This is a genomic window from Psychrobacter sp. TPE 89C (assembly GCF_055522395.1).
The window spans coordinates 1-43,915 of sequence record NZ_JBVFXW010000029.1; the positions used below are offsets into that span (position 1 = coordinate 1).

General features: G+C 42.0%; 37 protein-coding genes and 2 pseudogenes. 33 read left to right on the forward strand and 6 right to left on the reverse strand.

The window, feature by feature from the left end:
• The first annotated feature begins 3 nt into the window (after positions 1 to 3).
• The 6 genes from yidD to ACZW67_RS09675 all read left to right on the forward strand — a co-directional run bounded on the left by yidD (position 4) and on the right by ACZW67_RS09675 (position 6,699).
• Positions 4 to 354, forward strand: coding sequence for a membrane protein insertion efficiency factor YidD (gene yidD, locus ACZW67_RS09650; RefSeq protein WP_465183106.1), 351 nt, complete (start codon positions 4 to 6; stop codon positions 352 to 354).
• Between the two features lie 210 nt (positions 355 to 564).
• On the forward strand, positions 565 to 2,253 hold the full coding sequence (gene yidC, locus ACZW67_RS09655; protein WP_110922146.1) for a membrane protein insertase YidC: 1,689 nt from the start codon (positions 565 to 567) through the stop codon (positions 2,251 to 2,253).
• Positions 2,254 to 2,519: 266 nt separating this feature from the next.
• A complete protein-coding gene (gene mnmE / locus ACZW67_RS09660) occupies positions 2,520 to 3,908 on the forward strand; it encodes a tRNA uridine-5-carboxymethylaminomethyl(34) synthesis GTPase MnmE (RefSeq protein ID WP_465183107.1) in 1,389 nt (462 codons plus the stop codon).
• Positions 3,909 to 3,992: 84 nt separating this feature from the next.
• Positions 3,993 to 4,469, forward strand: a complete 477-nt coding sequence (gene nrdR, locus ACZW67_RS09665) for a transcriptional regulator NrdR (RefSeq protein ID WP_197128456.1) — start codon at positions 3,993 to 3,995, stop codon at positions 4,467 to 4,469.
• A 78-nt stretch (positions 4,470 to 4,547) separates the two neighbouring features.
• Positions 4,548 to 5,603 carry a bifunctional diaminohydroxyphosphoribosylaminopyrimidine deaminase/5-amino-6-(5-phosphoribosylamino)uracil reductase RibD gene (gene ribD / locus ACZW67_RS09670; RefSeq protein WP_465183080.1) on the forward strand — a complete coding sequence of 352 codons (1,056 nt, stop codon included), beginning with the start codon at positions 4,548 to 4,550 and terminating at the stop codon, positions 5,601 to 5,603.
• Positions 5,604 to 6,024: 421 nt separating this feature from the next.
• A complete protein-coding gene (locus ACZW67_RS09675; protein WP_465183081.1) occupies positions 6,025 to 6,699 on the forward strand; it encodes a riboflavin synthase in 675 nt (224 codons plus the stop codon).
• Positions 6,700 to 6,781: 82 nt separating this feature from the next.
• On the opposite strand, the gene ACZW67_RS09680 is transcribed toward ACZW67_RS09675, so the two are convergent.
• Positions 6,782 to 9,619, reverse strand: a complete 2,838-nt coding sequence (locus tag ACZW67_RS09680; RefSeq protein WP_465183082.1) for a response regulator — start codon at positions 9,617 to 9,619, stop codon at positions 6,782 to 6,784.
• Between the two features lie 217 nt (positions 9,620 to 9,836).
• Between ACZW67_RS09680 and fmt the strand changes: the two genes are divergently transcribed.
• The 16 genes from fmt to ACZW67_RS09760 all read left to right on the forward strand — a co-directional run bounded on the left by fmt (position 9,837) and on the right by ACZW67_RS09760 (position 25,632).
• Positions 9,837 to 10,913 carry a methionyl-tRNA formyltransferase gene (fmt, locus tag ACZW67_RS09685; RefSeq protein ID WP_465183083.1) on the forward strand — a complete coding sequence of 359 codons (1,077 nt, stop codon included), beginning with the start codon at positions 9,837 to 9,839 and terminating at the stop codon, positions 10,911 to 10,913.
• 75 nt (positions 10,914 to 10,988) lie between these two features.
• Positions 10,989 to 12,572: a transcription antitermination factor NusB gene (locus ACZW67_RS09690; protein ID WP_465183084.1), complete on the forward strand. Its 1,584-nt coding sequence runs from the start codon at positions 10,989 to 10,991 to the stop codon at positions 12,570 to 12,572.
• 8 nt (positions 12,573 to 12,580) lie between these two features.
• Positions 12,581 to 13,147, forward strand: coding sequence for a hypothetical protein (locus ACZW67_RS09695; RefSeq protein ID WP_465183085.1), 567 nt, complete (start codon positions 12,581 to 12,583; stop codon positions 13,145 to 13,147).
• A 101-nt stretch (positions 13,148 to 13,248) separates the two neighbouring features.
• Positions 13,249 to 14,670 carry a threonine synthase gene (gene thrC, locus ACZW67_RS09700; protein ID WP_465183086.1) on the forward strand — a complete coding sequence of 474 codons (1,422 nt, stop codon included), beginning with the start codon at positions 13,249 to 13,251 and terminating at the stop codon, positions 14,668 to 14,670.
• A gap of 354 nt (positions 14,671 to 15,024) precedes the next feature.
• On the forward strand, positions 15,025 to 16,122 hold the full coding sequence (locus ACZW67_RS09705; RefSeq protein WP_465183087.1) for a LysM peptidoglycan-binding domain-containing protein: 1,098 nt from the start codon (positions 15,025 to 15,027) through the stop codon (positions 16,120 to 16,122).
• 62 nt (positions 16,123 to 16,184) lie between these two features.
• The gene (gene dprA / locus ACZW67_RS09710; protein ID WP_465183088.1) at positions 16,185 to 17,429 is read left to right on the forward strand and encodes a DNA-processing protein DprA; all 1,245 of its coding nucleotides are present in this window, start codon (positions 16,185 to 16,187) and stop codon (positions 17,427 to 17,429) included.
• A 155-nt stretch (positions 17,430 to 17,584) separates the two neighbouring features.
• Positions 17,585 to 18,223 (forward strand): L-threonylcarbamoyladenylate synthase, encoded by a 639-nt coding sequence (locus ACZW67_RS09715; protein ID WP_465183089.1) that lies wholly within the window; start codon positions 17,585 to 17,587, stop codon positions 18,221 to 18,223.
• A 167-nt stretch (positions 18,224 to 18,390) separates the two neighbouring features.
• Entirely contained in the window at positions 18,391 to 18,909 is a 519-nt protein-coding gene (locus tag ACZW67_RS09720; protein ID WP_110922156.1) for a GbsR/MarR family transcriptional regulator, read from the forward strand.
• Between the two features lie 154 nt (positions 18,910 to 19,063).
• Positions 19,064 to 20,017, forward strand: coding sequence for a fatty acid desaturase family protein (locus ACZW67_RS09725; RefSeq protein ID WP_465183090.1), 954 nt, complete (start codon positions 19,064 to 19,066; stop codon positions 20,015 to 20,017).
• 106 nt (positions 20,018 to 20,123) lie between these two features.
• Positions 20,124 to 21,260 (forward strand): SRPBCC family protein, encoded by a 1,137-nt coding sequence (locus ACZW67_RS09730; RefSeq protein WP_465183091.1) that lies wholly within the window; start codon positions 20,124 to 20,126, stop codon positions 21,258 to 21,260.
• A gap of 130 nt (positions 21,261 to 21,390) precedes the next feature.
• Entirely contained in the window at positions 21,391 to 21,891 is a 501-nt protein-coding gene (locus ACZW67_RS09735) for a hypothetical protein (RefSeq protein WP_465183092.1), read from the forward strand.
• A 19-nt stretch (positions 21,892 to 21,910) separates the two neighbouring features.
• Entirely contained in the window at positions 21,911 to 22,879 is a 969-nt protein-coding gene (locus tag ACZW67_RS09740; RefSeq protein WP_465183093.1) for an epimerase, read from the forward strand.
• Between the two features lie 27 nt (positions 22,880 to 22,906).
• Positions 22,907 to 23,614, forward strand: a complete 708-nt coding sequence (locus ACZW67_RS09745) for an NMCC_0638 family (lipo)protein (RefSeq protein WP_465183094.1) — start codon at positions 22,907 to 22,909, stop codon at positions 23,612 to 23,614.
• 113 nt (positions 23,615 to 23,727) lie between these two features.
• Positions 23,728 to 24,183 (forward strand): hypothetical protein, encoded by a 456-nt coding sequence (locus tag ACZW67_RS09750; protein WP_465183095.1) that lies wholly within the window; start codon positions 23,728 to 23,730, stop codon positions 24,181 to 24,183.
• 116 nt (positions 24,184 to 24,299) lie between these two features.
• The gene (locus ACZW67_RS09755; RefSeq protein ID WP_465183096.1) at positions 24,300 to 25,169 is read left to right on the forward strand and encodes a fatty acid desaturase family protein; all 870 of its coding nucleotides are present in this window, start codon (positions 24,300 to 24,302) and stop codon (positions 25,167 to 25,169) included.
• Between the two features lies 1 nt (position 25,170).
• On the forward strand, positions 25,171 to 25,632 hold the full coding sequence (locus ACZW67_RS09760) for a thiol-disulfide oxidoreductase DCC family protein (RefSeq protein WP_465183097.1): 462 nt from the start codon (positions 25,171 to 25,173) through the stop codon (positions 25,630 to 25,632).
• Between the two features lie 46 nt (positions 25,633 to 25,678).
• On the opposite strand, the gene ACZW67_RS09765 is transcribed toward ACZW67_RS09760, so the two are convergent.
• Positions 25,679 to 26,044: a hypothetical protein gene (locus tag ACZW67_RS09765; protein WP_465183098.1), complete on the reverse strand. Its 366-nt coding sequence runs from the start codon at positions 26,042 to 26,044 to the stop codon at positions 25,679 to 25,681.
• 381 nt (positions 26,045 to 26,425) lie between these two features.
• Here ACZW67_RS09765 and ACZW67_RS09770 point away from each other — a divergent pair, with 381 nt between their 5' ends.
• Together ACZW67_RS09770 and ACZW67_RS09775 are read left to right on the forward strand one after the other, a co-directional pair.
• Positions 26,426 to 27,409 (forward strand): metallophosphoesterase, encoded by a 984-nt coding sequence (locus ACZW67_RS09770; RefSeq protein WP_465183099.1) that lies wholly within the window; start codon positions 26,426 to 26,428, stop codon positions 27,407 to 27,409.
• 40 nt (positions 27,410 to 27,449) lie between these two features.
• Positions 27,450 to 28,595, forward strand: coding sequence for a metallophosphoesterase (locus tag ACZW67_RS09775; RefSeq protein WP_465183100.1), 1,146 nt, complete (start codon positions 27,450 to 27,452; stop codon positions 28,593 to 28,595).
• Here the strand turns inward: ACZW67_RS09775 and ACZW67_RS09780 are convergent.
• Positions 28,580 to 29,803 (reverse strand): annotated as a pseudogene (locus ACZW67_RS09780) (alpha/beta hydrolase). The gene ACZW67_RS09775 and the pseudogene ACZW67_RS09780 sit on opposite strands and share 16 nt — an antisense overlap.
• Positions 29,804 to 30,166: 363 nt before the next feature.
• Between ACZW67_RS09780 and grpE the strand changes: the two are divergent.
• Positions 30,167 to 30,766: a nucleotide exchange factor GrpE gene (grpE, locus tag ACZW67_RS09785; RefSeq protein ID WP_197099449.1), complete on the forward strand. Its 600-nt coding sequence runs from the start codon at positions 30,167 to 30,169 to the stop codon at positions 30,764 to 30,766.
• Positions 30,767 to 31,022: 256 nt separating this feature from the next.
• Complete coding sequence (dnaK, locus tag ACZW67_RS09790) at positions 31,023 to 32,966, forward strand: molecular chaperone DnaK (protein ID WP_465183101.1); 1,944 nt, start codon at positions 31,023 to 31,025, stop codon at positions 32,964 to 32,966.
• Between the two features lie 320 nt (positions 32,967 to 33,286).
• Here the strand turns inward: dnaK and ACZW67_RS09795 are convergent, their stop codons facing one another.
• Together ACZW67_RS09795 and ACZW67_RS09800 are read right to left on the reverse strand one after the other, a co-directional pair.
• Complete coding sequence (locus ACZW67_RS09795) at positions 33,287 to 34,096, reverse strand: methyltransferase domain-containing protein (RefSeq protein WP_465183102.1); 810 nt, start codon at positions 34,094 to 34,096, stop codon at positions 33,287 to 33,289.
• 176 nt (positions 34,097 to 34,272) lie between these two features.
• Positions 34,273 to 35,505 (reverse strand): 8-amino-7-oxononanoate synthase, encoded by a 1,233-nt coding sequence (locus ACZW67_RS09800; protein ID WP_465183103.1) that lies wholly within the window; start codon positions 35,503 to 35,505, stop codon positions 34,273 to 34,275.
• Positions 35,506 to 35,822: 317 nt separating this feature from the next.
• Here ACZW67_RS09800 and ACZW67_RS09805 point away from each other — a divergent pair, with 317 nt between their 5' ends.
• From ACZW67_RS09805 to ACZW67_RS09825, 5 genes are all read left to right on the forward strand, one after another.
• Positions 35,823 to 36,368 (forward strand): porin family protein, encoded by a 546-nt coding sequence (locus ACZW67_RS09805; protein WP_465183104.1) that lies wholly within the window; start codon positions 35,823 to 35,825, stop codon positions 36,366 to 36,368.
• A 97-nt stretch (positions 36,369 to 36,465) separates the two neighbouring features.
• Positions 36,466 to 37,005 (forward strand): porin family protein, encoded by a 540-nt coding sequence (locus ACZW67_RS09810; protein ID WP_201589127.1) that lies wholly within the window; start codon positions 36,466 to 36,468, stop codon positions 37,003 to 37,005.
• Positions 37,006 to 37,216: 211 nt separating this feature from the next.
• On the forward strand, positions 37,217 to 37,765 hold the full coding sequence (locus ACZW67_RS09815) for a porin family protein (protein WP_201589130.1): 549 nt from the start codon (positions 37,217 to 37,219) through the stop codon (positions 37,763 to 37,765).
• Positions 37,766 to 37,988: 223 nt separating this feature from the next.
• Positions 37,989 to 38,483 (forward strand): NfeD family protein, encoded by a 495-nt coding sequence (locus tag ACZW67_RS09820; protein WP_197099447.1) that lies wholly within the window; start codon positions 37,989 to 37,991, stop codon positions 38,481 to 38,483.
• Positions 38,484 to 38,498: 15 nt separating this feature from the next.
• A complete protein-coding gene (locus ACZW67_RS09825) occupies positions 38,499 to 39,359 on the forward strand; it encodes an SPFH domain-containing protein (RefSeq protein WP_110922177.1) in 861 nt (286 codons plus the stop codon).
• A 107-nt stretch (positions 39,360 to 39,466) separates the two neighbouring features.
• Here the strand turns inward: ACZW67_RS09825 and hemN are convergent, their stop codons facing one another.
• Positions 39,467 to 40,930, reverse strand: a complete 1,464-nt coding sequence (gene hemN, locus ACZW67_RS09830) for an oxygen-independent coproporphyrinogen III oxidase (protein ID WP_201589254.1) — start codon at positions 40,928 to 40,930, stop codon at positions 39,467 to 39,469.
• 399 nt (positions 40,931 to 41,329) lie between these two features.
• On the opposite strand from hemN, the pseudogene ACZW67_RS09835 reads away from it, so the two are divergent.
• Together ACZW67_RS09835 and ACZW67_RS09840 are read left to right on the forward strand one after the other, a co-directional pair.
• A pseudogene (locus tag ACZW67_RS09835) lies at positions 41,330 to 42,262 on the forward strand (YifB family Mg chelatase-like AAA ATPase); the annotation flags it as partial.
• A 98-nt stretch (positions 42,263 to 42,360) separates the two neighbouring features.
• On the forward strand, positions 42,361 to 43,839 hold the full coding sequence (locus tag ACZW67_RS09840; RefSeq protein ID WP_465183105.1) for a hypothetical protein: 1,479 nt from the start codon (positions 42,361 to 42,363) through the stop codon (positions 43,837 to 43,839).
• Positions 43,840 to 43,915: the final 76 nt, after the last annotated feature.

Consider the following 43,915-nt stretch of genomic DNA (forward strand, 5'->3'; position numbering starts at 1 on the left):
TTTATTTTTTATAAATTTTTATTAAATATAATTAATTTTTATCAAAAAATAATTAGCCCAATGATACCTGCTCGTTGTAGATATTATCCAACTTGTTCAAATTACGGTAAACAGGCTTTGATGTGGCACGGTGTCCGATCTGGCAGCTGGCTACTGTTAAAACGTATTGGCAGATGTCACCCTCTAGGTGGGCATGGAATTGATTTCGTGCCACTACCTTTAGCTTCTTACCAATATAGTTACGTATCTTTTGCTTACTTACCACATATAAACGTTCAAGGATTGGGTGTTTATCGAGATAGCAAAAGCTATGTTTCACGCCTTAATCATTTAATGACGTTAGGATCGAAGTGAATATCGATTGGCTTTGATATAAAGACCAAGAAGTTACCCACAAGTTATCCACACTCTTGGTATCATTTAAGGCTGATTTTTAGTAAAATAATGCACATTTTATGTAAATGACTCGCAATACTGTTGTTAAACATCAGGACAGCCGTGCTGTACAGTCATGACACATGCCCTAATTTTTCATTCCCTAATTTTTTAATCTAGGAAAGGTTTATGCAAAAGATATTTCGGGTGATGATCATCATTGCGATGCTAATCACCGCTTATCTGCTGATTTTGGCATGGCGAGATGATTATGCCGATGCACCAGCGGTAGATGTGCTGCCAGAAACGACCACTTCAGTGGGTGCTGACATTCCATCTTCGACCGGTGCAGCAGGTGATATTCCGGCACAGACACAACCTGTCGATAGCGACACAGTGACTGCGACCCCTACTCCTGCTAAAGACACAGGTCTAATCACGGTTACGACCGATCGCTATGATATAAAAATCAATCCAGAAGGCGGCGATATTGTTTATGCTGCTCTTAAGCAATATAACGCGAAGCTCGATAGCGATAAGCCTTTCGTATTGCTAGAAAATAATAGCAATCGTGTATACGTGGCTCAGTCTGGTTTAATTGGTCAAGATGGTATTGATACGGCAGAAGGTCGTGCCAATTACAGTCATACTGCCAATAATTATGTAATGGAAGAAGGGCAGCAAACACTGTCTGTACCGCTAACTTACAAAAAAGATGGCGTGACAATTACCAAGACCTTCACCTTTACTGAAAGTAAGTATCCGATTGATATTAGCTATCAAATTCAAAACACCTCTACCAATGCTTGGCAAGGTCAGATGTTTGCGCAGTTAAAGCGTGATGACAGTAAAGACCCTGGTACGTCTGACAAAGGCGCATTGAGCATGGCTACTTATTTGGGCGGCGCTTGGGGTACTCCTGACGATCCTTATAATAAGCTGAAATTTGGTGACTTTAGTGATGGCGAGTTGACGACTACCAGTGATAAGGGTTGGGTTGGTATCGTGCAGCATTACTTTGTATCTGCATGGACGCCTGAAAACTTTACCGGTAATTTCTTCAGCCGCGAAACGGGTGATGATTACTTTATTGGTTTTAATAGTCAGCCTATTAATGTAGCACCAAACAAGCAGTTGACGTTGAATGCCACGTTATATGCTGGTCCAAAAGTACAGTCTGAACTCAAAGAAGTTTCGGTAGGCCTCAACAAAACGGTCGATTATGGTCTGTTATGGCCAATATCTAAGATCTTGTTTGCTATCTTGGATGGTATTCACAAAATCATTGGTAACTGGGGTTGGTCAATTATTCTATTGACTGTTTTAGTTAAAATTGCCTTGATGTGGTTCTCTAACAAGAGCTACTACTCAATGGCAAAAATGCGAGCTATCGGACCGAAACTCAAAGCGCTCAAAGAAGAGCATGGCGATGATCGTATGAAGATGTCGCAAGAGATGATGGCAATTTATAAAGAAGAGAAAGTCAATCCAATGGCGGGTTGTTTGCCTATTCTGATGCAAATGCCGATCTTCTTGGCGTTATATTGGGTACTGGTCGAAAGTGTTGAGCTGCGCCACGCTCCTTGGATCTTATGGATTCAGGATCTATCATCGATGGATCCATGGTTTATTTTGCCGCTATTAATGGGCGCATCCATGTTTATCCAGCAACAGCTTAATCCGCAACCAGCCGATCCAATGCAAGCAAAGGTTATGAAGTTCTTACCGATTATCTTTACTGCATTCATGCTGTTCTTCCCAGCGGGTCTGGTTCTATACTGGACTGTGAACAACTTGTTTAGTATGACTCAGCAATATATCGTCAATAAAAAAGTTGAAGAAGAGCAAAAGCGCCGTACTGTGAAAGTACTGGACTAACTAGCTCTAGCTTATGAATTGATAGAAAACCATCGCTACGGCGGTGGTTTTTTTATGCGTGGCACATATCTATCGCCTTTAACTTATTCTCAATAAAAAATAAAAGAAACGTGCCACATGCTTAAAGTATCACTATGTAAAGTTTGCTTTGTCAGTCTGTGCTGAGGCGTCTATAATGGGGTTTTTAGTTATTGAGAGTCATTGTGGATTCCCTAGAAAACGCGTCAACCTCGCATCACTCATCTGATAAACCTAGCTCGGCTGGATTGGCTACGATTGCAGCCATTGCAACACCGCTTGGGCGTGGTGGTGTCGGCGTTATACGTTTGTCAGGTGCGCGTGCGTATGATATGGCCTGTGCCTTAACAGGTAAGTCTGCCTTTACGCCACGTATGGCCAGTTTTTGCCGATTTTATCAGGCTGACGGCACAGTGATTGATGAAGGTTTGGTGCTGTACTTCAAAGGTCCACATTCATTCACCGGTGAAGATGTGATTGAGCTGCAAGGGCATGGTGGCATGATTTTGCAAAACCAATTGCTAGCCCGTGTGTTTGAGTTGGGTGCAAAACAAGCCAGTGCAGGGGAGTTCTCTTATAGAGCTTTTGATAATGACAAATTGGATTTGGTTCAAGCAGAGGCTATCGCTGATGCGATCGATGCGACCAGTGCGGCGGCAGCCAGCAGTGCTATTCGTTCTCTCAGCGGTGAGTTTTCACAAAAAATCAATCAACTATTAGAGCAACTTATTCATCTGCGCTTGCATGTTGAAGCGGCTATTGATTTTCCTGATGAAGAGGACGTCGACTTTTTATCTGATGGTGTGATACAAAATAAGCTTGAGCAAACACAAGAAAAAATACAACAAGTATTGGCAACGGCAAAACAAGGCCAGCTGCTACGTGATGGTATTCATGTGGTACTAGCAGGTAGACCAAATGCAGGGAAATCAAGCCTGCTCAATCGTCTAGCGGGTCAGGAGAGGGCTATCGTTACTGACGTAGCAGGGACTACTCGTGATACGCTGCAAGAGACAGTGGTTCTCAATGGGCTCACACTTCATTTGACTGATACGGCAGGTCTACGTGACACAGAAGACACGGTAGAGCGTATTGGTATTGAGCGTGCACGTACGGCCATTACTCAGGCTGATATGTTACTTATGGTTTATGATGTCACCCGTGATCTTGAGGAAGAAAGCACACCGCTACAGCTTGCAGAGCAATTATTTGGCGAGTTGCCAGAGGCCAAACGCTTATTAATCATTGCTAATAAAAGCGACTTATTAAACGACAGTAAGCGCGAGCGCGCTATTTCCACTTCGCAAGCTGAAATAGAAAATCGTGGCTATGAACAAGTGAATGTTTCATGTGAAACAGGCATTGGCATCGATAATTTAGTCGAAACATTGTGTGCTAAAGTGGGTTTTCATCCACCAGAAAACAGTCTCATTGCTCGTACAAGACATCTAGATGCCCTTAGGCGGACGGCTGATTATCTGGTCGAAGCACACGAACAGTTAACAGTCTTTCAAGCAGGAGAGTTAGTAGCTGAAAGCTTACGTCAAGCACAGCGCAGTCTGGGCGAAATTACGGGTGAATTTAGCGCTGACGATCTGCTGGGTAAGATTTTTGGTAGCTTTTGTATTGGTAAATAATAGAGTATTACTATGATGTACCCATCTAACATGGGTCTCATAAATAAAGACTCTGACTCTCAATGTTAAAACAAGGAAAATGTGATGCACTGTCCGTATTGTAATGCGTCAGAGACTAAGGTTATTGACTCGCGTCTTGCTGCGGAAGGTGCGCAAGTTCGCCGCCGCCGCTCATGCAATAGCTGCCAAGAGCGGTTTACCACCTTTGAGATGGTCGAAGTCGTGATGCCAAGAATTATCAAATCAAGTGGTAAGATTGAGCCTTATGATAATGAAAAATTACGTCGTTCTATCTTATTGCCTCTACAAAAGCGTCCCATCACAATTGATGAGCAAGAGGCGATGATTAGCCGAATTGAGAAGCGTGTTAGACAAATGGGTGAGCGTGAGATTAGTAGTAAAGTCTTAGGTGAAATCATCATGAGTGAGCTCAAAACGCTAGATGATGTCGCTTATGTGCGCTTTGCTAGTGTCTATCGAGACTTCCAAGACATTGATGCTTTTCATCAAGAAATTGCGAATATCCGCCCAAATGAAAAACAATCGAACGAAACTGATTAGTTACCCCCAATTATTGGTCAGATCTCAAGTCTGTGTTCTTTTATATAGAACCCTCAATCATTGATTAAGTTTACCGCTATGTCTATTCAGAACCATGCTCAAGATGCACAAGATCGCTACTTTATGATGCTTGCTATTGAACAGGCAAAGCAAGGTCTGTATACCACAAGGCCCAATCCTGCAGTGGGTTGTGTTATTGTCCAAGTAACAGAAGTAGTTGGTCAAGGGTTTCATCCCAAAGCAGGTGAGCCTCACGCAGAAGTATTTGCGCTCAAAGAAGCAGGTATGAAAGCCGTAGGGGCAACTGCTTATGTGACCTTAGAGCCTTGTAGCCATACAGGGCGTACACCACCTTGTGCATTAGGCCTCATCAATGCGGGTATAAAGCGTGTTGTGATTGCGGGTCTTGACCCTAATCCACAGGTCGCTGGACGCGGTGTCGTGTTGTTAGAGCAGGCTGGTATTGAGGTTGTCGTTGGTGTATTGACAGAGCAAGCAGAAGCCTTAAACCGCGGGTTTTTAAAGGCGATGCGTACTCAGATGCCTTATGTACGTCTTAAGATTGCCACCAGTCTGGACGGTCGTACCGCGATGGCATCCGGTGAGTCAAAATGGATTACATCAGCATCTGCCCGTGAAGACGTGCAAAAGCTACGTGCCCAAAGTGGCGCAATTATTACGGGTAGTGAAACGGTTATCGCAGACGATCCACAGCTCAATGTACGTTCTGGAAAATTGGGTGTTTCACCTGAGCAAGTGCCGCCACCTCTCGTAGTAGTACTAGATAGACGTCAACGGCTAGCGCATAAGCCAGAGTCCAGTCATCAGTTATGTCGTCTTCCAAGTACGCTATATTGGCGTACAGATGATCTACCTACGTTATTAAAAACCTTAGTTAGTGAATATCAGTGTTATGACGTACTGGTAGAGGCTGGTGCTAGCGTCGCTGGCAGCTTTTTAAGCCAACAATTGGTGGATGAGTTGATTGTCTATCAAGCACCTTGTTTATTGGGCGCACAGGCCAAACCTATGGTTGAGTTTAGTCCGCTATCTTTGGCTGAGCAGTTACGTTTTAGTATTAGTAGTCATGAACGGGTAGGCTCTGATCTTAAGTTAACGCTGTTACCTCTATAAGCCATTGAGTATAAAGGGTTTATCCATCATTTGTATTTAATGTGGGCTAAATGTGGATAAGTAATGCTATATAGCTCAGGTTTCACATGAAACTGTGTATAACTTCGTTTCACATGGAACTTGTTATTCTCTCTCTGTGTGATAATGGTTATAATTATATTGAAATCAATAACTTAGATGTAAGTCCTAACTTTTTAATCCTAGTCTCAATTTTTACTTTCCTGTGGATAACTTGATATTATCGAGGGGTTTTGGCTTGCTAAGGGTTGATTTATCATTACTTATCCACAAGTTATCCCATAATGAGCATAGAATTAGCTTAGGTTTCACTAAAAACCTAGTGTGGATAAATACCGCTAAAATATGAATGAATTAAAATATATTGTCGATAATGGCAATGTCACAAAGAGATGAGGCCAATATGTTTACTGGAATTATAGAGAGTGTGGGAAAAGTTAAATCCATGCAGCCTACGGGCGGTGATATACGTTTGACAATAGAATCTAATGATTTAGATTTCAGTGATGTAAAACTGGGAGATTCTATTGCCTCAAATGGTATTTGTTTGACAGTAGTAGAGTTCGGTAGCAATCATTATTCTGTCGATGTTTCACGTGAGACAATCGCTCGTACAGCGTTAGAGATATTAAAACCAGGACATGTTGTCAATCTAGAGAAAGCCATGCTACCAACAACACGTTTTGGTGGCCACATTGTGGCTGGTCACGTAGATGGTGTTGGGGTAGTAAGCAAGCTCCAGCAAGATGCACGCTCTATCTATATTGAAATCGAAATACCACAAGAGCTGGCACATTATACAGCGACGAAAGGCTCTATTACGATTGATGGCATTAGCCTAACAACCAACCTTGTACGTGACAACATTGTTTCTTTAAATATTATTCCACATACAGCACAAGTGACCAATATCGCTAAACATTGGCTGGTTGGAAACAAAGTTAATGTCGAAGTGGATATTGTTGCACGTTATTTGGAGCGTCTATTAAACAAGTCGCAAGCTAGCAGTATGAATGCGCCAAATCCACAAAGTCAGATTACAGAAGCTTTCTTAGCAGATAATGGCTTTATGAAGTAATCGCTAATTATATAAAATAGCTGATTGAGCAACTGAGTCGCTGTCTAATAATCATACTACTCAGTTGCGATTAGGGTGCTTTTTATACTTCTATTAAGCGGCCTAATACGGCTTCCAATTCTTTCTTGTTAATCGGTTTAGATAAAAAATCATCCATTCCTACATGCATACATGCATCACGATCTTCTTGTGCATTGTTTGCTGTCAGCGCCACGATAGGAATATCGTCATCTTGCGCACGGATAGCCCGAGTAGCCTGCAACCCATCCATGACAGGCATTCTACAATCCATCAAGATCAGGGAAATATCCTGACGCTGTTCTTTCAGTTTGTGTAATGCTTGCTGACCATCTTCTGCGACAACACTACGATAACCAAGTTTGCTTAGTATCTTGCAGGTTATTTTTTGATTGGTTGGACTGTCTTCTGCTACCAAAATAAGTGGCGATAGGGTTTCGTCTGTTGGTTCATCTATATCTATCAACTGCTGACAACTACGGCCTTCGGAGCCTACAGATGCCGCAAGCTTCTGCCTAGCGGATACCGTTAAGCGCAGCAATTCAGAAATCAGTAAATTAGCATCTAATGGTTTGGTTAAAAAGCCATCATATTTATCTAATAATACAGACGGAATATGACGTTCGGGCTTCATACTAAACAATATCTTTGGTAACGAAGGTGTCGCTAGTAAGTCATTTAAAGCGTGAATCATATCGTCATTACTGAGTGTTTTATCTTTTGGCTCTATTTGCTTCTCTAATATATCTACTTCTATCTTTTGAGCATTGTCGTCGTTAGTTAATGTAATGGTTTTATAGTACTCATAATCCAGTAGTAGTATAGGCGTGAGCATCTGCTTGTTCTGTACCAATGTATCTGTTAGCTGTCTTAAGGTAGCCAAATCTAAAGTGCTGTAAATAGTCATTGATATAGCTAAGTGCGTGCACAAGCGCTGTAAATTTTCAGCAACCAGCGGTTGATCGATGACAGCAATAAGATGGACGCCACTCAAATGCGGACTATGATGATAAACCGATTGATAGTTAGGGCGGCGACAAGGGAGGTACAGATTAAATATACTCTCCTTACCTATCGTGCTCTGCAACTGGATGAAACCGCCCAATAATTGTGCAAAGCTATTGGCATTATTTAACCCTGCACCTGCTGGCCCAGTATCTTGACTTGATTCGCTATTATTTTGATTGTCTTTTTGATTAAAAACAGTGATGAGCTGATTTTTTTTATCAGTATCGATGCCTATCCCTGTATCTTTTATGCTGAAATGAACCCAGTGGGAAGCGTGAGTAGGTGCCATAGCACTATGGGTAGCAAGTACACGGTCACTATTTATGTGTTTGATTTGCTCTTCTGTAACGTGATCTATAGTGAGTGCGACATAGCCTGAAGTTGTAAATTTTATGGCATTTTTCAACAAATCTAATAGGATATGGCGTAGACGAACTTCATCAGTATCAATGTAACGCGGGCAGTCTGGGGCAAAGAAATAAATCAATTCCAACCCTTGCTGCCTTATATCATTGACGACTAGACTATTAATTTCTTTACTCAGTTTATAAATATCAACACGTTCAATGCTCAGTCGACTTTTCCTAACTTCAATATTACCAATATGAAGCGTATCATTGAGGACGGTTAGCATGTCTTGGCTGGTTCTTATCAGAGTGTCTAATGTCTTATTCTGCCTAGCATCCAAATTGTTAGGATCGATTGGCTCAAGAGTGTCGATCATTGCCTCTATCGGTATACGTAGCTTATGACCGATAACAAGACGAAGCTTATAGAATTCATCAAGTTTATGTTGCAGCTGTTCGTTTTGTTGCTGCAACTGCTCGTTTTGCTTAACGATTTCATTGATGTTGTTAAAAATCACTGTAAAGCCGTGAACTTGTCCGTGTTCACCAAACCATGGCGTAATATTTAATTGGTAGGCTTGTTCATCCTTTAATCCATAAACAATCAACGTACGAGTGACACGTAAATTAGATAATGATTGTAATAGTAGTTGAGTAGACTCATCTTTACCTGCGACGAAGTCCGTTAGCTCATAGGTTTTTTCACTTTCATCAGGGCAAATAAATACTTGGTCAAAACGTTGATTACAAAAACTAATCTGACCGTGACGCATAATCATGATCATCGGCAATGGTGCTTGGTTTACCAAACGTTCAAGACGATGTGTGAGGGTTTTTATACGGCGATAGTTGCTGTGTAGTTGGTAGCTGACACGGCTCAGAGTATGCCCCAAACGCAGAAATTCAGGCGTGGATTTTTTATATAAAAAAGGTGGTGTGCTATAAACCTCTTGCTTATGACTGTTTAGGTTGTCGGTATAACTTAATAGCTGTTCCCAGTTGATGCGACGATTGAGCATGTAAAGCAAAGCGATGATAAAAAGTATAATCGCTGTCATTAGCGGTAACCAATAGCGGTAAGATATCCAGTCAATAATAAATGGTCTATGGCGCAATATAATATAAATTTGATGCCCACTTTTAAGCTTGATGGTACCTGTCAAGTTACGGCTGTTCAGCTTATAGGCACTATGACTACTATTATCAGGAGGTGATGATGTAATAGTAGGAAAGCTGACGGTAGGGAAGGCACGCTCATTTGGACGGGTATAGCGGTGAATGTAAGTCTGACCAGATGGCATCATAAACACCAACTGATAGCTGGTACCTTCAAAAGTAAGCTGCTTCAAAAATCTGTCAATTTCAGGGTTTAGTGGGCCCGTATGCTCAGTGATTTCATGTTGTAATGAGTAAAAAGTATCGATACTTTGTTGTTCACTGTTTGTTTTTATCTCGTGAAAGAGCGAGAAGTAATACAGCACTAGCATCACTAGCAACGTCAGTGCATAAAATATGAGTAGGCGTTTTAAGGACTGAAATTGTTGCATGAAAACGTGGTCCTATATCGACACGAAAAAACATAGTGAGTGAATCATAAGTTTAAATCAGTAGTTGGTTTGCTTAATTCCTTATGGTTTTAAGTTCTTTAACTATTATAAAGATAAACAGCGGCATTAGTAACGCCCCATTGCTACGGTTACAATCATGGCACAACGTTGTAAACTCACCTATAATGAGCAACTTAACCTTATATAATGCATGATTATGACTATAATTGCTTCTACCTCAGACCTATCTACGCCATCTATTTCCCCTAATCCTCTATCTACTGGCCGATTGAGGGTAGTATTTGCTGGAACTCCTGAGTTTGCAGCTATTAGTCTTGAGTCACTAATCAGTCAGCAAGACGTACTAAATATAGAGATTGTCGCGGTGTATACACAGCCTGATCGTAAGGCAGGTCGCGGCCAAAAGTTGGCGGCTTCTGCGGTAAAAGACGTCGCACTCGCAAACGATATCCCTGTAGAGCAACCACTCACCTTTAAAAAATCTAGTACCGAAGGATTGGACGCTAGGCAAACTCTGCGCACTTACCAGCCCAATGTCATGATTGTCGCCGCTTACGGATTGATTTTACCTATCGGTGTATTAGAGATGCCCACTCATGGTTGCTTAAATATCCATGCCTCACTGTTGCCACGCTGGCGTGGTGCTGCACCTATCCATCGCGCACTCTTGGCAGGAGATGATGAGACGGGTATTACTATTATGCAGATGGACAAAGGACTAGATACAGGCGATATGATCTACAAAATCAGTGCAAGTATAGAGGCGGATGATACTGCTGCCAGTCTACACGATAAAATGGCTACGCTTGGTGCGACAGCCATTAGTACGGTGCTAAAAGACTTATCTACCTATCAAGCGCAAGCTATCGCTCAAGATGATAGTCAAGCCAACTATGCTGAAAAGCTGGTCAAAACGGAAGGCGAAGTTAACTGGTCGCAGTCTGCTGCCATTATTGAACGCCAAATCCGAGGGCTGACTCCTTGGCCGGGCGCTTATACTTTTCTTGCAGGGCAACGTGTCAAAGTGTTGGCCAGCTTGCCTGTGAATGCATCTCAGCAAACCAATGAGCCCGCTGGAACGGTTATCAGTGTTGGGCGCAAAGCGATTTTAGTCGCTTGTGGTAAGGATAACGATACCGATACCGAGTCGTCGGCCACTACTTTAGCTATTGCTCATTTACAGTTTGCGGGTGGTAAGCCAATGACTGCTGAACAAGTTTGCCACGGCAACCAGTTAAATGACGGCGACCAATTTACGACAGAATCAAAATAACTGAACCTAACTTAATGATAGTTAACCCTATCTGCACAAGACGCTATCGATGATACGTCAAGGAAATGAAATTTAATGAGACAAAACATTACTGCGCCTAGAAACAATAAGCTCAAACCATCAAGCAACCTTATTATGAATGGTAGCGTACGCGTGCGTGTGATTCGCACCTTACTGGCTATTCAAAACGGTCAGTCGCTCTCAAGCGTCCTTGATCCATTATTGAATAGTCTGCATGATGGTGACAAAGGCTTTGCCCATGCATTATTGCTCACAACATTGCGCCAGTGGCATGCGCTGGCACGTTTGCTGGATACGCTCGCAGACAACCCTATTGATGAAGTTGAGGTTCGTACGACCATTCAAGTAGGCTTAGTACAGTTGCTCTATTTAGAAGTGGCTGACCATGCTGCAATTCATGAAACCGTTGAAGCTGCCAAAGAAATTGAATTTGCCCATTCAACTGGTTTGGTAAATGCTATTTTGCGTAAAGTCGCGAAGAATCCAAGTAAATTCCGTAAGAAATGCGATAAAAAGCATAGCCTACCGAATTGGCTCGCTTATCAGCTTAAGCAAGACTGGAGCGAGCAGTATGATGAACTGACACAAGGTTTGCGTCAGTCAGCACCGATGTTTTTACGAGTGAATTCGGCAGTTACTTCAGTAGAAGATTATCAGCATGCATTGGATGGGGCAGAGATTGATGCAGATATCGTTGAGCTAACGACTGGTTTTAAGGTAGCGAGCTCGTCAGAGTCAGCTACTTCTACCACGCTATCAACCAAAGGTCTTAGACTACATCAAAGCACTGCTGTTAACGCTTTGCCTGATTTCGCTTTAGGAACAGCTAGTGTCCAAGACATGCATGCCCAGCTCGCTGCACCGATTATTAATCAAGCATTGATGGCTAAGCTTAGCGCTGAAAGTGCGAATACTGACAGCGACAGTGATGAAAGTAACAATAATGAGATACATATTCTAGATGCTTGTGCGGCACCTGGTGGTAAATTGGCTCACTGGTTAGAGCTCATAAGCGCTAATGACGAATCATCGTTGTTTCACGTGAAACAAGATAATGCTGAAACGTCGCCTGCGATTACTAATATCAAGGTAACAGCTATCGATAATGAAGCACCACGTATCGAGCGTATTCGTGAGAATTTACAGCGCCTAAATCTGAGTCAGCATGATTTGCAGCAAGCAGACAAAAGTGTTGCACTTAATATCGTCTGTGCAGATGCAACTAGATGGCAGCATGGCAAGAATAAAAAAGCGGCGACAAATGAACCCGTATTTGATGCGATATTATTAGATTCTCCTTGTACCGCGACTGGCGTAATTCGCCGTCATCCTGATATCAGTATCCTGCGTACCGAAGAAGACATCGAACAGACGGCACTGTTGCAAGCAGATATCTTGCATAATCTATGGCCACAACTCAAAGCAGGTGGTTATCTGCTGTATGTGACGTGCTCTATCTTAAAGCAAGAGAATGTCGAGCAAATGCAGGACTTTATCACTCATCATAACGATGCAGTAGCGATTGAGTTTACCGACGATTGCAGCTGGGGCATCGAACAAGCAATCGGTCGTCAGTGCTTACCGATTGATAGCGCGAGTGGCGATGGTTTCTATTATGCGCTGCTTTGTAAAAAGTAGGTATGGATATGAATCAGCTGTCTGTTGTCAGAGTGCAAAACAAGTGGCGTCCTGAAATATTTTATTCAGTTTTTGCCATTGATGGTATGGTTATTAATGAATGGATAGCCCAGTTTACCGATAGCTCTCCAAATATCTTAAATGATTTTAGTGCTAGGGACTTAACGATCAGCCTAGAATTGTACGATTGCTCAGATACAGAGTTAGTGTGGCAATATTTAGGACTACCAAGTAATGCGCCTACAACATACGTGCCTATATTGGCTTGCCCTGATGATTTAGATTTGGATTGTTCTGTAGTCGTTACTGAACAGTCCTCAGATGAGAATTATGTTTACTGGGAAAGGTTCGGGGCTTTGTTAGATGATTTAGAAAAACAAGATCCAGGAATAGTTGAATGGTTTGCTGATGTGCCTAAAGTGACGTTTGAAAAAACCAACTTTATGCAGGTATTTGGTCAACTTAACGCAGAAGTCGTTAAAGAGTTTCAAGATCGAGGTAAGATGATAAAGATACCTTTCCCTGCAAAACCTTTGAAAGAAGATTGGGAGAAAATCGTAGACAATTGGTTTTAATCTGTCAGTGCCTTTTACTTTTGACCGTTTTGGCTCAAAAATATGCTAACCTTTTTCCATTTTTACTTACATGTTATATGACTCTTTGACAGGACAATCTAATGAAATATATCAGTACCCGTGGTCAGACAGCGCCAATGGATTTTAGTGATGTGCTTTTGATGGGTCTTGCCCCAGATGGTGGTTTGATGTTGCCTGAGCATTATCCGAATATCGATAGTGCAATCCTTGATGAATGGCGTACGCTCAGTTATCCAAAGCTTGCGATGGCGATTATGCAGCGTTTTGCGACAGATATTCCTGTGGCTGATTTGCAAGATCTCATTGAACGCACTTATACCAATGAGGTGTTTGGCTCTGACGAGATTGTTCCTGTCCGCAAGCTTGAAGATAACTTATATATTCTAGGATTATCAAACGGTCCGACATTGGCATTTAAAGATGTTGCCATGCAGTTTTTGGGCAATGCTTTTGAATATGTGCTTAAGAAAAAAGACGCGCGTATTACTATCATTGGTGCGACCAGTGGTGACACGGGTAGTGCAGCAGAGTATGCGCTGCGCGGCAAAGAAAATGTCGAAGTGTTTATGCTGTCACCACATGGCAAAATGAGTGAGTTCCAGCGTGCGCAGATGTATAGTTTGACGGATGCTAATATTCACAATATCGCTATCGATGGTATGTTTGATGATTGTCAGGACATCGTTAAAGCACTTCAGCAAGATGCTGAGTTTAAAGCGGCTTATAACCTAGGCACGGTAAATTCTATCAACTGGGGTCGTATTCTAGCGCAGATTGTTTATTACTTTAAAGCTTACTTTGCAGTCACAACGAGCAACGATGAAAAAATCAGCTTTAGCGTACCATCAGGTAACTTCGGTAATATCTGTGCTGGTCACATCGCGCGTGAAATGGGTCTGCCTATTGACCGCTTAATTGTCGCAACCAATGAAAATGACGTGTTGAATGACTTCTTTAACCAAGGCGCTTATCAGCCGCGTCCGACTGAAAAAACCTATATCACCTCAAGCCCATCGATGGATATCTCAAAAGCCTCTAACTTTGAGCGTTTTGTTTATCTATTATTAGAGAAAGACAGTGCACGCGTCCATGAGTTATTTGAAGGGGTGAAGTCTGGTCAAGGTTTCGATCTATCTGAGCTAATGGAAGCGGTTAATACTCGCTATGGTTTCGCTGCTGGCAAATCTACCCACAGCGACCGCTTGCAGACCATCAAAGCACTGTATGAGCAACACGGCGAACTGGTTGATCCACACACTGCTGACGGTATCAAGGTCGCTAAAGAGTTGCAGTTGGATGGTGAAATTATTGTTTGTGCAGAAACAGCATTACCTGTTAAGTTTGCGGATACCATCGTTGAAGCTATCGGCCAGATAGATATCGCTCGCCCAACTCATACCGAAGGATTGGAGAGTTTGCCGCAGCATGTGGTCGTGCTTGATAACAATGCTGAATTGGTCGCTGAGCAAATTCGCCAGCATGTCACCCCAAACCCTGCATAAACCACTGCTAATGGTGAGTTCATATTTGACAGAAAATTTAAAGAAAGTATTCACATAAAGGTTACACTATTGTAATAAAGTGTTTATGATTGTGTTATGGTAGATATAATTGTAATATTAGGAACAGCGTCGGCGAGTCATCATTGTGCTAGGCGCTTTTTTAGGAATAAAACCAGTCAACTACACTGAACAGCTGCCCTCTAGGCGTCACAATAAATGCAACTTTAAGTCTATAGTTTTTTTGGATTTTGATGCTGGCTTATTTGCTTAAGTATCGAACAAAGAGCTTCTAGAAAAATAGACTTAAGTGCGATTTTAATGGCGATAATAGCGGTACATATTGTGGATATAACAATGAAGATGAGCTTAAACAAGATAGCAAAAGCACTGTTACTGACGACATTTAGCAGTGCGATGCTGATGAGCACTGCCCATGCTAACAATCCACCACCCACTCTTAAAGCAGATGCACCCAATCGTTACACTGTCAAAAAAGGTGATACGTTGTGGGATATCTCAGGGCGCTATCTGGATAGTCCATGGCGCTGGAAAGAGATTTGGGCGACCAATAAGCAAATCAAAAACCCCAATCTTATCTATCCTAATGACATTCTTATCTTATGTGTGATTAAAGGTCAGACGCTCATTGGTGTGGATACAGGTGAAGGTTGTGCTGGTGTTGAAAAGCAACTTACGGGCAATGTGGTTGCTAATAGAGTAACTGTTACCTCAACTGCTAACAGTATTCCTTCTATTCCTCAGTCTGCTATTCAACATTGGCTAGATAAGACAGTTATTGTCAATCCACAAGATTTTAATACGACTCCTTATATATTGGCCTCTAAAAAAGGTAACTTAATCACTGCAACTGGTGACAAGATATATGCTAAAGGTGTGCCGCTTATCGTCGGTCAGCGCTACGGTATCTATCGTGAAGGCGAGTTATATACTGATCCCACGACGAAAAACATTATTGGTTTAGAAGTCACGCAAGTGGCAACGGGTTTGGTCACATCTACCGAAACCAATGGTGTTACTAGCTTGCAGCTTACCGACAGTTATGGCAAAGAAGTACGTGAAGGTGACCGCGTATTTGTTGAATTGAATAACTCTATTCCACCTGTGTTTTACCCAACGCCTGCTAGTACCAGTCGTGGCGGTATGATTGTACGTGTAATGGATTCAATCAGTTCAGCCGCGAAGGGCAGTGTGGTAGCTATCAATCTAGGTAGTACCGAAGGTGCTAAGCCTGGTGATGTTCTGACGGTCTATCAAAAAGGTGCTTTGGTACGTGATATCAAAGATGAAGATACGCCTGTACGCCTGCCAAATGAACAAACAGGTATGTTAATGGTCTTCAATACGTTTGACCATATTAGCTATGCTTATGTGCTTAGTTCTGAGCTACCGCTTAATGTCGGTGACCAGTTACTACCACCTCCTTATCTATAAGGAAGCAACAGGATTATCGGAAGGCTAACCATTCCAAATCCACCTATAAGAGATAAAGGACTATGACAGCAGTCACTTCTTCTTTAACAGACGATCAGCGCGCCGTACTGGCGCTGTGGTATGAAGTGAATGCGTCATTATCTGCTTATCACAAGCTACTTACTTCCTTTGGAAATGCAGAGCTTGCTTGGCAAGCCAAAGTAGAAGCATGGCGGCAAGCAGGTATTCATCATACTCATCTCAAACGTCATGAACAGCCAGAGCAAACACAAGCCAATATCGATAAAATTCAGCAAGCACTTATAGAGAGACGCTATGGTCTACTATTTGCTGACGAATCTGACTATCCCGCCCAACTCTTACAAATCTATGATCCACCGCCATTACTATTTTATCGTGGCAATCATTCGCGTCTGCATCAAGCACAAATCGCTATCGTCGGAAGCCGAAAACCCACGGCACATGCACAGAAAATTACTTTTGATATCGCTCAATATTTGGCACAGGCAGGCTATATCATTACCAGTGGGCTAGCCATGGGTGTGGATAAACGAGCGCATTTAGGGGCACTAGCTCAAGCGGATGTTGACTATCAAGGCCGCACGATTGGGGTGATGGGTACGGGCATTGATGTCAATTATCCCAACCATCATGATAAGTTGTTCGCTCAGATTATCGATCAAGGTGGCTGCATTATCAGTGAGCTATTGCCTCATACTCAGCCGCACAAACATACTTTTCCACGTCGTAACCGTTTGGTCGCTGGACTTGGGCTGGCGACTATCGTGACAGAAGCCACAGTCCAAAGCGGCTCACTCATTACTGCACGCCTTACCTCTGAGCAAGGCAAGCAAGTCTTTGCGATTCCAAGTCATATTGACAATAGCAATGCTGAAGGCTGTCATCACTTAATACGTGAAGGTGCCACTTTGATTTATCATCCTCAGCAAGTCTTAGAAGATGTCAGCGGTCAGTTGAACTATGAACGTGGTTCTTATAAAACAACAAGCGTATCCGTATCGCAATCGAATGACAATTCATCCCAAAAAATGATAGGTGTGGATAGAAGTGAAGTAGCATCTAGCCATGTTACTTCGTCACCCTCTAACATCAAAACTTCTCCTAGCGCTATCGTAGTACCTGAGCATTTGACGCCTGTTTATGAGCAGCTTGATTGGCATGGACAGGATTTAGACGCGCTTATCGTAGCAACTGCGCTTGCACCACCGCAATTGATTGGGCAGCTAATGGAGCTTGAGCTGTTGGGCTTTATCAGTGTCCAAGGCGGGCGTTATTTGCGCGTATAAGCCATCTCTACCTTTAGAATAAGTATCCATACTTGTGTATGCCTAGAGATACTAGCAGACCAATTTTAGAGATATTTAAACTTCTGCCACTTAGTTATTCTGCTGTGCATGATATTATTGATGATTCATTTCTACTATTCTGAACTGTGCATACCATGAATCAATCTACTCCGCTTATCACTGACTCTCCAACACTAGCTGCACAGTGGCTAAAAGATGGGAAACTGCTCGCATATCCAACTGAAAGCGTTTGGGGTATTGGCTGTGATGCCTACGACGAAGCAGCCGTCCAGCGTATCTTAGACATCAAACAGCGTCCGCAAGCCAAAGGGATGATCGTCATTACCGACAGCGCAGAACGTTTGGCTCCTTTGCTATCGTCTTTAACGGATGAACAGCGCGACCCTATTTTAAAGAGTTGGCAGATAGATAATGGCCATAATAACGATGATGGTTTGCAATATAAGCAAGCGCATACTTGGTTGTTGCCTATTCCTCAGACACTGGCTACTACTATTCCTTCTTGGATAACGGGGCAGTATCAGACAGTCGCAGTAAGGGTCATTGCTCATCCTATTATTCGTCAGTTGTGCCAGCAATTGGTCAGCGCACACAATCCATTTGGACTGTTGGTCTCTACCAGCTGCAATCCATCAGGACAGCAGCCTGCCATGACCTTCGACGATGCTTATGCCTATTTTGGCGAGCACATCAGTTACTTACAAGCTGATACGTTGGGCTATACCTTGCCTAGTCAAATTCGCGATGCAACCACTGGCTTAATCATTCGTTAGAGAGTAGCAGTCATTTAAATATAATGAGTTCAGCGTCATCATACAAATGATAGGTATTGTTTTTATATTTCACTATTGACAGAAATAAAAGAATGGCGCAAGATAAGTTAATAAGCAGAACAACCAAGAAATAAGCCATATCGCAAAAAAATAAGTGAATAGCTACTATGAAACTAAATCCTGTGACCGAAAAATTTATCTTACATTGGGGTGAGATGGGCTCGCAGTGGGGTGTCAATCGCACTATGTCACAGATTCATGCGCTATTATTTATCATTGGTAAGCCGCTAAATGCTGAAGAAATTACCGAAACACTTGGCGTGGCTCGTTCTAACGTCTCAAACAGTATCAAAGAGTTGCAGCATTGGGGCTTGGTACAAAAAGTCTCCATATTGGGTGATCGTCGTGATCACTTCACGACCAATACTGACGTTTGGGAGCTGGCACGCATCATTGTGGTTGAACGACAAAAGCGCGAATTAGAGCCAACGGTGCAATTCTTACAAGAGCTGATGGACAGTCCTGAATTCGAACACGAAAACAGCGACGTAAAAGCACGCATCCGTGACACCCAAGAGTTCGTTAGTACGCTCACCACTTGGTCTGCTGAGATGCTCAAGCTACCCACAAGCATCCTCAAAAAAGTCCTTAAATTGGGCGCGAGTATTAAAAAAATTCTACGTTGATAGTGATATGTGTTATCTAAAATAAAAAATTTGAGTAACTATTTCTGTTTCGACAGAAATTTATGTAAAAAGCATAAAGGCTAGCCAAGTTTAAGTGGTACGAGTTTCGATAAAAATAGCAGCAAGAAACAGCAACGACAAATGGATGTGTAAAATGAATGCAAATAAGACACACGCTAATAAAGAGCCAGCCATTAAACATGCAATGGCTTCAGTTGAGTGGCAGGATTTGCGCCAACTAACGCGGGCTCAAATTGCTTATAACCTCATTCTGCCTTATCCATTTTTACTGTTGTCTTGGTGGTTCGCCAGCCAGTCTTGGTATGTGATGGCATGTGGCGCTTCTTATTTGTTTTTCGCTGCTGCTTTTCGCCAAGCGCATGATGGCTATCACCATAGTTTGGGGACAGGTAAGCGCGCGACCACCGCGATATTGCTATTGCTTAGCGTACTATTGATGACCAGTTTGCACAGCATTCGAGCCACCCACATGGAACATCACCGCAATCCATTGGGTGACAGTGATATCGAAGGCCGTTTGGCAAAAGGTTCATGGTGGCAAGCGCTGCTTGGCGGGATAACGTATCGATTGGATATTTATCGCCAAGGACTGCTTCTTAGCAGCCGTCGTAACCAACGTATTGCTTGGTTAGAGTTTGGCTTGATTTTCCTTGTTATTATCACTGCGCTGGTATTGACTGTGCTTCCTGTAGCTGTTCCTGCTATTGCAATGTTGGCGCAAGTGTTGATATATCATCTACTGACGATGATGTTGGCCAATGCGAGTGTCGGCATTATCGCCGTGTGGGGCGTGCATCATGATTGTGATGAGACAATCGCCCGAACTGAGCGCAATCCTTTGGTCAACTTGCTGACTTTTAACTTGTTATATCACGTAGAACATCATCTATTTCCTGCTGTGCCATCCAATAATTTACCTGAGCTTGCCAAGCGTTTAGATGCAGCAGCACCACATCTGACTAAGGCACATGTATTACCAAATATGACGACTGTGATGGAATTTATAAATCATTATGCGAGTAAGTTGAAAGATAAAGATCAAAATAGTAATGATAGTGAATGTCCTATTCGTAAGCATTTTGCTTAGTAGAATGGACAGGTATGTCAGCATTGCCTACGTTAGAAGAATATGTTGAACGCTTGAGCTAATCGACTGGAAAAATAGCTGAAAAACTGTCTCTAAGGATATCGTCATGGGTTCAGATTTTGATAAAAATGATAATCAGTGTTCTTTAAATAATGATAACAATAACGACAACAAGGACAGTGATATTGCACCTGCGACGTGCTTACCAGAAGATGAAGTGACTACAACGATGCATATTTCAGAACAAAGTGACGCTGAGCAGGTAGAAAACTCAGTCGAGAAAGATTATGTCCCACGTTCAACCGTACGCAAATTATTACCCATAGCAGTTATGCTTGGACTGATGTTATTAGAGTTTATCTTTTGTTATAAAGTTGCGGAAGACGGAAATAACTTGCTCAGTATGCAGTTTTTAGTGGGTGTGCCTGTGTTTATTGGCGCAACAATGGTATACCTTGCCAGCTACCGTAAGCCTATTAGTGTTGGTCGAGTGTTCTTACTTACGTTTTGGTTGATAGTGGGTATTTTGATTATTTCAGTACCCATACTCAAGGAAGGTACTATTTGTATTGTTATGGCCTCACCAGCCATCTATGTGGCTTTGTTACTTGGTGGACTTAGTATGAGGCTGCTGTGTCTAAAGGTGTGGAAAACTAAGGCATTATATAGTGTCGCGCTATTGCCGTTGTTAGTATTGTTTGCACCTCTTGAGCCCATGCCAGAAACCTATCAAGTGACTGATACCATCTTGATTAATGCGACACCTGAACAGGTTTGGCAGACTATTAATAACATTGACAATATTGAACCTGCAGGCTTTTATCAAGAGAGCCAACTCTTACCTTTTATGCAAGTGCCTACGCCTAAGTCAGCAATTACTATTTGGGAAAATAATCAATGGGTGCGTAAGTGTGAATGGCATGGTGGTATCAAATTTGATGAGCCTTTAATTTCACAAATTCCCAATCGTCAGTTGCGCTGGCAATTTGTTTTTTATCCAAACTCAGTACCGCCAAAAACGCTAGATGATCATGTCACTATTAACGGTGAGCATTTTAAGCTATTGCATGGGCAGTATGATCTTGAACCAGTCAATCATACTACGACCAAACTTACTTTCAACGTGACTTATCGTATCAGTACTAATATGAATTTTTACGCTGGTTTTTGGGGTAAATGGGTCATGGACGAGTTCGTGGAAGACACGCTTGGCTTGTATAAAAATCGGCTAGAGAATACTTAAGAAAATAAAACGATTATAAGTAGTAGTGTTCTACAAATCACTATCCATCAATTATCCACAGTAATTTCATGGGCTTTGCCAACGCCATATTTATACTAAATTAACGATGACTGTTAATGGGATAAATAGAATGAAAACGAATAATGAGTTAGGTGCGTACCCTTATCTACAAGTGATTGTTCTGTTTGCAGGGGTTGGTAGCTTGGTTGGTGGGCTGGTAGCGCAGCTGTTCTTGTTATTCATATTTAGGGATGCTGATTTTGCTCAAATAGGTTATCAGCCATTGCTATATGTTGGTTTACTGGGTTTTATTCCTGCTTTATTAACGGGTATGATCGTTGCTAGTCAACAGATATGGCGCGGTGATCATAAGAGTCTACGCACGACATTCTTAGTTGGGTTCGCAACATCCGCATGTTATATGGGTGCAATCGTTTTGTATTTAGGCATAAACTCATTAATAGAAGTTGGCGTGCTATTGGCATTTATGATTGCCATAGGATTATTTGGTGCAATCAACTCAGCGATCGCCAGCTGCATTGCTTTACCAAAAGTATGTAAAAGTCGTTTTGATATAAAGGCTAAAAAAGAAGACGATAACTATAACGGGTTACGTTTTACTGAAAAATAATACACATAGGGAGTAGAGCATGAATATTCTAATCAGTGGCGGTTCAGGGTTTTTGGGTAGTGCGTTCAGTGAAGAGATTCAGAAGCGTTATCAACAGGCTGATAGAGACCTACATGTTACTTGGCTGACACGTGATGATAGCCAAGCACATCCCAGTAATATTGAAATGATGACTTATGACGAGCTATCAAAAACAGAAAATACCTTTGACGTAATTTTAAATCTAGCAGGCGCAGGCATTGCCGACTCGCGTTGGAGTGATGAGCGCAAAGAGCAGTTGCTTGCCAGTCGTATTAAACCGACCGAATCAATACTGGCATTTATCGTCCGCACCAGTACCAAACCCAAGCTATTAGTTAGTGGCTCAGCGATTGGCTGGTATGGTGTGCAAGGTGATAAGCCATTGACTGAAAGCAATGGTTTTGAGACCGACTTTTCACATCAGTTATGTGAGCAATGGGAGCAGCTAGCTTTGACAGCAACGGACTATGCTGTACCTGTGGCTATCGTGCGAACTGGTGTGGTGATTCATCCTGAGGGCGGAATGGTTGGTAAGCTTTTGACACCTTTTAAAATGGGTGTCGGTGGTCAGTTGGGTAATGGTCAGCAGATTATGAGTTGGATCAGCCGTGAGGATTGGGTAGGAGCAGCGATATTTATCATTGAGCGGCATCTTGCTGGTTATACGCAAAGTCAGGCTACACAGGATAATCTATTAAAAACAGCAACGGAAAACGATACGCCAGCGTTTGTATATAATTTAACGTCACCAAACCCAGTAAGTAATCATACTTTTACCAAAACGCTTGGAGCATGGCTGCATCGTCCGACCTTTTTTACCTTACCGAATTTTTTACTCAAGCTGATGTTTGGTGAGATGTCGACACTATTGATAGATGGTCAAAAAGTATTACCACAAGCATTACAGGACGCAGGTTATGAGTTCCAGCAGCCAACGCTAGAGCAAGCGTTAGCAGGGCAGAAGTAAATTTTCGAATGGACTTTAGGAATAATTATGAACAACAGAACAATTAGTTTACTTCTAATATCTACGCTGTCAGGTTTTTTCTTGTCAGCTTGTAGTAAAAATGATAGCGAGAGTAGTATCGAGGAATCTGTAGTAGAGACCAATAATCTAGCAGACGAAAGGAGTCTTCAAACATCTAAAGCCATTACTATTGAAGATAAAAATGTTAATGAAGTAGGGCAGACTGCACTAGGTACTGTTGGTTCAACCAGTCCTATGCAAACTGCTCAGGCAGAATCGTTCTTAAATATATATAGCACAACATGTGCCAAGTATTTACCTAACTTGGATGAATTGCGTGACAAGCTCAAAGACCTACCGCAACTAACGGATGTGCAAGCAAAGCAGTTTTTAAAGGGTCATAGTGGCTCTGCTTGGCCAGTGCCGGATGATCATGGAACCTTTGTTTTAACACTACTAGAAGAAAAAAGCATGTGCGCCGTATATGCGAATAAGGCCAATTCACAAGTAGTTGAAAAACAATTTAGCAATATGTTTGCTAGTGCGCCCAGTCCATTAACTTCTAATGAAAGAGATAACAGTAAACAGACAACGATATCAGGAGAAAGAACGACGCTATCGTATGAATGGGCCCAACAAGGAGCGCAAAGAAAAATGCTATTCATGCTGACTACTGATAGCTCTGCCGATGCTGATGTACAGGCCTTATTTACAGCATCTATGATTCAAGAATGAATATAGCTTTAGTTATTGAACGATTAAGTTTTTTGTAGATGATGTTTCATGTGAAACTTAATTGATTTGTCTTCTGCAATTTAAGTTTCATGTGAAACAAAATAGAGGTTTTTATGAGCGATATTGAGAACAGCGCTACAGTTACGGTATCCAACTATCTGAAGGGTAAAGTAATAGGGCTATATGGGTTGTTAGGTGGTGCGATAGGCGGCTTGATTATTCCCTTATGTATTAGTGTGTTGTCTGTGATTGAAGGAGGTGCTTCTATACAAGATGTTCCAGATTTTATTAAAATGCTAGCAGCTGGTGCAGTTTTTGGTTTTTTTCTGGGTCTATTGCCTGCATTATTAACTGGCTATAGTGCATACAAACTTGAGATCTTTTTCGATTCTATAAGAAATGTATTTCCCTTATTTGCAATTGGTTTCATGAGCACGTTTCTATGCATAGTTTGGTTTTTGCTAGAGTCGTATTCGATAGATTCTGTAATAGGAGTAGTCCTATTTTGTTGTATCGGCGGCGCGAGTGCCATAGCTACAGGTCTTATCGCACTACCTAAACACAAATAAAATTTATCTAAATATTTCACTTTTGACAGAAATAAAATAAATAACACTAAGCCAATTAAATTAAGTGGTCGCGCTAGTAAGACAGCTACTGCTTATCATTAAGTAAGGAGAACATCATGCGTCATCCTTCGTTAACCAGTATTGAATGGCAAGATTTGCGTCAGCTTAGTCTGAGCGAGACTGTTTATAATATTTTTTTATCGTTACCTTTTTTATTGCTGTCATGGTGGAGCGCGTGGCAAGGGTGGTGGTTACTTGCACTTGTGGCGACTTTTTTCTTTTTCACTGCTGCGCTCAGACAAGCACATGATTGTTATCATCGAACGTTGGGAGTAGGAGTGCTCGCCACTGAGCTCATGCTGTTTTTTCTCAGTATTACGATGCTCTGTAGCACGCATGCTATTCGGCACACACATCTCAATCATCATCGAGATCCGCTGGGAGACAGTGACGTTGAGGGTAACTGGGCACGCTTGCCGTGGTATCAGGCAATATTGGGCGGCGGGATTTTTTCGATTGCGATTCAGTGGTTTGGCCTGACGCATGGTAGCCGTCGCAATCGTATTCTCGTTGCCTGTGATATGTTGCTCATTTTCGCAGTGATTGCCGCTGCTTTTATCACGATGCATCCAGTTTTGATCTATCACGTATTGGTAATGATATTGGCCAATACGATGGTTGGGTTTTTTGCCGTATGGAGCGTACATCATGGTTGTGATGACGTGGTATATGCCCGCAGTGAGCGCCGTCCGCTGATTAATCTACTGACTCTTAACTTGCTCTATCACATCGAGCATCATCTGTTCCCAGCAGTACCAACTAATCACTTACCAATACTGGCTAAGCGCTTAGATGCCGCTGCACCGCAGTGGACGCAGCAACCCGTCATTCCTTTTTTAGTACCAGTCAATAAGTATCCAGTAGTTAACATGAACAAAAAATCTAATAGTCTTAATACTGAGGTATCACTCATAAAGGAGTCGTAACATGATTATCCAAAACCATATCAACAGTTACAGAGAGCAAGCGAATTTATCTATTACCATGTACTACGACGATGCGTGCGTGATATGCAGCACCGAGGCGCATAATATGAAAAAACGTCAACCGGAGAAGATACGATTAGTTCCTGTAGAGGAGGGGTTAGATGAGCTGGCGGTCGCAGGATTTAGCCGTGAGGATGCGATGACGTATATGTGTATGAAAGACAGCTATGGCAATTGGTACACACACATGGATGCTGTACGTCTGCTATATAAGACGGGCGGCGTTAAATGGTCACAGTTGTTGTTTTTGCCAGTGGTCAAACAACTGGGGAACTTTGTTTATCCGTATGTCGCTCGCAATCGTTATCGAATTCCAAACTGGGTGACCAAGATGGTGTATGGCATAGCAGTCCTGCAAGCGTGCGAAAATGGTGTTTGCAAAATAGCGCCAGACAAACGTTAAGGCAGTTCTATCAAAAACAATTAAGACAGTTCTACGGAAAGCAGCTTTACGACATGTCATTTGTCGTAATAGCATGTGCTTTCTTATTTGATACCAAAAGAATAATAAGACTGATAACCCCGACGCATAATGACAATAAAGCACCAGTTATTAATGTCATGACAAAACTTGATAAGAAGGGTTGGTGAAAATCCAACCTTAGAAGTTCAACGATATAGATAGCCGCTACCCCTGCCAAAATCTCTGGCGATATAAAAGGGAAAATAGGTGTAACCAGATTCAGAATCTGTAATCCTGCTTTTATATAGACGCCTTTCTGTAATGCTGCTATAAACCGATGCCACTGATTTTTACGTGCAAAATCATCAAGCAACGTATAGAAGATAATAAAGCAGCTAATTCCTGTCGCCATGCCAGCTATAGATAACCAAGAATTATCATTTAATGCAACCCCCCCATACAAAACCTGCTATTGCACTAATACAAACCCAAAGTGTCCAAAACCCCCAGCGTTTATGCATCCTTTCACCTTTATTCTTAGCTCAATTTATACGCTCACTATTTATCATTAATTATACAAGCTAAGCTGATCAGTTTTGATGTAAAGCATATGGAGTTTTGATGAAAAAAATTGACTATATGTAGAAAAAAGAATATTTAAAGTAAAATAGGGTCATCTTTATATACATCAGACACTATTATGTGGTTCTTTACAGTTTTGACTCAATTACTCGCCCTCATAACTTGTATTCTGCTTTGGTGGTTGATCAAACCAAAACGCCAGAGTGTAAGAATGATTTTGGTACTAAGTATTTTTATCATCAATAATCTTGTACTCGTTTATGGCGTGAGTGAGTTTTGGCGTGAGCGTTTTCACGTCTACATGGTTGTCAGTATTTTACAAGGGTTTATGGTTTATGCCGCTATTGTTGTTGCGGCTGTGGCGTTACTTTCTTATTGGCTATTCAAGTACAAACTGCACCCTAAGCTGATACGTGTATTTGCGCTTACGACTTATGTATCTATCGTCAGCTTGGCTGTATTTAATGCGTATTCGCCTGTGGTACACCGCTTGACGGTTACGACAGATAAGCCACTCAACAAACCGATGACCATTGCTTTGGCATCTGATACCCATTTGGGCAGATGGTTTGGCAATCGGCAACTGAATAAACTTGCTAGTCTGATTGAGTTGCAAAATCCCGATGTGGTAGTGCTGGCAGGTGATATCATGAATGATACGACTTATTATTATGATAAAAATAACATGCATGAGCAGCTATCAAAACTGCACGCACCGCTTGGTGTTTATGCCGTCTTGGGTAATCATGATTATTCAGGAAATCAGGTGAAAATTGCGAATGCCGTGGCTGATGCAGGCATCAATGTTATTGATAATAAAAGTGTCCTGCTTGATGACTCAGTATGGCTAGTAGGTCGATCAGATGAGACCGATCCTATGCGCCCAACGGCGGCAAAATTACTCACTCAAGTTGATACCAGTAAGCCAGTCATATTTTTGGAACACAGCCCAGCTGCCATGAATGAAATAAGTGCTTTGCCAGTTGATTTACATCTGTCTGGGCATACCCATGGCGGACAAATATTTCCATTAACGATACTGATGAATTGGTTCTCACCGCTAAACTATGGCACCAAAACAATAGAGAATACGCAGTTTTTGGTGACGTCAGGTTATGGTATAGGAGCAGTGCCTTTTAGATTAGGCACACGTTCAGAGATTTGGATGATTACGTTGCAGGCAGCAAAGTCATAAGTTCAATTATATAATAAGATAAAACAAAAGAGGAACGCCCATGCGCTACGTATTTTTTGCAGTCATCATTGGTTTGCTGCAACTATTTAGCTTGGGCACTGCAGTCAGCTTGCGATGGTGGTTACAGCCTTGGACAACCCCGGCTTTACAGATGGCAGTGACGATATCTGTCTTCATAGTCAGTAATGGTTTGCTGTTATTAAGCGCCAGTAAATTGCTGGCAAATAGCTACCGATGGGTGAGTGGCTGGATGCTAGTGATGCATTTTATAATACTTACCGCTGGATTTACCGGTGCGGTATATGGCAGTTATTTATTAAGCATAATGGTATTTGGTGGCACAACTGGTCTGCTCATTACGCTACAGCCACAAACCATCGATTTTGGCCTTCGTGTATTTGCCTTTGCTTTATTTGTTGGACTGTTTGTTTACGCCTTACATAGCGCTTATGTGCCAGTGGTAAGGAAGCGCACCATTCATATCAATAAGTCTATGCAGGGACAATTGCGTATTGCAGTGGCCAGTGATTTACATTTGGGTTGCTTGTTTGGGAATCGTGCGATTGATAGATTAGGTCGTCTGCTTGTTGAGCAGCGAGCTGATATGTTGTTGATGCCGGGCGATATCATGGATGACAATACACACGCCTATGCAGCATATGATATGCAGACCAACCTGACCAAACTTTGCGATCAATTGCCTTTAGGTGTGTATGCCACGCTAGGCAACCATGATTTATATGGCCATGAGCGACCGATTAGTGACTCGTTACGCAGCGCGGGCGTGCATTTATTAAATGATGATGTGCTGTGTATCAACCATCAAGACCAACCAGTTTGGTTGATTGGGCGTTTTGATAATCATAAGCGTGAGCGAGTCGCAACCACAGAGCTGTTATCGCAAGTAGATACCACTGTGCCCGTGATACTACTAGATCATAGACCGAGTGATATTATAGAACACAGCAAGTTGCCTATTGATTTACAGGTGTCAGGTCACACACATGATGGGCAAATATTTCCCGCCAACTTTATTGTGCGAGCCATCAACCGTTTGGGTTACGGTTATGAGGCCATTGGGCTTGGGCACTTTGTGGTGTCATCAGGCTATGGCTTTTGGGGCATTCCTTTTCGATTGGGGTCACGCTCTGAGGTATGGCTTATCACTGTTCAGTCAGCAGTCTGACACAGCGTGTGTACCCATTTAGCAAAATCATTGATAATGTGATTGACCTCGTGGTTTAGACCACTATGAATGCTCATCAAATGAATAAAGCCATGCGGTGCGCCCAGTACTGTATGGACTTTAACCGGATATCCTTTAGCTTTTAGCTGTTCGGCATAATCAAGCGCTTCATCGCGCAAAATATCAAGCTCTGCGGCCACGATATAGCTTGGGCACATGTCTGTGCTATCACCACGTGCCACCGAAACAAAGCCATGCTCTGGCGGGATGGTACTATGCCCCACATAAGCGGCGTCAAACACCTCAGCATCATTATGATCTAAAAACAGCCTTTCGCCGTACAGTGCTCAACTAGGGTGTTCGGCGGTAATGTCGATCACAGGATAAAGCGGCAGCTGCGCCAATGGCTGTGGCAAGCGCTGGATGGTTTGCATATCAGTTGCGCCATGTATCTTCAATTGCTGCCACTGTGCCTCGTTAGGTGAAATCACTTGCTGTGCCACTAGTATTGCAAGGCAACCACCTGCACTGTCTCCCGATAAAACAATGCGAGAGGGTAACGCACCCATCGTATGACAATGCTTTGATAGCCATAGATAAGCGGCTAAACAATCTCTGAGAGCTGTTGGAGCAGTATGTTCAGGCGCCAATCGATAGTCGACACTCGCAACTGCCCAGCCAGTTTTCTGGCAGACGGTATGGCAAAATTCATGATGCGTATCGATATCACCGATACAAAACCCACCACCATGAATAAATAGCATCACGACTTTATCGGGATTGCTCTGTTGCTCTGCCTCATAGCATCGTATCTGCATGTCTTCGCCATCGGCATTGGCAATCGTTTTGTCTTGCCAATGCATTTGCTGGCTGGTTGTTTTCTTAGCTTGCAGGCTTTTAGCTTGCACCCGTGTGCTATTTGGTTGCGTCTGCCAAACGTTTGGCGATTGCATGGATACCGCATCTACAGCAAACTTTTTGCGCATCTGTGTGAGTTGAGATACGGTTAATGGGCGTTTCATTTTTCTATTGGCACCGATGATGGCACGCAAATGTGCATCTGCATGTGGATACTTTGCCACGGTAGGCGCATTTAGAGACTGGTTCAGTCGCTCTAATAATGGAGTTGGCAAGTAGCCCAAGCTTTTTATCGCATAGTGCAAGGCGTGTCTACGGTAGCGTGATACAGGTAACGTTAGCATGGGCATGAGGTTCCTCACAGGGTTAAAGAAGTGGCTAGAATTACTATCAACAGCCAAGTTGTATGTCAAAAATTTTAGCACTGCTGCTTGTTTAATACCATCTAGAGTGCCATTAATAGTTTATGAGTTAGGGCGCTACAGATGCTTATTAAAGGTAATAGTTAGTAATTCTTTACTCTAAAGTAAAAAATCCTTGGTTTTAGGCTTGAAATTTATGTTCATCACCTTTATCAAGCAGCTAGTAAAGCGCATTAATAAAAACAATGAGCAAAATATTTTAAGTATCTAATAAGGTCGCAGTATGACTGGCGATGAGCCTATCTATTGCGTCCTATATGAGTCGTCATTATTACATTCTAAGGAGCTATCATGAGCGAGCAAAACACCAACCACGAATCTGCTGAGCAAAACATGGCGAATGACAACGTCGGCCACACTGACAGTATTTTAGAAGAAACGATGAAAGAGTTTGATCCACAGAATAACTCAGGTGAAGAGATGACTATCGAAAACGATATCGATCTTGATACTTTTAAAGCACGCATCGCTGAGTTAGAAGGCGAAGTTAAGCAAGCCAAAGAAACCACTGCCCGTGCCAACGCAGAAGCTTACAATGCGCAAAAACGCATGGAGCAAGAAGCGGAAAAGAGCAAAAAATTTGCTCTACAAAAATTCGCTAAAGAGCTATTAGATATTGTTGATAACTTAGAGCGTGCCATGGAAAATGCTGATGCCAATGATCCAGTAGCTGAAGGCGTGCAATTGACGCACAAAGCCCTATTGGCGCTATTGACCAAAAACGGCGTAGAAGCAGTTGATCCACAAGGTGAAAAGTTCAACGCGGATCTTCATGAAGCCGTCGGTATTGATGCAGACGCTGAAGCGGATACCGTTGGAACCGTACTACAAAAAGGCTATAGCTTGAATGGTCGTCTGTTGCGCCCAGCAATGGTACGTGTCGGTCAATAGTATTTAAGCCAATATTGCTTGAGACAGTGGCGTTTGAAGTCATCGCTTTATTATATAAGCAGTGAACAATTAGTTTTTAATTGTGCTAAACCTCATTATTAGTAAGGGTTTTCACAAAAAGTCACATAAAAGGTAATTTTTGCGTGGCTTTTGACTTGAAAAAATTAATAAGTAAACCGATATATAGCAACAAGTGACCGACTATGGTCTGAACATATAAGTATTTATATTGAAAATAAATTAGGAGCATTTGATTATGGGTAAAGTAATTGGTATTGATTTAGGTACAACGAACTCATGTGTAGCAGTAATGGAAGGTGACAAAGTTAAAGTCATCGAAAATGCTGAAGGCACTCGCACAACGCCATCGATCGTCGCTTATAAAGATGACGAAATCCTCGTTGGTCAGTCAGCTAAGCGTCAAGCGGTAACGAACCCAAACAACACGTTGTTTGCAATCAAGCGTTTGATCGGTCGTCGTTTTGATGACAAAGTCGTGCAAAAAGACATCGGTATGGTGCCTTACAAAATCGCTAAAGCAGATAACGGTGATGCATGGGTAGAAATCAACGGCAAAAAATTAGCGCCACCACAGGTTTCTGCTGAAATCTTGAAAAAAATGAAAAAAACAGCAGAAGACTATCTTGGTGAAAGCGTAACTGAAGCAGTTGTAACGGTACCTGCTTACTTCAATGACTCACAGCGTCAAGCAACTAAAGATGCGGGTAAAATCGCTGGTCTTGATGTAAAACGTATCATCAACGAACCAACTGCTGCTGCTCTTGCCTATGGTATGGACAAGAAGCAAGGCGATAGTACTGTTGCTGTATATGACTTGGGTGGTGGTACTTTTGATGTATCAATCATCGAAATCGCTGACGTTGATGGCGAGCAGCAATTTGAAGTACTTGCAACCAACGGTGATACTTTCCTTGGTGGCGAAGACTTTGACTCAGCGTTGATTGACTTCTTAGTAGACGAGTTCAAAAAAGCCCAAGACGTTAACCTAAAAGGTGACTCTCTTGCGATGCAGCGTCTAAAAGAAGCCGCAGAAAAAGCAAAAATTGAGCTATCAAGCGCTCAAAGCACTGAAGTGAACCTGCCTTATATTACTGCTGATAGCAGTGGTCCTAAGCATTTGGTTGTTACGATCAGCCGCTCAAAACTGGAAAGCCTAACGGAAGAACTAGTACAACGTACTATGGGCCCTTGTAAAATTGCTCTTGAAGATGCTGGCCTAAAAATTGGCGATATCGATGACGTTATCCTAGTTGGTGGTCAGACTCGTATGCCACTAGTACAGCAAAAAGTACAAGAATTCTTCGGTCAAGAGCCACGTAAAGACGTGAACCCTGATGAAGCCGTAGCCGCTGGTGCAGCCATTCAAGGTGCCGTATTGTCTGGTGACAAAACTGACGTATTGCTACTTGATGTGACGCCACTGACACTAGGTATTGAAACGATGGGTGGTGTAATGACGCCAGTTATCGAGAAAAACACGATGATTCCTACTAAGAAATCACAAGTATTCTCAACGGCCGAAGACAACCAGCCAGCAGTAACGATTCAGGTGTATCAAGGTGAGCGTAAAATCGCTAACCAAAATAAACAGCTTGGTCGTTTTGATTTGACGGACATTCCACCAGCACCACGTGGTCTGCCACAGATCGAAGTAACTTTTGACATCAATGCTGACGGTATCATGAACATCTCAGCAACTGATAAAGGTACTGGTAAAGCACAAAGCATCCAAATCAAAGCGGATTCTGGCTTGTCGGACGAAGAAGTTGAACAAATGGTTCGTGATGCAGAAGCCAATGCTGCTGAAGATGAGAAATTCGCTAACCTAGCGCAAGTTCGTAACGAAGCAGATGGCCGCATTCATGCCGTACAAAAAGCACTAAAAGAAGCAGCAGATAAAGTGTCTGACGAAGAAAAATCTTCAGTTGAGACTGCTATCACTGAGCTTGAAGCCGCTGCTAAAGAAGATGATCATGATGACATCAAAGCCAAGCTTGAAGCGTTAGATAATGCTTTCCTACCAGTTAGCCAGAAGATTTATGCTGATGCAGGCGCTGGTGCAGAAGGTATGGATCCAAGCCAGTTCCAACAAGGTGCTGACGGTGCAGCAGATAGCAGCCAAGCTGATGACGACGTTGTTGATGCTGAGTTTACTGAAGTAGACGAAGATAAAAAATAGTACCAAACCCAAAAACGCGATTAGCTACGTCAAACTCGCTTAGTCTACTTAATGTAGTACTTACGCTCGTTTTCCTTGCTACTCAAGTTTTTGAAAATGGTATAGTCGATACAAATCGATAAGTCGTTAAACTAAAAAACGCATCCTTTGGGGTGCGTTTTTTTATGGCTAATATTTCTATGAGTTGTCATTACTTCTACTATATTCAAAGAACTCTAAAACGGGTACAAGGTAGCCGACTGCAGATTGTACAAGTAGTACATCTAAGGAGGGTAACGCCGTAGCGGTTGAGTATTTCATCGACTATATAAGTTGCATGATTAAGGTTTAAAGGCACTCACTGTCAGCACCTCATACGTTAAATTTACACAAGGCTGTCCTTCCTCATCTTGCACTGAGAAGTGTTGCCAATAGTCTGACTCAAATTTTTGCAGACGTGACTTTGTCCACATAAAGGTCTGGGTGTTATCTGATTGTACTTGTGTCTGATTGGTTGATACGCCAGTCAGTTTCATATGTTTTAGGATAGCGTAGGGGGTTGGAAATGGTAAATCAAAGCGTTGAGTTGAAAGTTCAATATTCTCAAAGCCAGTACTATCTAATGCCAATTGCCATTCATTAATATCTGGATAGTAGAGTCCTTGACCGGTTAGCGTCTTAATTTGCAAAAAGTTATTTGGGGTAAAGGTACTAAAGACCAGTTGGCCTCCAGCTTGTAGACGGCGTGCAGACTGCGTGACAAAACTCAACGGATTATCAAACCATTGCACGGCATTGGCACTAACTATCAAGCTATGATTTGTCTCCAAATCTATGGTCTCAGCATCACCAATGACGATGTCAGCAGTTGGCAATATGGATTGTAATGTAGCAGCTTGCTCACTACATAACTCATTAATGACCCAGTGCTCGCTCTGTATATGATCAGCGAGCAGTCGTGTCATTTGACCTGTACCTGCGCCAACTTCTAATATACTGTTTTGTTTAGCCTGAGTAATATTAGCAAGTAAGTACTGACAGACCTGCTGCTGAATATTGGCATGTTGGTCATAGTCACCAGCACTCGCAAAATGACGAGCGATAGTTTGCTTTCTAGCACTGAGGTCATCAGGTGTGTCGAGTTTTTTCATAGAGTGTATTACATCCAATTGAGCCAGTTATCAATCGATATAGTCATTCCACTATAAAAATATTACTGCGTTAACCTCGCTTGAAGTATTAAATATACATCTATGTTCGGTTGCCTTGTACTACTTTTAAATTGAATCGACTATAGTGGGACCATTGTCCCTGCTAGAGAGTGGAATTATAACTGTTGTATTAGCCGTTCGCAGTCTTCATTGGTCAGCTTGGCATTCATGACTAAGCGAATACGAGCAGTGTTTTCAGGAACAGTGGGTGGTCTAATAGGCAAGGCGTAGAACCCTGCTGCTTGTAACTGGTTCGCTTTAGCAAGCGCACGCGCATTATCGCCCAATATATAAGGAATGATAGGAGAGTCATAACTGATACGTTGAGCAGTAGGTGATACACGGTGTTGTGGGTCGATAGCTTGGCTCAGTGTGATAGACAATTGCGCTAAATGCATACGTTGCTCAGTCAACATCGGCATTTTGGCTAAGATAAAGCGTGTCCAGGCATGATTGATAGGGGGTAATGCCGTACTAAAAATCAGTGGGCGCATCGTATTAATCAGCCAGTGTTTGACGGCCTCATCACACATGATATAAGCGCCAACTGAAGCAAAGGCTTTCCCAAACGTTCCCACCAAGTAATCAATATCGGGCAACGTATTTGTTTCTTCTGCTAAGCCCAAGCCAGTATTACCCAATATCCCGACAGCATGAGCCTCATCGACATACAGCTCGATACGGGCATCTTTGGCTTTTAACTGCACCAACTGAGGTAAGTCAGCGCGGTCGCCATCCATACTAAAAATACTCTCAGTGACAATGATGATGCGCTCAACCGTTTCATCTGCTTGCTCAATGAATCTGGCCAAATGCTGGTAATCGTTGTGACGGTAACGACGATAGGTGACCAGTTTGCTTTGGCTCAGACGCAACCCATCGATAATACTGGCATGTACCAGCTTGTCAGCCAAAATAAGTGTCTTGACTGGTAAAGTCGTCAATGCTGGCAAGATACCAAGATTGGCATGATAGCCACTGTTCAATACCAACACTGATTTTGAAGCAGATGTATTTTGCTTATCGGTGGCACTTTGATACCAGCTTTGTAATTCAGCTTCTAATGCTTGCAGCTGTATATCACTGCCTGTGAGGAGCCGTGAGGAAGTGGCACTCATTTTAGGTGTCTGTGCAGTAGGTAGTTGTTCTATTTGATTAAGAAACTCAGTTTGCAATTCGATATCACCGCCCAAGCCAAGATAGTCATTACTCGCAATGTTGAGCAAAGCTTTACCCTCGCTCATGACATATTGCCCCTTATGTTGCAGGTTTGGCAATTGACGATATTGTTGGGTTGCTCTGAGGTCTTCGAGTGCTACTTGTAAACGATCAGTGATAAGATTGGTCATTCTTTCTTCCTTCATTTTTGTTATTTGATAGCATTTAAAGTATTTTAAGCTTAGTTTTTTAATAGGAAGAGGGCAAAATGAGTATGGATTATTGCATAAACAGGCTGGTTGTAACAAAAGGTTTCATATCCTAGCCTTTGTAACCCGCTCACTGATGAAAAATTGCAAATCTTAACTCTCATACCGTAAAATACTGACAGAGTCTATGAAATAGTTTGTTACTATTACATTCATCGTTAGTGAGCAGGACGATAGGGCTATAAAAGCCAGTATAAGTAAATAACTTGTTTGTTTAAATTGATATTAAGGAGCTAATAATGAAAACTCTACAAAAAACTCTAATCACGCTAGCAGCGGGTTCTTTATTAAGCATGGGTGCACAAGCCGCTGTATCTTATGGTAATGGTTATACTGGCCAACCGTATATCGGTGCCAAAGTCGGTCAGTTCGACTTAGATATTGATAATGCAGATGATCCTACTGCTTATGGTGTCTATGGTGGTTACAACTTCGATTCTACTTTCGGTGTTGAAGCTGAGTACGTCGGCTCAGATGACGCTGATTACAGAAACGGTGACCTAGATGCCAAAACTTATGGCGCATATGGTACCGCACGTTATCAGTTCCCAAATACTGGCTTGTACGCTAAAGGTAAGCTAGGTGTGGCTAAAACTGAAGTGGAAGGTGACTATACCAATGGTTTGGTTAAAGTCTCAAATTCTAGCAGTGATACCGGTATTGCTGGTGGTGTAGGTCTTGGATATTCAGTCAATCCTAATTTTGGTGTCGAAGCTGAATACTCAATGATGGACAGCGACGTTGATGCCAAACTATTGACCGTTGGTGCTCAATTAAAATTCTAAATACTTTTTTAAACCTTTTTATTGAAGGTTTGTCTGATGGACTTTTCTCATACAGATAATATATAACCGATCGAAAATATAATTTTAAGGAAATAAAATGAAAACTCTACAAAAAACTCTAATGGCAGTAGTAGCTGGTTCTTTATTAAGCATGGGCGCACAAGCTGCTGGTTCTTATGGTAATGGCTATACTGGTCAGCCGTATGTTGGTGCTAAAGTCGGTCAGTTTGATCTAGATATCAATAACGCTGATGATCCAACTGCTTATGGTGTTTATGCTGGTTATAACTTTGATCCTAACTTTGGTCTTGAAGCTGAATATGTTGGTTCAGACGATGCTGATTACCGTGGTGGTGATATTGATGCTAAATCTTACGGTGCTTATGGTACTTATCGCCATGCGTTCGCGGATACCGGTCTATATGCAAAAGGTAAGCTTGGTGTAGCAAGAACTGAAATCGAAGCTACTAACACAGACCTTGGTGGATTTTACGATGGCGAAGATAACGATACTAGCTTAGCTGGTGGTGTAGGTCTTGGTTATTCAGTAACGCCTAACTTCAACGTAGAAGCAGAATATGACATGTTAGGTAGTGATACAGATCTTATGACTGTTGGTGCAAACATCAAGTTCTAAATGTTTGACTAGCTGTACAATGAATAAAAAAACGCATCCTTTGGGGTGCGTTTTTTATGCGTGAAAATTTAATATTCTAAGAATCATTAAAAAGTAGTGCATTAAAAATAATGTTCTGCTAGAATCCTGAATTCAACAATAGTTCATCTAAATTATATGCTCTGTTATGTTTATTCAGACTACATTTTAGTTTTATTTAACAGGAAGATATATGAATACCTTACAAAAAGCTTTGATCGCATTGTCAGTAGGTTCTTTAATGAGTGTTAGCGCACAAGCGGCTGTTAACTATGCAGGTCAGCCTTACGTTGGTGTTAAAGTTGGTAAATTTTTAGTGGATGCTGATGATCTAGATGATCCTACTGCTTATGGTATTTATGCTGGTTATAATTTCGATTCTAACTTTGGTGCTGAAATTGAGTATGTAGGCTCTAACGACACTGATGTTGATACAGGTAATAGCAATCTTAAAGGCGAATATGATCTTAAGACTTACGGTGCTTATGGTACTGCTCGTTATCAATTCCCTAATACTGGTCTATATGCCAAAGGTAAGCTAGGCTTTGCTAAAGCTGAGATTGACGTAAATATTAGTGATAATTTTGGAAACTCTGGCAGCAGCAGTGATAGCGATAGTGGTGTTGCTGGTGGTATCGGTCTAGGTTATAACTTCAACCCTAACATGAGCGTTGAAGCTGAATATGACTATGTTGCTGAAGATGTAACTCTATTGACTGTTGGTGCACACTACAAATTCTAATATGAATTTATAATTTTTACTTTGATATTTTCAAAGTCATGCTTGTTGAAGAAGTAATAAACGCATCCTTCGAGGTGCGTTTTTTTTGCGTTGTATTTTTATACTTTCTCTCATGTTTATTAAGCTGTGAACATCATAGATTGATGATTTTTAAGAACATTATGGATACGAAAAGTGTGTTACATTGAAAGTTAGAATATCAAAGATAAGGGGTATAGCAGCGATGGACATACTTTGGATGATTGAACCTTGGCATTGGCTCGTTTTAGGCTTCATATTGCTGATTGTTGAGATGTTTGTGCCCACATTTGCAAGTCTATGGTTTGGTGCTGCTGCTATCATTGTGGCAGCCCTTTCATGGTTATTGCCGATTTCAGTCTTTGTTCAAGTGATTATTTGGTTGGTGTTATCGGCTATATTTCTGTTGGCATGGTTCAAATTCATTAAGCCGTTATCGATAGACCGTACCAAAGCAGGTTTGGGTGGCAGCGTTATCGTTGGCGAAACAGGTATGATAATCGTACAGCCACAGCCTAATCATGCGGGTACGGTAAGGTTTAGTGTTCCTATTGTTGGTGCGGCTGAATGGATGTGTCGTACGACAGGAGAGCAGGTAGCAGTTGGTGATCGAGTAGTAGTGACAGACATCGTCGGCAACGAGTTGATCGTGAGCAGTATGAAATCGCAGGCAGCGATGAATAATAGTAAACAAATATAATAATAGGGGTGGGTTATGGGAAGCTTTAGTATTGTCATGTTGGTCTTGGTGGCACTGGTGGTGTTTACAGTGTTCAAGGGTGTTCGTATCGTACCGCAAGGCTACAAATGGGTGGTACAGCGCTTGGGGAAATATAGCCAAACGCTAGAGCCTGGGTTAAATCTGATTATTCCTTTCGTTGATGATGTCGCCTATAAAGTGACGACTAAAGACATCGTTCTTGATATTCCATCACAAGAAGTCATTACTCGAGACAACGTGGTGATTATCGCTAATGCAGTGGCTTATATTAATATCGTACGCCCTGACAAAGCAGTATATGGCATCGAAGATTATGAATATGGTATTCGCAATCTGGTACAGACCTCATTACGCTCAATCATCGGTGAGATGGATCTGGATAGTGCATTGTCGAGTCGCGACGAAATCAAGATGAAGCTAAAGCATGCAATCTCAGAAGATATCGCTGATTGGGGCATCACGCTGAAGACGGTAGAAATTCAAGATATTAATCCATCGCAAACTATGCAAGCGTCAATGGAAGAGCAGGCGGCGGCAGAGCGTCTACGTCGTGCCACAGTGACCCGTGCTGATGGTCAAAAGCAGGCGGCTATCCTAGAAGCCGATGGGCGTCTCGAGGCCTCACGCCGTGATGCTGAAGCGCAGGTAGTGCTAGCGAGAGGCTCAGAAGAGTCGATTCGTTTGATTACCAACGCCATGGGCACAGAAGAGATGCCGATTGTTTACTTACTTGGTGAGCAGTATATCAAGGCAATCCGTGAGCTGGCTGAATCTGATAACTCAAAAATGGTGGTGTTACCTGCTGATATCCTAAGTACCGTAAAGGGTATGGTGGGTGATAAGTTAAAAGTGTAGTAACCATTATTTCAGATAAAAAAAGACCTCTATTGAGGTCTTTTTTTTGCCATAAATTCACCGTTGCTTTTTAACGTTATTTTTTAACATTGCTTCTTAAAGCTGCTTTAAATCACTTTCGAAAAGCGATTCTTATGCTTTGTTTCAAGATACTCATCAAAGACCATCGCAACGTTTCGACCCAATAAGCGTCCACGTGGTAAAACACGAATACCAGCGGCATCCATATCGATGAGCTTATCGTCTTGCATGGCACCGAGTTGTGCTATTTCATCGATAAAATAGGTAATCGCATCGATACCGAACTTCTGGTTCACATCTTTAAAATCAATATAGTCGTGACATAGCAAGTTCATAATCACGTATTCACGCAGACGATCTTTAATCGACGTCTTGATTACTTTTACCGCTGGCATGACAGTAGGATTGATTTTTGCCATATCAATATTGGCTTGATAGGCTTGCAGATCCGTATCATTTTGTAGGATATAGCGGGTACTGGCATTGGCAATCTGACTGATGGATGAGACACCGAATCCTAATAGGTCGCAGTCACCCATGATGGTATAACCTTGGAAGTTACGATGTAATTTGCCCTCGCGCTGTGCGACAGCGAGTTCATCATCAGGCTTTGCAAAATGGTCAATACCGATATATTGATAGCCCGCTTCGCTCAACATATTGATAGTATTGCCAAGCATCGTAAGCTTCGCTGCTGGATTGGGTAGGTCTTCATCTTTAATCTGACGTTGCGCTTTAAATCGTTCTGGCAGATGCGCGTAGTTAAATACAGACAGGCGATCTGGTGACATCTCTATGATGCGCTGTACGGTTTTGTCCAACGTCTCAGGCGTTTGATGTGGCAGACCATAAATCAAGTCGATGTTAATAGAGTGAAAGCCGAGTTCACGCGCCTCGTTAAGTACATTTTCAATCAATTCTGCTGAATGGACACGATTGACAGCGATTTGTACCGTTTCGTCCAAATCTTGTACACCTAAGCTGATACGATTGAAACCAAGACCACGCAATACTTTTAGTGTGTCTTCGCTCAGCTCGCGCGGGTCAATCTCAATAGAGTAATCACCTTCATCTTCGGGCAAAAATTCAAACTGAGTCTGTAAAAACTCCCACAGCTGAACCATCTCTTCGTCACGCAAAAATGTGGGTGTACCACCGCCCAAATGCAGCTGCTTGACCAATGGCTTGCTGCTACCTTCAGGCGCCGATAATAAGCGACGCTTATGCTTAATTTCGGCAATTAAGTACTGTAAATAATCGCCCGAATCGCTATTTTTTTTAGTGATAATCTTATTGCAAGCACAGTAGTAGCAAAGATGACGACAGAACGGAATATGAAAGTATAGAGACAGTGGTGCACGCGCTTCACGGCTCTGCAGGATTTTGGTCTCAAGACTGTCAGCGATTGGCGTGAACTCTAAAGCCGTGGGATAAGAGGTATATCGTGGCCCTGAGCGATTGTATTTATGAATGATCGCTTCATCAAATGCAGGTAGATGTTTGCTCGTAATACTGCCGCGCAAACTAGCATAAGGGTTGTCTGGTTGCATGACAGGACGTGTCGTGGTCGGCTGCTCTCCTGCACGATTATAAGGCTGCTCGATATGGTCAGCACTGTTAGAATTGTTTTGTTCTGGATGTTCTGTCATGCGATATTCCTCGTTTTGACCATATATATTGCTAGAGTTTATGTGGTTCAAGGGTGGCAATTGAAACCGTTCGTTTATGATCACCTTTCTAGCAATATTTATGTCTAAATAGACAGTGGCTAGTATAACAAATCCTTGTTAATAGTGGGGTGAATGGCTAGGTCTTTTAGATAAACGTATAGATATTATTAGATAATAAATGGCTCATTAAGTATTGGCGCTCATGACTCAAAACATGTTATTTGCGTACATATAGGTAATCCTCTATTATCGAGAGAGACTCTCTATCAGGAAACACTTATGTCGTTTGCTCAAGTCTATACCCGTTCAGTCGTCGGTCTGTATGCACCCAAGGTTATTATTGAGGTGCACTTGTCGCAAGGTTTGCCTGCATTGACCATTGTTGGTCTGCCTGAGGCTGCCGTACGTGAGAGTAAAGACAGAGTGCGTTCTGCGATATTGAATTCTGGATTCCAGTTTCCCAATCGTCGTCTCACTATTAACCTAGCACCTGCGGATTTACCCAAAGATGGCGCAAGGCTAGATTTACCGATTGCCATCGGCATATTGGCAGCCAGTGATCAGCTCGATCCAGACGTGTTATCAGGGTTTGAGTTTATCGGTGAATTGGCGCTAAACGGAAATCTGCGGCAAGTGACGGGTAGTCTGGCAGTGGCACGAGCGATTAAAGCGGAAGGATTGGCTGTAACGTCATCGAGTAGTAATGAGCAATCACTGACTGAGCCGCTGCCAGTAGAAGCAGTAACATCGGTCAAATTAATCGTGCCAATGGATAATGGGGCAGAAGCCAGCCGTGTCGAGGGAGTAGAGGTATTAGGCGCTCAGAGTCTCAAAGCCGTTTGCGACCATCTACAGTCGCTAGCGAATCCAAGCATACCCAATGAGAGTTTGGCAGTCGTCACACCCAGCCCAGCACCGCAGCATGTGGGTTATCAAGTGGACTTGGCCGATGTCAAAGGTCAGCATCATGCAAGGCGAGCATTAGAGATTGCGGCGGCAGGTGGGCACTCGATATTATTTACAGGGCCGCCCGGTTCGGGTAAAACATTGATGGCATCGCGTCTACCGACTATTTTACCTGACCTCAGTGACGAAGATGCATTAGAAGTAGCCAGTACGTATTCAGTCGCAGACAGCGATTACGACTATGGCACACGGCCGTTCAGGCAAGTTCATCATACGATATCAGCCGTGGCGTTGGTCGGTGGCGGTTGTCAGTTTCCACAATACTTGTCATGTTTCCGAAATAAATGTCATGTGGCATATTGCTTTCTCCACAGTGTTTCATTTTACGCTAATGGAGGAATCGCATGAAACCTGATTTTTTCAATAATTTTGACCGTACTGTTAATCTTAGCAACGTAGATATTGGTCGGCATACTGATAAATTTTTTAATAATCATGAGTATGTCTTGATTTGGTTTGGACGAATATTCAGAGGTTCTAATAGGCGAAACGCAATAAAGTTAGTTGAGACGATTTTTCTTAGTCTTAATAATGGTTATGAATTTGGAGTCAAACTACCTATTGAGCTAGCTAATAGTCTTATTTTCGGGTCTATTTGGGTGAATGGTTTAACTTGCCAAAAATTTGAGTTTGATGATGCTATCACTGTAATTGAGGAGGATTCAGTTAACCTTAAATACTCTAACCATATTGGCATCACTAAAAAGGATGGCGTATTTGAATTTGATCTTAATAATTATCCTGTTGATGATTTGGAAAATGATACAAATACTCTATTGGTAATAAAACAAGGTTCTCGTAAGGTTCTTATCCATCCATTAACTTTCTTCATGGCGCATTACGGGGTGTCGAAAGAAATTAACCGCATTTTGCTAACTTATTTGTGGGCTGACGTTAAAGAAATGTTAAGCCTCAATTTTCCTGATCCTAAAACATCTGATGTCACGCTTATTCCTGATAACTGTGTTATCCCTGATGCTGTATTTCTACACCATCTTAAATACAATCAACATACCCAAGACGTGATTGAAAAATTAAATACAAGAGTTTTGAATGCTTTGAAAAAAAACAAAGATCACATTGTTCCCTCGAAAAGATCTTCACCTTTAAAAGTTGTACCTTATCACAAGCAGAAAATAGAAATCGAACTTAAGGGCATTAATGTTGGAGATGACATAATACTCTGTACTGAAATAACAGGTATGTCTATGCCGCAGGGTAATGCTATTCATTATGCGTTTGATGATTATGAAATTAGTGAAAATAATATAAATCAAGCCAAACCAACCACACGTTCTTATAAAGCCTTGTTTCATAAAATTGATACTGATGAAGTAATTGTAGAGGCTGAAAGTAATGCAGGTAATAGCACAACTGCTGTTGTACGACAGCGTATTCGGACTATAGGTGAAATTCGTGAGTTAGTGAGAGTTGAAAATATTACTATTGAGCAAGCTATTCAAAGGCAAACAAGTCAGGTCATCCCCTTGAATGAGCCGATACCTTCAACCTACGCAGTAGGTGTTAAAACAGGTACTAATAAGGATGTTGGTATATTAAAACCTCTTATATCTTCCGATATTTTAAGACATCGAAATCCGTCATTTAAAAAAATATTGAAATATGCTAAGTCTTTAAGGTCTAATCCTGAGTACAACAATGTGCTCATTGATGCCTATAGTAAAGGTAAACTGCATGGTGAAACAGTAGAACACTTAAATAAAACCAATAAACCTACTACCGTTTTGTTCATTTATGTATTGAGAATAGCAATCGATAAGGATGTTTACTATATCTTCGACTGTATAGTCAATCCAAGATAAAAGAAGTACATCCCATATCATGAAACAGTTTTGGTAAATTATTTTCCATCCAACCTTGGCGTAGAAACTTAGCTTG

Excerpts from the sequence above, each read along its gene's own strand:
- hemN (WP_201589254.1), bottom strand. The coding sequence starts at position 40,930 with ATGCAACCAGACAACCCTTATGCTAGTTTGCGCGGCAGTATTACGAGC.
- ACZW67_RS09840 (WP_465183105.1), top strand. The coding sequence starts at position 42,361 with ATGAAACCTGATTTTTTCAATAATTTTGACCGTACTGTTAATCTTAGC.
- ACZW67_RS09730 (WP_465183091.1), top strand. The coding sequence starts at position 20,124 with ATGGGTTCAGATTTTGATAAAAATGATAATCAGTGTTCTTTAAATAAT.
- ACZW67_RS09805 (WP_465183104.1), top strand. The coding sequence starts at position 35,823 with ATGAAAACTCTACAAAAAACTCTAATCACGCTAGCAGCGGGTTCTTTA.
- ACZW67_RS09675 (WP_465183081.1), top strand. The coding sequence starts at position 6,025 with ATGTTTACTGGAATTATAGAGAGTGTGGGAAAAGTTAAATCCATGCAG.
- ACZW67_RS09680 (WP_465183082.1), bottom strand. The coding sequence starts at position 9,619 with ATGCAACAATTTCAGTCCTTAAAACGCCTACTCATATTTTATGCACTG.
- ACZW67_RS09815 (WP_201589130.1), top strand. The coding sequence starts at position 37,217 with ATGAATACCTTACAAAAAGCTTTGATCGCATTGTCAGTAGGTTCTTTA.
- ACZW67_RS09795 (WP_465183102.1), bottom strand. The coding sequence starts at position 34,096 with ATGAAAAAACTCGACACACCTGATGACCTCAGTGCTAGAAAGCAAACT.
- ACZW67_RS09750 (WP_465183095.1), top strand. The coding sequence starts at position 23,728 with ATGAGCGATATTGAGAACAGCGCTACAGTTACGGTATCCAACTATCTG.
- ACZW67_RS09695 (WP_465183085.1), top strand. The coding sequence starts at position 12,581 with ATGAATCAGCTGTCTGTTGTCAGAGTGCAAAACAAGTGGCGTCCTGAA.
- ACZW67_RS09720 (WP_110922156.1), top strand. The coding sequence starts at position 18,391 with ATGAAACTAAATCCTGTGACCGAAAAATTTATCTTACATTGGGGTGAG.
- nrdR (WP_197128456.1), top strand. The coding sequence starts at position 3,993 with ATGCACTGTCCGTATTGTAATGCGTCAGAGACTAAGGTTATTGACTCG.
- dprA (WP_465183088.1), top strand. The coding sequence starts at position 16,185 with ATGACAGCAGTCACTTCTTCTTTAACAGACGATCAGCGCGCCGTACTG.
- ACZW67_RS09775 (WP_465183100.1), top strand. The coding sequence starts at position 27,450 with ATGCGCTACGTATTTTTTGCAGTCATCATTGGTTTGCTGCAACTATTT.
- grpE (WP_197099449.1), top strand. The coding sequence starts at position 30,167 with ATGAGCGAGCAAAACACCAACCACGAATCTGCTGAGCAAAACATGGCG.
- ribD (WP_465183080.1), top strand. The coding sequence starts at position 4,548 with ATGTCTATTCAGAACCATGCTCAAGATGCACAAGATCGCTACTTTATG.
- ACZW67_RS09800 (WP_465183103.1), bottom strand. The coding sequence starts at position 35,505 with ATGACCAATCTTATCACTGATCGTTTACAAGTAGCACTCGAAGACCTC.
- dnaK (WP_465183101.1), top strand. The coding sequence starts at position 31,023 with ATGGGTAAAGTAATTGGTATTGATTTAGGTACAACGAACTCATGTGTA.
- ACZW67_RS09690 (WP_465183084.1), top strand. The coding sequence starts at position 10,989 with ATGAGACAAAACATTACTGCGCCTAGAAACAATAAGCTCAAACCATCA.
- ACZW67_RS09825 (WP_110922177.1), top strand. The coding sequence starts at position 38,499 with ATGGGAAGCTTTAGTATTGTCATGTTGGTCTTGGTGGCACTGGTGGTG.
- ACZW67_RS09810 (WP_201589127.1), top strand. The coding sequence starts at position 36,466 with ATGAAAACTCTACAAAAAACTCTAATGGCAGTAGTAGCTGGTTCTTTA.
- ACZW67_RS09820 (WP_197099447.1), top strand. The coding sequence starts at position 37,989 with ATGGACATACTTTGGATGATTGAACCTTGGCATTGGCTCGTTTTAGGC.
- ACZW67_RS09725 (WP_465183090.1), top strand. The coding sequence starts at position 19,064 with ATGAATGCAAATAAGACACACGCTAATAAAGAGCCAGCCATTAAACAT.
- ACZW67_RS09760 (WP_465183097.1), top strand. The coding sequence starts at position 25,171 with ATGATTATCCAAAACCATATCAACAGTTACAGAGAGCAAGCGAATTTA.
- ACZW67_RS09770 (WP_465183099.1), top strand. The coding sequence starts at position 26,426 with ATGATTTTGGTACTAAGTATTTTTATCATCAATAATCTTGTACTCGTT.
- thrC (WP_465183086.1), top strand. The coding sequence starts at position 13,249 with ATGAAATATATCAGTACCCGTGGTCAGACAGCGCCAATGGATTTTAGT.
- ACZW67_RS09705 (WP_465183087.1), top strand. The coding sequence starts at position 15,025 with ATGAAGATGAGCTTAAACAAGATAGCAAAAGCACTGTTACTGACGACA.
- ACZW67_RS09740 (WP_465183093.1), top strand. The coding sequence starts at position 21,911 with ATGAATATTCTAATCAGTGGCGGTTCAGGGTTTTTGGGTAGTGCGTTC.
- ACZW67_RS09755 (WP_465183096.1), top strand. The coding sequence starts at position 24,300 with ATGCGTCATCCTTCGTTAACCAGTATTGAATGGCAAGATTTGCGTCAG.
- yidC (WP_110922146.1), top strand. The coding sequence starts at position 565 with ATGCAAAAGATATTTCGGGTGATGATCATCATTGCGATGCTAATCACC.
- fmt (WP_465183083.1), top strand. The coding sequence starts at position 9,837 with ATGACTATAATTGCTTCTACCTCAGACCTATCTACGCCATCTATTTCC.
- ACZW67_RS09765 (WP_465183098.1), bottom strand. The coding sequence starts at position 26,044 with ATGGCGACAGGAATTAGCTGCTTTATTATCTTCTATACGTTGCTTGAT.
- ACZW67_RS09715 (WP_465183089.1), top strand. The coding sequence starts at position 17,585 with ATGAATCAATCTACTCCGCTTATCACTGACTCTCCAACACTAGCTGCA.
- ACZW67_RS09735 (WP_465183092.1), top strand. The coding sequence starts at position 21,391 with ATGAAAACGAATAATGAGTTAGGTGCGTACCCTTATCTACAAGTGATT.
- ACZW67_RS09745 (WP_465183094.1), top strand. The coding sequence starts at position 22,907 with ATGAACAACAGAACAATTAGTTTACTTCTAATATCTACGCTGTCAGGT.